The sequence below is a fragment of the Pseudomonas sp. Sample_21 genome (assembly GCF_004307525.1).
Lineage (GTDB): Bacteria > Pseudomonadota > Gammaproteobacteria > Pseudomonadales > Pseudomonadaceae > Aquipseudomonas > Aquipseudomonas atacamensis.
Map to the genome: position 1 here is coordinate 116,834 of NZ_RCNZ01000036.1, position 57,671 is coordinate 174,504.

Sequence of the window (57,671 nt, forward strand, 5' to 3'; positions counted from 1 at the left end):
ACGCGGTCAGTTCCCTTTCCCTCCGGGAGAGGGTTAGGGTGAGGGGCTTTTGATCTGACTAATGCAGTACAATCCGCCCCCTTCTCAACTCCCCCAAGGATCCGCCATGTCCGGGCTTGAACTGTTTGCCGCTGCCCTCGGTGTCATCGCCGTGTGGCTGACGGTCAAGCAGAATCCGTGGTGCTGGCCGATCGGGCTGGTCATGGTGTTGCTCTACAGCTGGATCTTCTTTGAGGTGAAGCTGTATTCGGACATGTTGCTGCAAGTGATCTACGCCGCACTGCAGATCTACGGCTGGTGGCAATGGACCCGCGCCGGGACGATGCATGACGGTCGCCAAGTCACCCGCCTCGATGCACGCTCGATTCTGCTCGGCCTTGGCATTGGAGCGATCGGCAGCCTGCTGCTGGGCGCGGCGATGGCGCACTGGACCGACGCCGCACAGCCGTGGCTCGATGCCGCGCTCACCGGTTTCAGTCTGGTCGCGCAACTGTGGATGGCGCAGAAACGACTGCAATGCTGGGCGTTGTGGTTCGTCCTCGATGTGATCTTTGTCGGCCTGTTCATCTATAAAGGCCTCTATCTGACTGCCGGCCTGTATGCGCTGTTTACCCTGCTCGCCGTGCAAGGCTGGCGGGAATGGCGTGCCGATCCGGCGTTGCGCACATGAAAGTCGTTGTTCTCACCGGCCCGGAATCCACCGGCAAGAGCTGGCTGGCGGCAGGCCTGGAGCAGCGTTTCGGCGGCGTGCGCGTTGATGAATATGTTCGTCGGTTCATCGAAGACAACCCACGCGACACTTGCCTCGCGGATATCCCTGATATCGCCCGGGGCCAGTTGCAATGGGAAGATCAGGCACGGGCGAAACAACCCGAACTGCTGATTCTCGACACCCATCTGCTGAGCAACATCCTCTGGAGCCAGACCCTGTTCGGCGACTGCCCGGCCTGGCTGCAAAGCGAATTGCTCACGCGCCATTACGACCTGCACCTGCTGCTGTCGCCGCAACAGGTCGACTGGGCCGAAGATGGTCAGCGCTGCCAACCGGATCTTGCGGATCGCATGGCATTTTTCGAAGCCACCCGCGCCTGGTTGATTGAGCATCAACAGTCATTGCAAGTTATCGAGGGCAATTGGGCCGAGCGCCAGACGCAAGCCTTTGCGGCGGTCGAGCTTTTGCTGTCCAGCTGAGCCGCCTTGGGACGAAACTGTCCGTTTTTGAAACACTCCTCACCGCGCAAAGCCCCCGTCCAAACGCTGTTCATCACTCCGTCACGTCACCTGTTACGCCGATGAAACACATCGGCGCAAACCCTTGTTCCAGAGCTTTCCGACGTCAAGCACCGTCCAAGCACCCATGCATGTGTCTCAGCGCTGAAACAGTACCCGCTTTGAGCATTCCCGGAAAACACCTAAGCCATTGAAATAACGCGACAATTCAAAACCGGCACAGCTTTCGCTCTCTCCTTCACAACGCTGAATAACCCAGCCCACTGAAGAAGGAATTGCAGCCGTGGGGAATTTCAATAAAAGCCTGACCTGCCTCCTGCTGATCGGATCAGCCGCCAGCGCATTGATCAGTGTCAGCGCCCAGGCCGAAGGCAATGGAGTGATCGTCCTCAACCGCGACGTTCAACCCATCGCGATCGGTCGCAATGGCGGCAAAGATCCCTATCCAACCACGGTCAACGCCAACCCTTCGGCGCGGATCAACCAGACCCTCAGCAGTACCGAACTGACTGACGGTGATTTCGCCAGCGTCGCCAGCGGCTCATCGATTCGCGGCAACATGACCACGCCCAGTTCCAACCTGCCCGGCATGAACACTCTGACCAACCAGAACGGCCTGCCCGGTATGCGCACTGGCAGCGGCGGTGGTTCTGGCGCCTCGATCTCCAACACGGTCAACCGGGCGATGAGCACCGGGCTGGCGCCTCTGACTCGCATGGCCGGAGGCCAATGACATGAATCGCACCCTGCTGCTTCTCGCCCTGCTCGGCTGCACCAGCGCCATGGCCGATTCGGCTTCAGTGAACAAGGCCAATATTCAGGATTCCGGTGTTCAGTATCGCGGCAACTTCAATGTCAACCAGGCTGCCGGTGACCAGATGCAACAAGCCAACACCAAGGCGATTGCCATCGGCACCGAAGCCCATGCCACCACCAACGTCAGGCAAACCATCGACACGCCCGCCAGCCGCGCCATCGACGCGAGCGCCAATATCGGCGGCAACTCTTTCAGCAATGGCAACGGCATCCTCGGTGTGAACCAGGGCGCCGGTGCCAACAACCAAATGGCCAACGTCACGCGCGTCAGCATCAGTGCCGGCCCGCAGAGCGTTGACGACAGCGCCCTTTCACAACAGAACGTGGCGTTTATACCGAGCTCAGGAGCAACTGGTACCTCAATCGGCAGTCGCCAGGTCACGACCAGTGATCAGGCCTTCACCGGCAGCCGCGGGGTAATCCAGGTGAACCAGAGTGCCGGGGTGGGGAACCGAATGGCTAACACCCTGAGCATCCGGGTCGCAGACTGACCCAAACAAAAAGCAGTGCAATTAGAAAAGTCCCAACACTTAACCAACTAATAAGCACGACGGAGAAACAACCATGAAACCTACAATGGCTCTCAAACCACTGGTTTTCGCACTCGCAGCAGTGATGGCAATGGCAGCACAGGCTGGCGGCCGTGGTGACAATGATCATGGTAACGGGCACGGCAATGGACATGGCAACGGTCACGGCCAGCCACAAGGTCCGAATCTTGAACAACTGCTGCAAATCACCGCAGGCGCCGGCGCCGCTGTACTCGATGCGCAAAACAGCGACGGCAACGTGGTGAAAAACCAGGGCACCCTGAACAACGCCAATGCCAGCGACTCGCTCAACGGCTCCAACGGCAACATGGGCGCCAACGTCGCCGCCGGCGACGGCAACCAGCAGGACAACGCTGCTGCACTGGCCACCGCTGACGAGAGCTTCATCTTCGGCAATGCTGTTGCCGCCTCGAGCGCGACTCAGGTGAACAACAACAACTACGTGAAAAACTCGTCCACCTTCAACAACGCCACGCTCAGCAATGCAGGCAACAATGGTTCCGGCAACATCGGCATCAACGTGAGCTCGGGCAACTTCAACCAACAGAAAAACAACCTTGCCATCGCCGTTTCCGGTGGTCGTGTAGCGCAGGCCGCTGCCTCTGCCAACCAGTCCTCGACTGGCCTGGTCGTGGAAAACAAAGGCGTGCAGGCTTACAAAACCGACACCCTCACCGGTACTTATGCAGCCGCTGGCGCGTTCAAAGCCAAAGGCACCGCGACCATCGAAGACGACAACCACGGCGGTTGGGGCAACCGTGGCGGCGGCCATGGCGGCAACGATGATCAGAAAGCCAAGTTCGAAGCCGTGGGTACTTTTGGCCTCGCTGGCGTCACCACCCAACAAGTGTTGACCAAAGATGGCTGGAAAACTCCAGTCGTCAACAACGCCAACATGACCAACTCGATGAACAACTTCTCCGGCAACGGCGGAGCCAACGTCTCGGCGGGTGTGGGCAACCAACAAAGCAACTCGCTGTCCATCGCCGCAGGTTGCAAAGCCTGCATGTAATCGCGATCGAAACGAAAGCCCCGGCAACGGGGCTTTTTTCCCAGGTTCCACAAGGCGTATTCGATCATGCGGACTCCTGCCCTCCTCGCTCTGCTTTGTCTGTGCGGCCTGACTCAGGCAGCCCAGATGCCTGTGGCCGCCCTGCCGGGTGGCGTGCTGGTCTACAAGGACGTGCAAAGCATTCGTGAGCGCAAGTTTGCCGACATCGTCGAACAGAAAACCGATTTCAGCTGCGGCGCTGCTGCGCTGGCAACGGTTCTGCGCCAGGCCTATTGGCTCGACGTCGATGAGGAGCACATCATCAAAGGCATGCTGGTCAACGCAGACCAGGACCTGGTGCGAACCCAGGGTTTCTCCATGCTCGACATGAAGCGCTACGTAGAAAGCATCGGCATGCGCGCCCGTGGCTACCGGATCCCGCCCGAGAAACTCGAAGCGGTGACCATTCCGGTGGTGGTTCTGATGGACATTCGTGGCTACAAGCATTTCGTCGTCCTGCAGCGTTCGGACAAGGATTGGGTCTACATCGGTGACCCGGTTCTCGGCCACAAGCGCTACAAGCACGACGACTTTGTCAAAGGTTGGAACGGCATTGTCTTTGCCATCGTCGGCCCCGGTTACGACAAGGCCAACGCCTTGCGCAGCCCTCCCGTGCCGCTGACGGCGAAGAACTCGCTGGACAGTTTCAACCCGGTCAAAGATGCGGAATTGATGGATTTCGGGTTCATTCAGAGCGACTTCTTTTAATCGCCGAGTTAGAGAATGGGACTGGATGTCCCGGGAGCAGCAGATGAAAAGCTCATACTGGCTGGCCGCCGCCTGCCTGGCAGCGAGTGCGTCAGGTTTAGCCCATGCCGGATTCAAACCCATCGAAATCAAGGACCAGGAGCTCGCCGAGCTGCGCGGTCGTTACGTCATGCCGGGGCGGATCATCAGCTTCGGCATTGTCATGAGCAGCACCTGGCGCAACGCCAGCGGCGACTTGATCGGGGCCGCGACCTCGATGCAGATCCAGGCCGCAACCGTCAAACCGGAATTCTATGTCTCGACCATCAAGGAGTCGGGCAATGGCAGCGCTCTCGCATCAGGCACCGGCACTGTCATCGGTGGTGCCGGCCTCAATAGCAGCCAGGGTGTGACGCAAAGCGTACGCGCCGCCGGCGATGGCAACACCGCCAGCAACAACGTCGCGATCAACGTCAGCGAAGCCAGCCAGGCCCCGGCACTGGTGCCATCGCAGGGCCAGGCGCTCATCGCCGGGCAGACCATCAGCGGCAGCAACGGCGCCGGCAGTGTCGCGGTTTCGGCCAATGGCGGTGGCGTGCAAATGGCCATTCAGGCCAGCGGCAACCAAGGCACGGCGCTGCAACAGGTCGCCCAGGGCGGGCTGCTGCAGAACACCCGTTTGCTGGGCAGCGCCAACGTGGTCAACAACCTTACGCAACTCAACGTCGTACTTAACAATAACGGCAGAAGCGCCGGTGCACTGGATTGCAACCTGACCCAACTCGGGGCCCTACGCAATATCGGATATTGAACTACGCTGAGTCTCGATCATTGGGCTTAAAGGGACGGCTTATTCATGTATCGATCAGTATCACTGCGTGCTGCAGTGTGTTTGAGTACCCTTCTCCCGGCGGCAATGCTGCAAGCAGCACCCGACGCCGATGTAGAAGCCCTGAAACGGGAACTTCTGGAACTGAGACAACGATACGAACAACAACAACAAGCGCTGGCGGTACTTGAACAACGGGTCCGCCAGGTAGAAGAAACACCCGCCGCCCCACCGCCAAAACGGCTGGCCAAATCGCCGTCCGACATGAAAGGCAATCGCGTCGCCGCCGGAGCCGCCACAGGCACCGGTGCGGCCGCTGCATCGGGAGGCGCTGCCGGGGGCAGTGGCGCATCCTACGGTCAATCACTGGCCGATGATTCACAACCGGCACAGAGCGTTTCCAATCTGTATGACGAAGCCAGCGGTTTCTTTGGCGGCGGCAAGTTCAGCGTGGAAACCGGCCTGACCTATTCGCGCTACGACACCCGTCAGTTGATCCTGAACGGGTTCCTTGCGCTGGATTCGATCTTCCTGGGCAACATCAACCTCGACCGGATCAAGGCCGACACCTGGACCCTGGACCTCACCGGCCGCTACAACTTCGACAATCGCTGGCAGTTCGACCTGAACGTGCCGGTGATCTATCGCGAGTCGACGTATCAATCCGGCGGCGGCAACGAGGGCGCGGCTGGCGTAACAACAGAAGAAACCGTAACCAAGGATCCAACCATTGGCGACGTCAACTTCGGTATCGCCTACAAGTTCCTCGACGAATCGGTCAACACCCCGGACGCCGTCGTCACCTTGCGCGTCAAGGCGCCGACCGGCAAAGACCCGTTCGGCATCAAACTGCGCCAGACCGACGCCAACTCCAACCTGTTCGTCCCCGACACCCTGCCCACCGGCAACGGCGTCTGGTCGATCACGCCGGGTATCTCGCTGGTCAAGACGTTTGACCCGGCGGTGCTGTTCGGCAGCCTCTCCTACACCCACAACCTCGAGGAGTCGTTTGACGACATCAGCTCCACGGTCAACCAGAAAACCCCAGGCAAAGTGCGCATCGGCGACAGCTTCCAGATCGGCGCCGGTATCGCCTTCGCGCTTAACGAGAAGATGAGTATGTCGTTCTCGGTCTCCGACCTGGTGCAACGCAAGAGCAAGCTGAAACAGGACGGCGGCGATTGGGAATCGGTGGTGTCCAGTGATGCCAACGCCGGTTACTTCAACGTCGGCATGACGATTGCTGCAACCGACAATCTGACGATCGTGCCGAACCTGTCGATCGGCATGACCGATGATGCGCCGGACTTTTCGTTCAGCCTGAAATTCCCGTATTACTTCTAGGCAAAAGCAAAAGATCGCAGCCTTCGGCGGCTCCTGCATGTGGATTCGAGTAATCCCCGCAGGAGACGCCGAAGGCTGCGATCTTTTGATTCTGAGGCTCTTGCTCGTGACCACTCATCGGAAACACGTCCGCACCTGTCAGATCTGACAGGTGCGCCATGCCCTCAAATCCGCTTTCATGACTCCAGCGCCTGGCACCTTGCAACCGGGCCCATAACGGAGCACTGCCATGAGCCAGCCGCTGGATGAAAACCGCATTTTTGCCCTGAGCCCTCCCTTCATACAGGGTAAGGTCGACTTGCAGACGCCGGAGAACTATCACGGAGGCATATCGCTGGATACCGTCAAGGACGATATGCGGGTTTTCGTAGACCCGTGGATAAGCATGGCACTGGAAGACGAATGCCAAATGTCTTATGACGGCGTCATTGTCGGAACGATACCGGTCGATGAAAACAATCTGAATAAACGGCTGGAATTCAAAATCCCCAGGGCTCAGGTCACCAACGGCGCGGCACTCGTCTTTTACACGGTGAAACGCTTGGGTCAGGAGCCAGTGAGCTCCGAGCCGGTGTTGCGTATGTGGGTCCAGCTCACACGGCCAGGCGGCCTGGATCGCGACCCCGAGGACGGCCATTCCGGCCTGCTCTACACGCTGAGCCCTGATCCGTCTCAAGGCGTAGATGCGGAAATGGCCCGGCGGGAAATCCGCATGCTCATCGTGCCTTATGAAAACATCGCCGTCTTCGACACCATTCGTTGTGGTTGGGGAGATCAGGTGGTGACGTACTACCCGGTCACCAGAGAGCAGATCGAAGATCCGGTCAACAATCCGATCATCGTCACCTTCACCGAAAAAGTCATCAGAGACCAAGGCAACGGCAGAAACATCGAAGTGCGCTATCAGGTCTTCGACCGGGTTAATAATTTCCCGGTTCCAGAGGCGCCATGGTCAAAAGTCACCTATGTGAATGTGGACCTGAGCATCAGCCGCTTGCCGGCGCCAACAATCTGGGTCAACAACCAGAACGTCACCACCATCGACCTGAAGGTACTGGGTACGAGCGACGCCGATGCACGGGTTTATTTCACCCCACCGGATTTCCAGATTGAAGACGAAGTCGAGCTGAGGTGTACCGGCCAGACACCTGAGGGAGTACCTGTCACGATCGGACCGTTGGTACACACGGTCGGCGCCGTGCCTGGGCACTTCGATTTCAAGCTGGCCAATGCCTCGATCAGGGCCATGGTCAATGGCTCGGCCACGACCAACTACAAGTTAATCCGCGCCAACGTACCTGCGCGTCCGTCCAATGACGTTGTTGTTCCAGTCACCGGCGAAGTCAGTCAGTTGAAGCCGCCAATGGTTGTCGAGGCGCCTGATTACAAACTTGACCCGAACCGGCATCAGAATGGATTCACCGTGGTGTTTGACACCGCCGCGTTTGACGCAAATCACGAGGTAAAACTGGAAATCGCCGGCACACCCGGCGCCGGCTCAGTACCTCCCCAGCAGAAGCCGGTAGCGGGACAATTGAAAGTGCAATTCGAGATTGATTTCTCCGTCACCGGGGCAAATCTGCAGCGCAGTGTGGAGCTGATATACAGCCTGATCGTTAATGGACAGCCGACGCCGGTGCAGAGTGTGACGCTGGTGATTGGCGAGTTGCTGCAATCGAGCATGCCGATGCCGAATCTTGAGGGTTTTGATGGTGAGGTGCTGGATGTAGGGTTGATCAAGGATGGCACGAAGGTGTTGTGTGGGGCCTGGCCGTTTCAGCGCGCCGGGTGTCCGATTTGGTTGGAATATGTGGAGACGTTTGCAGGGGGTGGGGAGCGGGTCAAGCAGCAGTTTGTGGGGGCGGCGCATGATCAGGAAGTGGGGTTAAGTTACGTGGCTGAGGTGGAGTGGTTGCGGGGGTGTAAGGCGGATTCGAGGTTGGTTGTTGTGTTGAAAGTGGGGTTGTATTTGGCAGCGGTAGAGAGTGAGGCGATTGCATGTCAAATGAGGAGTTATCGGGTGATGGCCGGATTGGATGATTTGACTACTTTTGATAACTATGATTGGAATCATTGGTCGCTAAACATAGTACTTCATCAATCTAAAATAACATTAGTTTCAGACGAGTACGTTCTGGAGTCTTTACCAAGTGAAGCTGTGACCTATAGATTAATTTATATTACCAAATCTTTCCAAGAAATTGAAACAGACTCGAGACTTGAGTTGAGCTTCGATTATATAGCGCCAGTCACTCTACACGTTATCGTTGAACACAATTTCTCTCAACAATTCGAACAGGCTTCTCCGACTTCATCGTGGCAAACCAAGATATTACAGTTCAGCGTGGCCAAGTCTTCTACGCCAAGGTCACTGATGCTGTGTTTGAGAATGACGTCATATGACGCAACTGGTCCTACATACCTGAAAAATATAAGAGTGAGAAAAATATGATAATTTTCAGAATATTGGGGCTACCTGAGAGGCGGTAGCTATAAAGCGTTTTGGTAACTTTCCCGCCTCTCAAGATTAACTTCAAATCACCTAATCTGATGCTTATGCAACAACCGATAAAAAGTAGGCCGCGAAACCCCTAAAACTTTCGCGGCCACGCTTAAATTATCACTATGCCGATTCAACACATCACACAACGCCTGCCGTTCCGCTCGGGTCTTGTAATCCTCCAGCGTGCCCATCGGCGTGGCGATCGAGTGTTGGCTGATCAACCCTAAATCCCGCGCCTCGATCTGCCGCCCCTCCGCTAACACCAACCCACGCCTGACCCGATTCGCCAGCTCGCGCACATTGCCCGGCCAGTCATGCTTGCCCATGGCAATCAATGCATCTTCGCTGAAGCTGCGTGGCCGGCGCCCGGTTTCGTGGCTGTAGAAGTGCGAAAAATGGTTGGCCAGCATCGACAGATCGCCATGGCGCTCGCGTAGGGGTGCGGTGACCACTTGCAGGACGTTCAGCCGGTAATAAAGGTCTTCACGAAAGCGCTTTTTCTCGATCGCCGCTTCCAGGTCAACGTGGGTTGCGGCCAGAACGCGAACGTCTACCGGAATCGGCTGACTGCCGCCTACCCGCTCGATGTGTTTCTCTTGAAGAAAGCGCAGCAGGTTGGCCTGCAACTCGAGCGGCAGATCACCGATTTCATCGAGGAACAACGTACCGCCATTGGCCGCTTCGATGCGTCCGACCTTGCGCTGGTGTGCGCCGGTGAACGCGCCTTTCTCGTGGCCGAACAATTCTGACTGAATCAAATGCTCTGGAATCGCCCCGCAGTTGATCGCTACAAACGGTTTGTTGTGACGCTGGGATTGTCGATGCAGGGTGCGCGCGACCAGCTCTTTGCCGGTGCCGCTTTCACCGCGAATCAGCACGGGCGATTCGGTCGGGGCCAGTTTGCTCAGCAGTTTGCGCAGTTCGCGGATCGGTTTGCTGTCGCCGAGCAGTTCGTGCTCTGGCTGATCGACATGAATGGTGCCCTGCCCGCGCAGGCGCGCCATGCCGAAGGCGCGGCCGAGGGTGACCTGTACGCGGGAGACGTCGAAGGGCAAGGTGTGGAAGTCGAAGAACCATTCACAAACGAAGTCACCGACGTTCTGTAAACGCAGGACTTCCTGATTGAGCACGGCAATCCATTCGGTGCCGCTGCGGCTGATCAGTTCTTTGACCGCTTCTGGACGTTCCAGGTGGTAAGGCTGCAAGCGCAGCAGGCCGACGTCACAGGCGCGGGATGCGGCGTTCTCCAGATTACAGCTGTCTACATCCCAACCGACGGCGCGCAATCCCGGCAACAGGCGATGGCAGTCGTCGCAGGGATCGACCACCAGTAAACGTCTCGACGCAGGCGCTTCGCTCATGACTGTTCCTTGGCGCCAAATTTGATAAATGATCGTAAAAACAGTCATTTGGCAGACCCGGTTGTAACACTAGCAAGATTTTGACGGCGGCTTGTACCGATTGCTTATAGGGCGGGTATTAAAAGAGTTATAAGAAAGTTGGTTGTTAGTTAGCTATCGACTATTTGCGCTGAGTCAAAGAGCCGCCCCTCACCCTAGCCCTCTCCCGAGGGAGAGGGAACTGACCGAGGTGTTTGCGCGAGGTACGCCGATCTGAAAGACCGAGCCGAACTCAGCTTTCCAAAAAGCCCGTCAATTGGCTCCCTATCTCGAGTTAGAGTGGACTGACGGTGCTGGTTGTTCGAGGTACAGCAACCTGAATTACCGAGCCGAACTCGAGTTTGAAAAGCCCACAAATCGGCTCCCTCTCCTCGGGGAGAGGGCTGGGGTGAGGGGTGAATTCAGCGCGGTGTTCGGACAGGTGCAGGATTAACGAAACGAACTTACGTTATGTAAAGAACCTGAAATTTCTTTGTTTCAAGTGTGACCCACCCCCCTGTTGCGTGCATCAGTACAAGTAACCCGCCGCACGGTAAGCCCAACCGACGGCACATCACTTGATTGGGCGCCAATAGAGAGAAGACCCCATGACTGCCCCGCTGCGTATCAACGAAGCACTTTTGATTGCCAACCACGCGTTCAAGCCTTTTCAGTGCGTGGCCTGGGCGCCACAAGACGGCAATGGCGAACTGAGCCTGACCGTCGTCGACCGCACCAACTCACACATCGGTCGCAAACAAATCCCGAGCAGCGCCTACTCTGACCCGGCGCAACTCGAACAACTGCTGCAACAGGCCCGCGCCGAGCTGAGCGAAGACGGTCACAAGTTGCAATCGTGGTCGATGCCACACTGATAATCGAACAAAGGCGGATGACGTTAAAGTCATCCGCCGTTGTTGTATGCGAAGTCGAATAAGCACGGTACTTACCGCGCTGTTTCATCCAAATTACTTGGCTCGCTTGCGACTGGTTCAACAAGACACTGTTCTGGCACAGTGCGACCGTCGTTCTGTTGATTCGTCCAGTTGTACTTCTCGCGGTTCAGGGATTGAATGTTTCGCTCGTGCAGTCAGCCTCCCAATCACTGGGATATCGGCTACTCGCAAGGAGACGCGTGCATGTCGACCCTGAACACTTATGCGCTGCCCACGGTATGGAAAAACCCCGGTTCGCTCGACTCGACCTTCGCCATCGGCGGTGTTGCGCAGGTGTACTTTGCCGGTAGCCTGTCCAGCCAGACTCAACATGTCGCGCTCGATGCGCAGGGTCGGATTCTGGTCGCCGCCAAGGTCGGTACGCCGAAGGGAAGTCGTTTTGGCCTGGCGCGGCTGCTGGGTGATGGGTCGGCGGATTTGTCGTTCGGTATTCAGGGCAGCGTGATCGGTAGTTTCGTCGAAGGATTCGAAGCCAAGGCCGGCAAGGTTCAGGTACTAGCTGACGGCAAGATGCTGCTGGCCGGCCTGCATTATGAAGACACCCATCGCACCCTCCCCGCCTTCGCCCTGTTCGATGCCGACGGCAGGCCAGATCGAACTTTCGGTGATGACGGCTTCCAGATCGTGCGCCTGCCCGGCGAGCTGTCCATGGGCACCCGCGACAACTGGCTGCCGCCGGGTGTGCCTGGTGTTGAAGCCTGTGACTTTGCGGTGCAGGAAGACGGTCGCATTCTGCTGATCGCCAACCATCATTTCAGCCTCGCCGACCACGCCGGCATGCTGATTCGCCTGTGTCCTGATGGAAGCCTCGACGAATCGTTCAACGGGCGCGGATTTGTCATGGTTCGCCACTTGCTGCTCAACACCTGGCTGAGCACCCTGCTGTTGAAGGCGGATGGGCGAATTGTCGTCGCAGGTTCCATCGACTTTCCGCAGCAAGGGCTGCTGGCGGTTTACCAGTCCGATGGGCGTCTGGACGAGCGTTTTGCCGTGGACGGTTTCATGGCGTTCAGGGCCCACGGCAACAGCGCTCAGGTCAGCCAGATCATCGAGTCCGCCGACAGGCTCTACTGCTTCGGCAGCAGCCGCGATCCAATCCGCTGCCTGACGTTTGTCCTGCACGCCAACGGTCGACCGGACCTGCACTGTCACCACGGCCAACCACAGGTGGTGGACATCGGTCCCAGCGGCTCCCAATGGAACGCCGCCCGGTTGCTGAGCGACGGCCGCATCGTTGCCGTGGGCGCGACCATCGGCGGGGTTGAAGCCGACTTCATGGTCGCCCGTTATCAAGCTGACGGCAGTCTCGATCCCGCGTTCGGCCAGGGCCACGGTTGGTTGCGCACGCGACTGGGGCGAAGTCTCGATACAGCCAATTCTCTGGCCGTACAAACTGACGGGGCTATCGTGGTGGGGGGCTATTCACTGGATGGCAACTACCGGGCAATGGTTGCGCGTTATCTGAATCCATAGAGCATTCAACAGGATCGAGGTTATCGGCGACTTGATCTTCCTTGAAACATCCGGCAACTTTCGCGCTTCTAAATAAAAGGAGCAGCCGATGTCCGGTTCAATCGCCCAGGCGTTCGCGCACAACTTCCTCGGGCAATCGCCACGCTGGTACAAGGCGACCATCGTCGGTTTTCTCATTCTCAATGCCGTGGTGCTGTTCACCATCGGCCCGGTCGCCGCAGGCTGGTTGCTGGTGATCGAATTCATCTTCACCCTGGCCATGGCGCTCAAGTGTTATCCGTTGATGCCCGGCGGCCTGCTGTTGATTGAAGCGTTGCTGTTGAAGATGACCACGCCGCAAGCGCTTTACGATGAGTTGCTGCACAACTTTCCGGTGATCCTGCTGCTGATGTTCATGGTTGCCGGCATCTACTTCATGAAAGATCTGCTGCTGTTTCTCTTCTCGCGGCTGCTGTTGGGCGTGCGCTCGAAAGCGATTCTGGCGCTGATGTTCTGCTTCTTGTCGGCGTTCCTCTCTGCGTTTCTTGATGCGTTGACCGTGACGGCGGTGATCATCAGTGCGGCTGTCGGGTTTTACTCGGTGTATCACCGGGTCGCGTCTGGCAATGATCCACGCAAGGACAGCGAATTCGGTGACGATGAGCATTTACCGTCGCGACACCATGAGGACTTGAATCAATTCCGCGCTTTCCTGCGCAGCCTGTTGATGCACGGCGCGGTCGGCACGGCGCTCGGTGGCGTCTGCACTTTGGTCGGTGAGCCGCAGAACCTGTTGATTGGCCATGAGATGGGCTGGCATTTCGGCGAGTTCTTCCAGAAAGTTGCCCCGGTGTCGCTGCCGGTACTGGTGGCGGGTCTGGTTACTTGCGTGCTGCTGGAGAAGCTGCGCTGGTTCGGATACGGCACGCTGCTGCCGGACAACGTCCGCGCTGTGTTGGCCAACTACGCTGCCGAGGACAACGCCAAACGCACGCCCCGTCAGACGGCGGCGCTGCTGGTGCAAGGCGCGGCGGCGCTGATTCTGATTGGTTGCCTGGCGTTTCACCTGGCTGAAGTCGGCCTGATCGGATTGATGGTGATCGTATTGATCACCGCGTTTACCGGGATCACCGACGAGCATCGCCTGGGCAGCGCGTTCAAGGACGCCATGCCGTTTACCGCGCTGCTGGTGGTGTTTTTTGCCGTGGTGGCGGTCATTCACGATCAGCATCTGTTCGTCCCGCTGATCGAGTGGGTCTTGGCGCTGCCGATGGATCAACAGCCGGGCATGTTGTTCATCGCCAATGGTCTGCTCTCGGCGATCAGCGACAACGTATTTGTCGCGACCATTTACATCACTGAGGTGAAACAGGCTTTTCTGGCCGGGCACATGACTCGCGAGCACTTCGAAACGTTGGCGATTGCGATCAACACCGGCACCAATCTGCCGAGTGTGGCGACACCGAATGGTCAGGCAGCGTTTCTGTTCCTGCTGACCTCAGCGATCGCGCCGCTGGTACGTTTGTCGTACGGGCGCATGGTGTGGATGGCGGTGCCGTATACCGTGGTGATGGGCTTGTTGGGCTGGTATGCGGTGAGCTATTGGCTCTAAGCCACACTGAATAACCCTGTGGGAGCGAGCCTGCTCGCGAATGCGTTAGGTCAGGCAAAGAAGGTGTTGAATGTGCCGACACCTTCGCGAGCAGGCTCGCTCCCACATTGGTTTTGGTGTTGGATCAGTGCGGGAGGATGTACTGCTCGATCGCCAAAGCCACGCCGTCTTCGGTGTTCGACGCTGTAACGACATCCGCCTGACGCTTCACCGCCTCTTCCGCCTGTCCCATGGCAATCGACAAGCCGGCGCATTTGAACATCGCCGGGTCGTTGCCGCCGTCGCCGATGACAGCGGTTTGCTCGAGCGGCACGCCGAGGTATTCGGCAATCGTTGTCAGCGCGGTGCCTTTGTTAGCCTCAAGCGCAGTGACGTCCAGATACACCGGCTGCGAGCGCGACACTTGCGCCATGCCGTTGACCTTGGGCAACAGCTGCGCCTCCAGCTCGATCAGCAACTCTGTGTTATTGCTGGTGGCAACGATCTTGTCGATGCGCTCCAGATACGGCTCGAAACTCTCGACCACCACCGGCGGATAGCCGAGGCCGCTCTGTTCACGTGGGACCATCGGCCCGTGCGGGTCCTTGAGCAGCCAGTCGCCGCCGCTGAACACCCAGATTTCCACCTCCGGTTGATCGGCAAACTGCGCCAGAGCAATCAGCGCGGTTGTTGCCGGCAGATAATGCGCGGCCAACAGTGTGCCGTCCGGTTTGACGATGGTGCCGCCATTGAACGCCGCTGTCGGCAGATCAACGCCCAGCGCCTCGATCTGCTGCAACATGGCTTTCGGCGGGCGGCCGCTGGCGAGGCTGAACAGCACACCGGCCTCGCGCAATGAACGCACGGCGTCGATGGTGCGCTGGTTCAGCGTGTGATCAGGCAGCAACAAGGTGCCGTCCATGTCGCTGAGCAGAAAACGGATCGGTTGTTTCGGCAAATCACTCATCCCAGGCCGTGCCAGACGCGACCATCGCGAGTCAGCAGATCTTCGGCTGCTTGCGGGCCATCTTCGCCGGCCGCATACGTCTCGACGCTCGCATCCTGCTGCCAGGCATCAAGGAAAGGCTGCACCGCTCGCCAACCGTTCTCAATGTTGTCGGCACGCTGGAACAGCGTCTGATCACCGGTCAGGCAGTCGTAGATCAAGGTTTCGTAGCCAGTCGACGGCTGCATCTCGAAGAAATCCTTATACGCAAAACCCAGCTCGATATTGGCCATGTTCAGCGCCGGCCCCGGGCGCTTGGCCAGCAGGTCGAACCACATGCCTTCGTTTGGCTGGATCTGGATGCGCAGATAAGTCGGCTGCAACTCGTCGACTTCGGTGTCGCGGAACTGTGCGTACGGCGCTGGTTTGAAGCAGATGACGATCTCGGTGTCGCGCACGCTCATGCGCTTGCCGGTGCGCAGATAGAACGGCACGCCGACCCAGCGCCAGTTATCGATCATCACCTTCAGCGCCACGTAGGTTTCCGTGGTGCTGTCGGGCGACACGTTGGCTTCTTCGCGATAACCCTTCAACGGCTGGCCATCGCGCTCGCCAGCGCTGTACTGGCCGCGCACCGAGTTGGCCCGGGCTTCTTCCGTCGACCAGGGACGAATCGCCCCGACCACTTTGGCTTTCTCGCCGCGCACCGCGTCAGCGCCGAAAGCAGCCGGCGGTTCCATGGCGACCATGGCCAGCAACTGGAACAGGTGATTGGGCACCATGTCGCGCAGTGCGCCGGTGTGTTCGTAAAAACTGCCACGGGTTTCCACGCCGACGGTTTCCGCCGCAGTGATCTGCACGTGGTCGATGTAATGATTGTTCCAGAACGCTTCGAACAGGCTGTTGGAGAACCGGCTGACCAGGATGTTCTGCACGGTTTCCTTGCCCAGGTAATGGTCGATGCGATAGATCTGCTTCTCGCTCATGACCTTGAGCAGGCAAGCGTTCAAGGCTTCGGCAGTGTGCAGATCGGAGCCGAACGGCTTCTCGATCACCACCCTTCTGAACGCTTCGGGGGTTTCTTCAAGCAAACCGGCGCTGCCGAGACGGCGCACCACTTCACTGAAGAAACGTGGCGCGGTGGCCAGGTAAAACACCGCATTGCCGGTGCCGCTGTCGGCGATTTTCGCCGCCAGGGCTGAATAAGTGCTGTCGTCGAGGAAATCACCCTGGACGTAGCTGATGCCTTTGGCGAGCTTGGCCCACAAGGCCGGATCAAGCATCTGATCGCCCTTGCCGACCTTCGCCGCCACTTCGGTACGGATGAAGTCTTCGAGCTTTTGCGCGAAGGCTTCATCGGTAATGGCGTTGTGATCAACGCCGACGATCCGCAGATTCTCGTCGAGCAGGCCGTCGCGACTGAGGTTGTACAGCGCCGGCATGAGCAAGCGCTTGACCAGGTCGCCGTGGGCACCGAACAGGAACAGCGTGGTCGGTGGTGCGGGTTCTGCCTTGGATTTTCTGCGGATCGTACGGGTCATTTCTTGGCAATCTCCACGTGGCCGCCGAAGCCGAAACGTTGTGCCGACAGGATCTTGTCACCGAAGGTGCCCTGCCCGCGCGAGCGGTAACGGGAGAACAGCGAGTTGGACAGCACCGGTACCGGCACCGCTTGCTCCATGGCCGCTTCGATGGTCCATTGGCCTTCGCCGCTGTCGGCGACCGAGCCGGAGAAGCCGTCGAGCTTCGGATCGCTGGCCAGCGCATCGGCAGTCAGGTCCAGCAGCCAGGACGAAACCACGCTGCCACGACGCCAGACCTCAGCGATATCAGCCACGTTCAGATCAAATCGCTGATCTTCCGGCAGGCGTTCGCTGGATTTGGTCTTGAGGATGTCGAAGCCCTCGGCGAACGCGGCCATCATGCCGTACTCGATGCCGTTGTGGATCATCTTCACGAAGTGCCCGGCACCGGCGGGACCGGCGTGGATGTAACCGTGCTCGGCACGGTGGTCATCGGACTTGCGGTCCTTGGTACGCGGGATGTCGCCCATGCCCGGCGCCAGTGCGGCGAACAGCGGATCCAGACGTTTGACCGTCTCGGCGTCGCCGCCAATCATCATGCAATAGCCGCGTTCCAGACCCCAGACGCCGCCGGAGGTGCCGACGTCGATGTAGTGCAGGCCCTTCTCGTTCAGCGTCTTGGCGCGACGAATGTCGTCCTTGTAGTTGGTGTTGCCGCCGTCGATGATCGTATCGCCGGGCTCAAGCAGTTCGCTCAGGGTGTTGATGGTGTCTTCGGTCGGTGCGCCCGCCGGCAGCATGACCCAGACCGCGCGCGGCTTGTCGAGGCCGGCGACCAGCGCTGGCAAGTCGGCGACGCCAGTGGAGCCCTCGGCGACCAGGTTATCGATGAAAGCGGTATTGCGGTCGTAAACAACGGTGGTGTGCCCGTTGAGCAACAGACGTCGCGCAATATTGCCGCCCATGCGGCCCAGTCCAATAATCCCGAGTTGCATGTGCTGATGCTCCTTACTACAAATAAATGTGTGTCATTGGTTATAGCCCAACGCGACTGATGGAGGTTAGTCCAGAGCGTTGCGATGAAGTTTCCGGGCATTGTGCCCGATCCAGAGTGATAACGCCCCGAATCCTGCCGAAGACACACCGACCATGAAAAATAAAAAAGTTCCCTTCCAGGGCAAAAGAAATCAAAATTGGCGCCGATAGTGAGTCAAGCGCCTCAAAACGAGGAGTGACTTACAGTTGATGCACGCCATTTGCGAGGTGAGCAATGGGCACAGTACACACAGCAATGCCGCCACAAACCCTCTACGTTACGATCCGTCGCGATGAATTGCGCCAGTTGAAAGACGAGCGCGACCAGTTGAAGCACGAATTGGCGCAATTGCGCGCATTGACCCAGGGCTCGCAGCCGCAACCGCGTCCGGTTGTGCAGCGCGCACCCCACGCCTGATCCCCGCCTGCTTCGGGAACGGCCCCCGTCGTTCCCGACACGTTGCACCTCTGACCGCTTGATACACACCAACAGCGGCGCTTAACAAATCTTTCACAAGCCCTTGGGGATACTCCGCCCCATTCTGGCCGTGCCTGCGCGCACGGCCTCTGTTCGTCGGTGTCATGGAAGCGTTTCCGGCGTGGGTCTGATGATTGAGCTGGAGCGCTGAATGGCATTGTTCAAACGCAGCAAAACGACTGCGACCGGTTTCGACTGGGTCGGATTCATCTGGCTGTTCGTCTTCTTCTGGTACTTCTCGGGTATTACCCAACTGCTGATCCAGCTGACTGGCACGTCCGGCTTCACCGGATTTCGTCAGGCATTCGTGATGAGCGCGCTGTGGCTGGCGCCGATGCTGCTGTTCCCCAAACAGACTCGCCTGCTCGCGGCGATCATCGGTGTGGTGCTGTGGGCCTGCTCGATGGCCAGCCTCGGCTACTTCTTCATTTATCAGCAGGAATTTTCGCAGAGCGTCATCTTCATCATGTTCGAGTCGAACGTGTCGGAAGCCGGCGAGTACATGACCCAGTATTTCGCCTGGTGGATGATCCCGGCGTTCCTCGCCCATACCGCGTTTGCCTACTTTCTGTGGACGCGCCTGCGTCCGGTGTACATGCCCCGTGGACGCGCACTGGTTGCCGCGACCGCGATCGTGATCGCCGTGGCCGGTTATCCGCTGGTCAAGCAAACCATGCGCATGGGCAATTTCGCCGAAGGCTTCGAGAAATTCGAAACCCGCATCGAGCCTGCCGTGCCGTGGCAGATGGCCGTGGCCTATCACCGCTATCTGGAAACGCTGGGGGACATGCAAGGTATGCTCGACAATGCCAGCAAGATCGCGCCGCTGAAAAACCTCAAGGACGCCTCGGCCGGGCAACCGGCGACTTTGGTGCTGGTGATTGGCGAGTCGACCAACCGCCAGCGCATGAGTCTTTACGGATACCCGCGCAACACCACGCCGGAACTGGACAAGCTCAAGGATCAACTGGCGATCTTCGACAACGTCATCACCCCGCGCCCGTACACCATCGAAGCGCTGCAGCAAGTGCTGACCTTCGCCGATGAGCAGAACCCGGATCTGTACCTGTCGACGCCATCGCTGGTCAGCGTGATGAAACAGGCCGGTTACAAGACCTTCTGGATCACCAACCAGCAGACCATGACCAAGCGCAACACCATGCTCACGACCTTCTCCGAACAGGCTGACGAGCAGGTGTACCTGAACAACAACCGCAACCAGAACTCGGCGCAATACGATGGCGACGTCATCGAGCCGTTCAACAAGGCTCTGACTGATCCGGCTGAACGCAAACTTATCGTCGTGCACCTGCTCGGTACGCACATGAGCTATCAGTACCGTTATCCGCCGACGTTCGACAAGTTCAAGGATCGCCAGGGCGTTCCGGCTGGCGTGCGTGACGATCAGGTACCGACTTACAACAGCTATGACAATGCCGTGCTGTACAACGACTTCGTGGTCTCGAGCCTGATCAAGGACTACGCCAAATCCGACCCGAACGGCTTTTTGCTGTACCTGTCCGACCACGGCGAAGACGTCTTTGACTCGGCCGGCCACAGCACTCTCGGCCGCAACGAAAACAAACCGACCGCGCCGATGTACACCATCCCGTTCATGGCCTGGGCCTCGCCGAAATGGAAGGAAAACCACGACTGGAACTTCGCCGGCGACCTCAGCCGCCCGTACAGCAGCTCGCAGCTCATTCATACCTGGGCGGACTTGGCCGGGTTGAGCTCCGATGAACTGGATCGCAACAAAAGCCTGGTCAGCGACAGCTTCGTACCGCGCAAGCTGCTGATTGGCGACCCGTATCAGGCACCGCGGCGGGCGTTGATTGACTTCAGTTTGATGAAGCCAAAGCACCCGGATCCGGCGGAAGTAGCGCAGAAGTAAAACGACAAAGGGCCGAGAAGGCCCTTTTTTGTGCCTATCGACCGCATTGTTTCTGTAATACGCCGCAATATTTGCGCTGAACCAGCGTTAACCCATTGTTAATGGCCGCGACGCAGACTTCTTTCGCGGTCTGCTTCACGGACGAACCGACTCCCACTTGTTCAGTAGGAGGCACCATGAAAACCACCACTATCACTCTCACCACCTTGCTCGCCCTTGGCTCTACCAGCGTCTTCGCCGAGGGCGGCGCCGAGCGTATGCGTTATTACTACGACAACTTCCCGGTCCAGCACGCGCAAGGCGAGCAAAAGGCCGACGCCAGCGCGAAAGAAATTCGCGTCCCTGCTGACCAGACGGCGCAGGTGACCGAGTCTTATCGCGACTGAGCTTTACCGAGCAACCGATGGACCTTCCGTGGCTCCGCTCTGGCCCGGGAGATGACAGTTAGGCGCCCTGCTTGGGGCGCCTTTTTTTATGTTGGTGATTTGCGGTGAGAAGCCTTCAGGCCTGCAAATCCTTTATCCAGAACAACATCCGCCCGTGATCTGGATTGAACATCCCCGGTGCAAAGCCGAATTTGCGATACGAACCCTGCGCCACCGCATTGCCTTCCAGCACTTCCAGGGTGATCTTGCAGCAACCGCGCTGACGGGCGATGTCTTCTACCTTCTGCAGCATTTTCTGACTGAGCCCCAGGCCGCGAAATTTGCCGACCACGGCGACATCGTGGACGTTGACCAGCGGTTTGCAAGCGAAGGTCGAGAAGCCTTCGAAACAGTTAACCAGCCCGGCCGGTTCGCCGCCGACGAAGGCCAGCACACTGAAGGCATGCGGGCGGCGGGCGAGTTCTTCGGGCAGGCGTTGCAGCAGTTCGGGCGCGATCGGATGACCGCCGCCCATGGGATCTTCGGCGTAGTGGTTGAGCACGATGCCGATGGCTTCGGCGTGCACCGGGTTGCTGTAACTGGCCTGAAGTACGAGTATTTCTGCGGAATCCATTTCCATCCCCGATAAACAAAAAGCCCCGGCGCGCAAGGTGCTAGCTGAAAGGCTGGGGGGGACATTAGCTTGGGTGCGCCGGAGAGGGCAACTTGAAAAGCTGAAGATCAAAAGATCGCAGCCTCGTTGCACTCGTCAGCTCCTACGGTCCGATATGTGTAGGAGTTGACGAGTGCAACGAGGCTGCGATCTTTCGCGGTCAGTGGCCCCAGATAAGCTCTTCGGTCCAGCCCAGTTCGGCGAAGTCTTCGGCGCGCAATGCGCTTTCGCCAACACAGAAAAACTCATCCAGTTGCGGTGGCTTGACCGTCGTGCCGCTGAGCATGGCGTGGACTTGGCCGCGATGATGGATCTGGTGTTCGAACAGGTGCGAAAGCATGCGCAGGCGGCTGTCATGTTGCGGTTCGTCGCGAGCGATAGTGACGATTCTTGGCAGATCGGCATCGCGCAGTTGCTCGCAATAGGCGATCAGCCGGCGATCAACGCGGGCCTGTTCGGCACGCAGCGTTGCGGCATCGGTAAACGGCTCGTCTGCATTGAAGAATACGTAGCAATCCGGGTGCGGCTCGTCCCCGCGCAATTCGCGTTCCAGCGCGTCGACGTAGAACCAGTCGCAGGTGAGGATGTGATTAAGCGTGAGGCGGATGCTGGGGAAGAAGCTCACCCGGGGCGCCGCCAGTTCAGTGGCATCGAGCTGGGTCCAGGCCTTGGCCAGGCGATGGTTGGCCCAGGCATTCTGGTAGGCCATGGTCAGCAAATGATGGGACAGCGGTTGACTCATGTCGGCGCCCTCTTCTTTCAGGCTTCAGCGAAGCGCTGCAATTGCATCTCCTGCAAACGGCTGAGGGTGCGGCGGAACGGGAATTCCAGATAGCCCTTGGTGTACAGCGCATCCATCGGTACGCTTGCCTCGACGTACAGCGGCACCTTGCGGTCGTAGCATTCGTCGACCAGCGCGATAAAGCGGCGAACGCCGTCGTCATGTACCGACAATTGCGGCAATTCCCGGTCGCCGGCGACCACGCGCGCAGCGCCGTCTTCGGTACCGCGTGCGATACGTCCTTCGCGTTTTTGTGCGCTGAGGTTCGGCACTTCGCTCAACAGAATAGCCCGGTAGCGATCACACAGGGCGATGAAGTCCATGGCGGCGAAAGGTTGTTCGCACAAATCGCTGTAGCGACACCACAGCACGGATTCGCTGGCTTGCACCACGTTGAGTGTGCGGTGGCCCACGGCCACTGGCTCCTCGCTGACAGTCTCATCTGCAGCCAGCGATTTGAACACGGCCTCCAGTGCGCTCGGTAAATCATCCGCGCGAACAAAATAACGCTGCTCGATCGTCCCCGGATGCAAGCGATGATCCTCGGCGCCATTCACCGCGACCACGGTCATGTGCGCCTTGATCGCCGCAATCGCCGGCGTGAAACGGTCGCGGTTGAAGCCGTCGGCGTATAGATCATCGGGCGGCAGATTGGAGGTGCAGACGATCACCACACCTTCATCGAACATCACCTGAAACAGCCGGCCGAGAATGATCGCGTCGCCGATGTCATTGACGAACAGTTCATCGAAGCAGAGCACGCGCACTTCACCGGCCAGCTCTTTGGCCAAAGCGCGCAACGGATCGGCGATGCCACTGAGTTGAAACGAACGCTGATGAACCCAGCCCATGAAGTGATGAAAGTGCTGACGCCGCGCCGGCACGCGCAGGCTCTGGTAGAACTGATCCATCAGCCAGGTCTTGCCACGACCGACTGGCCCCCACAGGTACACGCCGCTGACCGAACGGGCACCGGCGTGCAAGGCTTCATGGCATTTTTGCAAGGCCCAGACCGCGTGCTCCTGGGCTTCATCCTGGATGAAACCCTTGTGGTCGACTGCGTATTGCCAGGCACTGAGGGGGGAGTCGAAAGTCATGCGCGGGAGTATGCCACGGGCGATTGGCCATTGCTGATTAACGCGCGTGGGCGATCATTGTGGGAGCGAGCCTGCTCGCGAAGGCGGCTCGTCAGTGACCGAGATGCAGACTGAGCCGCCGCTTTCGCGAGCAGGCTCGCTCCCACAGAGCCCAAAAACCTGACCTTTCAGGCAGTTATTGCTCGTTGCCCTCGCCGCCCTCTTCCGGCATTCTGCGCACCCATTTTCTGACCCGGCCCCGCCTTGCGGCGCGCACATCACCATGACCGCCTCTGACAAAACCCCGCGCAACAACGACCTGATCTACGGCCTCAACGACCGTCCGCACCTGACCGCCACGGTGTTCGCCGCGTTGCAGCATGTACTGGCGAGTTTCGTCGGCATCATCACCCCGACCCTGATCATGGGCGGCGCCCTCGGTCTGCACAGTGAAATCCCCTACCTGATCAGCATGGCGCTGTTCGTCTCCGGCCTCGGCACCTTTGTCCAGGCCAAGCGCTTCGGCCCGGTGGGTTCCGGTCTGCTCTGCCTGCAAGGCACCAGCTTCTCCTTTATCAGTGTGATTCTCAGCGCCGGGTTCATGGTCAAGGCGCGTGGCGGTGGCACTGACGAAATCCTCTCGACGATCTTCGGCGTGTGCTTCTTCGCTGCCTTCATCGAAGTGGTGCTCAGCCAGTTCATCGGCAAACTGCGCATGCTGATCACGCCGGTGGTGACCGGCACGATCATCACGCTGATGGGCCTGTCGCTGATCAAAGTGGCGATGACCGACATCGCCGGCGGCTTCGGCGCGCCTGACTTGGGCGCGGCCAGTCACGTATTTCTGGCGGCGCTGGTGATCGGTACCATCGTTGTGTTGAACCGTGTCGACGTGCCGTTTCTGCGCCTGGGCGCGATCGTCATCGGCCTGACCCTCGGCTACGTGGTGGCATGGCTGATGGGCACGGTGGATTTCGCTTCGATGCCCGAGGTGCCGCTGGTCAGCGTGCCGGTGCCGTTCAAGTATGGCTTCAACTTCGATTGGGTGGCGTTCGTGCCGGTGGCGGTGATTTTCCTCGTGTCGCCGCTGGAAGCGGCCGGTGATCTGACCGCCAACTCGATGATCTCCCGGCAACCGGTGAAAGGCCCGCTGTACATCCGTCGCATCAAATCCGGCCTGCTCGCCGATGGTCTCAACTCGGCCATGGCGGCAGTGTTCAACAGCATGCCGATGGTGACCTTTGCGCAGAACAACGGGGTGATCCAGTTGACCGGTGTGGCCAGCCGCTACGTAGCGTTTTTCATCGCCGGGCTGCTGGTGTTGCTCGGTTTGTTCCCGATGATCGGCGCGGTGCTGCAACTGATGCCGAAACCGGTGCTGGGTGGCGCCGAACTGGTGATGTTCGGCACCGTCGCCGTGGCCGGAATCAAGATCCTAGCCGAGGCCGGCCTGCATCGACGCAACATGCTGATCGTGGCGATCTCGCTGGGCATGGGCCTGGGTATTGCGGCGGTGCCGGAAGTCCTGCGCGAACTGCCGCAAGCGCTGCGCAACATCTTCGAATCGCCAATCACCGTTGGCGCGTTGTGCGCTATCGTGCTGAACATCTTCCTGCCGGAAGAATTCATCGAGCTGGAAGAAGATGATTTTGACCCGGAAGCGTCGATTCTGCAGGTCATGGAAAACCCCGACGTCGCCGCCAAAGGTGAACCCGGCCAAGCGGCGGCTGTCGCACAGTTGAACCGCTGACGTCGCGCCTCGAAAAAAAAGGGCTGCACCGGCGACGGTTCAGCCCTTTTTTGTCGAGAGATTTTTATGCGCCGCGTCCACGCCGTCATCCTGTCGCTTGTGCTGTTGTCGCTCAGTGCCTGCGCACTGTTTCCCAATCGCGACCCGGTGAACATCAACGTGGTCGGCCTCGAACCGTTGCCCAGCCAGGAACTGGAAGTACGCTTCGCGATCAAGCTGCGCGTACAGAACCCCAATGAAACGGCGATCGATTACAACGGCATCGCCCTGGATCTGGAGGTCAATGGTCATTCGCTGGCTTCGGGTGTGAGCGATCAGAGCGGCTCAATCCCGCGTTTCTCTGAAGCCATTGTCACGGTACCGGTCAGCGTCTCGGCGTTCTCGTTCCTGCGCCAGACATTGGGCCTGAGCCAGACGCAAAGCCTCGACAACCTGCCCTACGTGCTGCGCGGCAAACTGGCGGGCGGGTTGTTCGGCACGATGCGCTTTACCGACAGCGGCAAGTTGAGCTTGCCTAAAGCGAGTGCGGCGACGTGGTAAAAAGTTTTCTGATCGGGCACCGATCCCTGTGGGAGCTGGCTTGCCAGCGATAGCGGTGCATCTGCCAAAAAGATGTCGACTGACATGGCCCCATCGCTGGCAAGCCAGCTCCCACAGGTTCTTTGCAAGCTTCAATGTCAGGTATTGAACCGCACCCCCGGCTTCGCCCGCTCATCAACGGTCAACTCGAACACATCCGGCCGCGCATAGTGGCCGACCACATCGTAGTCATACCGCGCGCGGATCAGTTCATCGGTGTCGATCTGCGCCGTCAGCAAACCCGCTTCCCCACGCAACGGTCCAGCCAGCACATCGCCCATCGGCCCGACGATCACGCTCCCGCCGGCAATCAAAGGTCGATCCCCGGGCCAATTGGCAATCTCCACCCCCAACGCATTCGGCGAGGCCTGCACCTGACAGGCGCTGACCACGAAGCAGCGGCCTTCATGGGCGATGTGGCGCATGCTGACCTGCCACATCTCGCGCTCGTCAACGGTCGGCGCGCACCAGACCTCAACGCCCTTGGCATACATCGCCGTGCGCAGCAGCGGCATCATGTTTTCCCAGCACACCACCGCGCCAAGCTTGCCGACCTGGGTGTCGAACACTGGCAGCGTCGAGCCATCACCCTTGCCCCAGATCAGTCGCTCGGTGCCGGTGGGCATCAGCTTGCGGTGTTTGCCGAGCAGCCCGGCCTGCGGATCGAAATACAGCACCGTGCAATACAACGTGCTGCCGGCGCGCTCGATCACGCCGATCACCAGATTGGCCCCGGTGCGCGCTGACAATCCGGCCAGCGCCTCAGTTTCGGCGCCAGGCACATCAATGGCGTTGGCAAAGTACCGCGCGAAGGCCTCGCGCCCCTCGGGCAGTCGATAACCCAACTGGGTGCCGAAACCTTCGCCTTTCGGATAACCACCGAGCAAGGCTTCCGGCATCACCACCAACGCAGCACCGGAGTCGCGGATTGCGTCTTCCCAGCTGAGAATCTGGTCGAGGGTTTCGCCTTTGCCCCCGGGCAAGGCACCGATCTGCAACGCCGCAACTATGGATTTGGCCATCGTGTTTACTCCATCAGGTTCAGGTGTTGCCGATTCTCCAGCCTCACGCGATCATGAATAAAGCCCTGCCCACTGCTGAATGATATGAGCCAAATGAATATCGCCGACATCGACCTGAACCTGCTGAAAGTCTTCGAAGCACTGCACGATGAATCCAGCGCCAGCCGCGCCGCTCTGCGTCTTGGCGTAACGCAGTCGGCGGTCAGCGCGGCGTTGCGTCGTTTGCGTGAGGTGTATGGCGATCAGTTGTTCGTGCGCACTGGGCGCGGTCTGGCGCCGACGCTGCAAGCCAATCAGTTGAAACCGGTGATCAGCGATGCCCTGAACAAATGCCGGCAAAGTCTGGCCATGCTTGATCCAGCGGCCAATCAGTACGAGGGGCGCTCGGTGGCGATCGGTCTGTCAGATGATTTTGAAATTGCCTACGGCCGCCGCCTGATCGAGGAAATCGCCCGTCGTGCGCCGAAGCTGCGGCTGATATTCCGCCAGACCCACAGCCAGATCGTCGCCCGCGCGCTGATGGAGCGCAGCATCGACCTGGCGATCACTGCCGGAGGATTTGCCGAGCGCCTGCTCAGCCGTCAGGTGTTGGGCGAAGGCGGCTATGCGTGTCTGGTCGACCCGGCCAGTCTCGCGCCAGGCCAACAGCAGATCGCATTGCAGGAGTTCGTTGAACGCGAGCACATTCTGGTGTCGTCGGGCGGCTTTATCGGCATTACCGATGAAGGATTGGCGGCAGTGGGTTTGAGCCGGCGAGTCTGCGCGTCGACCACGCATTTTGCTGCACTGCCCTTTTTGCTCAAGGGCAGTCAGGCAGTGGCGACCATCCCGGCCCACGCCGCCGCAAGTATCGCGGCGCTGAGTGGACTGGCGCTGCTGCCTTGCCCTCTGGCTTTACCGCGCTATCCGGTGGAACTGGGCTGGCGCACCAGCACACAGATCGATCCGGTGCTGGTCAAGGTTCGTGAGGTGATTGCCGCCACGTTCAGCCAAGGGTGAAACGGATTATTTGTTCGCCGCCATCAGGCGATTGACTTCACTGCGCACCATGTTGGCGAACTCCGGCGGCGACATGCCGTCCAGCTCGGCGCGGACCCACTCGGCCCATTTGCCCTTGCGCTTGGAGCGCTCCCCAAACAGGCGCGCGGCTTCGCCTTTGGCTTTGCCCAGATTGTTCTGCCAGAGTTCGAACAGACGGGATTTCTCGTCTTCCAGCGCTGCGCGCTCTGCGAGGGATTTGTCGGCCAGATTGAAACTCATGGGGATATATCCTGCTGCGTAAAATGGCGACATCTTACACGCTCGACACAAATCTCCGGTGCAGGTTTTTCCCTTGTCCGCGAATGACATGCAACTTTTCGCCTGCCGCTACACTCCATTGGTCACTGTCCATTCACCTGCAAGGAGTCACCCAATGGCCCGTAAAACCGCCTCGCAAGCTGCCGAAGAGCAAATCAAGGATCAAGCTTTCAGCGAGCTTCAGGCTCTGATCGAAGAATCGGACAAACTGCTCAAGAGCAGCGCTTCACTGGTAGGCGAAGAAGCAGAAACGCTGCGCGCACAAATTGCCCAGAAGCTGCAGCTGGCACTGGATTCGGTGTCCAGCGTGCGCGACCGCACCAAACCCGCTGTTGAAGCCACCGAGAACTACATCGGTGGCCACCCTTGGCAAACCGTGGCGGTCTCCGCCGGTTTCGGCCTGGTGGTGGGCCTGCTGCTCGGCCGTCGCTGAGTTCCAGCGCCACAAAAAAAGCGAGCCTTGGGGCTCGCTTTTTTATGCCTTGTGCAAACTCAGTCCCCCGTCAACTCCCGCAACTGCCCCAGCGTCTGTTCATCCAGCGTGATGCCCTGCGCTAATGAGCGGGCACGCTGCAAATGCCGCCGATCCCCCGGCAAACGCTTGAGCCCGACTCCGTGCATCTGCCGCACCAGTTCCTCGCTGCGCTGGGCAAAGCTCTGCCCCGCCGCTTTGCTCGGGTCGATGACGATCAACAGCTGGCCGGTCCATGGTGTCTTCGCGCCGGGATGGTTGGACCAGTCAAACTCGAATGAGAAATTGCCGCCGGTCAATGCCGCCGCCAGCAACTCGACCATCATCGACAGCGCCGAGCCTTTGTGCCCGCCGAACGGCAACAACGCGCCGCCTTCGAGAATCGCCTTGGGGTCCTGCGTCGGTTGGCCGAGGCTGTCGACCCCCATGCCGACCGGGAGTTTTTCCCCCTTGCGCGCGGCGATCTGCACATCGCCATGGGCAATGGCGCTGGTGGCAAGGTCGAACACAATCGGCGCGGCGTTGGCCCTTGGTGCGGCGAAGGCAATCGGATTGGTGCCGAACAATGGCCGATCAGCGCCATGGGGCACCACGCAGGTCATGCTGTTGACCACGCTCAGCGCCACCAGGCCTTCGTCGGCGAAGGGCTCGACATCCGGCCACAAAGCAGCGAAATGATGCGAGTTGCGAATCGCCAGCACCGCGATCCCGGCATGACGCGCCTTCTCGATCAGCAGTGGTCGGGCCGCTGCCAACGCTGGCTGGGCAAAACCGTTGCCGGCGTCAACCCGGACAAACCCCGGCGCGACGTCTTCAACCTGGGGCACCGCATGGCCATTGACCCAACCGCTTTTCAGCGTCGAGACATAACCGGGGATGCGAAACACGCCATGACTGTGAGCGCCGTCGCGTTCGGCGTTGGCGCAGTTGGCGGCCAGCACCCGGGCGACGTCGCTGGAAGTGCCGTGGCGCAGAAAAATCATTTCAAGCAGTTGCGTCAGTGCCTCGAGGGACACTGTGGACGAGCCAGGATCGTGTAGCGCAGACATCTGAAGCTCCAGAATGATTATTGGAGGGAACAACAGCGTACGGTCGAATTTGCCCACCGATTAACCGCGCCCGAGCTGCCAGCTGTCAACCCTTCGATTGATCGGCATCCGCTGGCGCGCCCAGATGCACATTTCACGGTCAGCGTGTGCGGTAACTATCTACCGCAAGTGCTCCAGTCTGCGCATCTACTGTTGAGTTCCAGCCCGATGGCGCCCCGTTCAGAGTTGCAATGATGTCCACCCCGACTGCCCCGCTGTTGTTTCCAGTGATATTCGATTCACCCGGCCTGCATGCTGCCCTGGGTCCGGCACACGGTCTCAACAGCAAAGACTTCGACTGGCTTGCCCATGCGCAACTGGCGACGCAATCGCTGCGCAACAAGCAAACCCCGCCGATGCTGGCCGAACGCATCCTGCTCAACGCCGACAAGCAACAGGCCGTGCCGCTGGCGGGCAGCTTCATGCTCAGCGCAGGGCCGGATGACAACGGCGTGTTTCTCTATACGCCCTACGATGGCCTGAAAAAATTCGCTGACCGCCAAGCACTGACGGACGCCTTGCAGACACGCCTCGACAATGCCGGGGAAGCTGATGATCTGCTGGCTTTCCTCTCGGTTTCGCTGCGCAAGGAACTGGTGGAAAAACGCGGGATTACCCTGACCTGCGAAACCATCGAAGGCGATGTGTTCGAGGACCAGCAAGCGGCTATCGGCGAATCCCTGGAGAGGTGCGCCCGCGACCTGCTGGACGAGCTCAAACGCCTGCCATCCCTTGCAACGTTGCTGGAAAAGATTCTCGACGAACTGCTCGAAGCGCATTTTGCCGCGTTGCAACAGTCGCTAACCCGGGTCGGTTTTTATTCGACGTCCTCCTCTGCGGACAAACAGTGGGTCGACTCGCTGTCGCTCAGTGACGCGCTGCTGCTGCACTTTCATCGCCAGGGCTGGCCGCACGGTCAGACCGTGGAATTTACCCATCCCGCTCGTTCGGTCAGCGAAGACGATCAGTCTGCCTGGACCCATGCGATCGAGTCCGCATCGGGAAAATTGACCATGCTGTTGTTTCGGCAGCTTGAGATCTACTGGAATGGCGCCTCATTCGAGGGCTCGCCCAGACGTACCTTCTTCAGCCAGACGCTACAGGATCAGGCGCGAGCGGATCTGATGATCAAGCGCGAAACGCAGATCCTCACTGCCAGCGAATTCGACGCCCTGCACTGTCTGGTCCGTGAGCCAAGCGTTGCAGTGCGGCGGCCAACGTTCGAAACCGTGTGCCTGAGCGAAGAGACAGCCTGTGTCGAGCTGGCCGGTTCGCTGATGATCAATCATGACAAGGCTTATCTCTATACGCCCAGCCAGGGCCTGCAGGTACTCACCGACTACGCCGACCTCAAACAGACACTGACCGCCAAACTGCGAGCTGCCGGGCACGAAGATGAGCTGTACGGGCTGATGAACCTGCAAGAGCGCAATCGCTACCTTGGCTTCACTAACGCACAGGTATCCGGGGAAAACATTGGCGGTGAGATCATGACGACGCTGTTCGAGACCATCATCACCAAACAACGCCAGAACATTGAATTCGTGTTGCAGCGCTTTCGTCAGAGCAAACGCACCACCGATATCCATGCACTCTTTGATAAGGCATTGGATATCCGTTCGATGATTCATGAACGATTGCTCAAGCTCGATCTCAATCAGCGCTGGAGTACCCGTCCGTTATTCACCAGCACTCCGCCATCGTCACTCGTGCAAGCGGACAAGGCTGCGCAGCAGGCGACGAGCCTGGGGCGCACGCTGGATAATCTGACCAGCCACTTCAAAGACCAGCCGACCGGCCACGGCGGCGAACAGCGGGTCTTTCTCGAGGGCATTCTCTGGAAGCTGGCGCAGGCGTTCGAAGATGGCCTGCGCGGTGAGGCCTACCTGCGCAGTCTCAGCGGGTCATGGCTGGAGGCGGAGCGAAAGATCGTCGACACCGTGTTCGATGCCACGCATCCGACACGCAGGGAGCGCCAGTCACTCAATGGTTTCCGCCCCGATGCATGGTCGCTCACCCTCACCTGTGCCGAGTTCAAAGGTGCATTGCCGCTCGCTCACTGCGTGCTCCTGACAGAGCGCGGCGGCATGGATGACCAGCATTCCGGACGCGCCATCCTGTGGACACCGGCCACGGGGCTGGAACAGTTCGAGAATATCGCCGTCGCGCAGAAGCAATTGCAACAACGCCTGGATGACAACAACCAGAGTCATACGCTGCTGGAAAATCTGCCAAGGGCTCAACGTCGACTGGACCTGCAATACACCCTGGGCAGTTTTCAATTGATTGAAGACCGTGTTTCCAGCAATCGCATGCAATCGGGCATTGAACACTTCCTGGCCGATTCAGAAGAGCTGCGCGTGTGTATCAAGAACCAGGACAGGTTGCAGACTTACCTTGAGCAAATGAAAAGCGCGGTGATCGATACCAATCTGCGCCGCGCCGTTGACCTTGCACGAACCCTTGCCAGTCATCTGGATTATCCCGACTGGTTGCGCATGGCCTCGGCGACCGAGCAGCGCACGCAACTGGCGTTGCTGGATGAACTGCGCCGCGCGTTCATCGACGGCAAGGATTTCCTCGATGAGGTCCCGGCGCTGGCCACTCATATCGAGCAGACCCTCAAGACACTGCTCGATGCGCGATTTCCAGGCAACGGCCTCAAGCCACAGGACATCCGGATCACCCCCAACCTGACACTGGCCGGCCCTGCCTGTGACTTGCTGGAGTTTGCCTTGCATCACTACAACGTCGTGCAGGACAGCGGTTTCAAAATGGCGTCGACAACAGCGACGGCACTCCCGAAGGATTTTGGCCAGTCCGCCGTACGGCAACTGCTGCAATCTCTCGACGTTGCCACTACCTACACCGCAAAAGTGACCGAAGCGCTGACAGCTGATAGCGCGTCAGCACGCCTCAGCAAAGAACGGTTCTTGCGCCAGCTGCCCTGGCAATTGATGCAGCACGCCCACTCGATGAAGTTGCAACAGCAACTCTCCGATACCGGCTACGACTATATCTGCCAGGTCCTCGATATGCCGGACGGGATAGCGCGGGCGATGGTCGACGGTGCTCACGCCATCGCTTGTCCGCTATCGTTGATCAAGACTTCAGGCGCTGATTGCGTAGACGCGCTCGGACTGTATATCTTCGGTCCGGCCGCAGGGCAAACAGGTCCCCGGGTCCTTTATGCGCCTTACTCAAGATGGATATTTCGCGAGTTCGAGAACGAAGCGCAGTTGATCGAAGCACTCAATACCCCCGGCCACTTTCAGGACTTGCTCATCCGGCGTCTGCCTGACGCGCAGCAGGCCGTATTCAAGAGCCTGTTGAAAACAACGATCGGCAAAAACAGTGAAATCACCCTTCATGACTCCCCCATAAAGGGCAACGTGCTCGAGCGGTTGCACAAAGACACCCTGAGTCTTCTGCCACAAATGCTGCGCAGCCAACCACAGATCGACGCCCAGGCAGATTGGGAAGCAGTGAAGTTTCTGTTCAGCCACGGCGTCCGCCTGGTGCCGCACGTGTTGCCGGGCAAACTCGCCTGCGGATTTTTCCTTTGGCGCAGCTATCAGGATTTCAAGGCCTCCGCTGAAGGCCTGCAGGATCACCACTGGGCGAACGCCCTGAAAAGCTTCATTGCAGGGGCGATTACCCTCTTCAGCCTGGGACGTCTGTCCTGGGAAAACGAGGCAGAAACGGTCAGTACCGAATTCGCCGCAGAGGCGCACGCACCTGAGGGTACAGCCACGACGGTGCAAGCAGCCTCTCGCTGGGCAAAAGTGTCACCGGTAACGCCCGCCCGCGTGGATCTGCAGCCCTTCGAAAGCAGTACGGCACTGGAAAGCCTCAAGCTCGATGCCAATAAGCTGGTCTATGGCGATTCGTCGACGACGCAGAAATACGCCGCCATTGCCGGCAAGGTGTATCCGACGGTCCAGGTCGAAAAGACCTGGTATTTGCGCAAAAAAGACGGCAGCCAGGGGCCGGCACTCGAGGAGAAAAATTCCCGTCTGGTCGTCGCAAGCACCAGCCAGCAGGTGTATCGCTGCCGGTCAAAAAAACGTGACCCTGTGCAACACGAAGTCGAGGAAAACCGTTCCGTAGAAATGTATATCCAGGCCAGAGGCATGGCCCAGATCAACCGTCGCTATCCGGCCAGGGCGTTCGTGATACAGCAAGCGGTAAATCGTGCAAGAGAATACGCAGTCAATTGTCTGCATAACTACGTTACACAGCGCGACAACCTTACGGGCACGCGGTTAGAGACGGTTTTAAAGGGGTTCTTCGAGGTGTCGGTGATAACGCCCACGCTGCTCAGGAAATTCGAGAAAGTGATTATTCCTGTTTGCCGAGAACTGACGAACCCGAAAGACGATCTGCTCTATACCGAACGCTTTTTTACTGGTCTGAACGGGCCTGGCAGCGGAAATACCGTGGCATTCGTTTTCAAACAGGACAAACGAAGAATCATTCATCTCACTGAGCTGTTTTTCAACCCGGGACTGGATAAATACACTGCGCATTTGCCTCCTCGGTTCAATGTTGATTCCCATGCCCGCGCTGTAACGCTGATCCATGAGCTCTCGCATCTGGTTTGCGACAGCGACGATCTTGTCGCCGTGCAGGCCATGGCGCCTTATCTGGACCTCATCGATACGAGGACGCCCTCGGGCAAACATGCCAAGGAATCTATTGAACGTCATCGCAGCTTATTGTCGCGCTACGGCAAGCACTTGTTTGCGGAGAAGACCGGCAAACAGGTCTGGACCGACCTGGACAAAGTGCCGGCGCATGCCGGCAATTACCAAAAAATCCTCAGCCTTACCAACACCACAAACCTTGCAGATGCACGCCTGGCGTTTTGCCGCCCTGATTCTGCAGATGCAAGGATTGACGTCATGCTCGCCAACGCTGATTCGATCGCGTTGCTCATCAGTGAACTGGGCCGCCAGCTCGACCCGCTTCCCGCCCCTCTATCGTCAGCGGCGGCGGGGTCGGATCAGGCAGGAGCCTCGCAAGCGCTGCCGTGAAGACAAAAAAATGCGCTGACGTCGCGCCAGCGCATTGCTCAACACAAGAATCAGTGAGTGCTTAAGGTGGGTTAGTCCTTCTGGTCCCGCAGCACATTGCCGGAAGCGCCATCAATGCGGAATTCGTAAACAGTGCCATCGGCCTTGCGCCCTTCGCCTTCCCAGTAGCCGTCATTGTCGGCGCCGATCTCATAGACCTCGACATAGCCGGCCTTGGTCTTGGCGACCTCGATGGCTTTTTCGATAGTGATCCAGCCTGCGCCTGGCTTGTCCGCCAGGGCGGCACCGGCGCTGAACAAACCGGCAGTGGCAATCAGGGCTGCGAATGTCTTTTTGATCATTTTTTCACTCCATTTATGGATAGTAGGCAGTTGCTTCCTGTTTTTTTGGGCGCCACAGGGAAAAATAAGTTCCACGTTGATGGGTAAATGCCATGACGGATGTTCTCGGCAGCCTGCCGGCGAGGTTAGAATGAGCGAAATCAGGACGAGTCAATGACCCAAGACACTCTCTCGGAAGCCGAATACGATGCGATCACCGATGCCGCCGCGCACTGGTGCATGCGTCTGCACGCCGCTGACTGCACGGACGAAGAGCGTCGCGCATTTGAAGCCTGGCACGAAGCCCATCCGCTGCATGCCTTTGAATACGAAGCCATGCAGGAAATCTGGGAAGTCGCCGGAGATCTGCCTCGAACCGAACCCGAGGCGCTCGCCGCGCAGCGCAAACCCTTGCGTTCGTGGCGCAAGTTCGCGGTCATCGCCGGCGCCTGCGCTGTCGGCTTGCCGCTTGCGGCCTACAGCGGCTGGAATCTGGGCTGGGTGCCCAACGGTTATCAGCATTACGCCGCCACCGACAGTGTGCGTCAGATCACCCTGAGTGACGGCAGCCAGCTGGAACTCAACCTGAACACTGACCTGACTTTCAGCAATTACAAACATGAACGTCGCGCCACTCTGAACAAGGGCGAGGCGTTTTTCAATGTCAGCCATGACGCGTCTCATCCGTTTGTGGTGCGCGCCGGGGACGGCAAGATCCGCGTGACCGGTACCCGATTCAACGTGTGGATGTATGAAGATCAGGTTCGGGTCAATCTGGTCGAAGGTTCGGTGCTGGTCAGCAGCAATCGCGATCTGCCGGGCGACGGCCTGCGTTTGAGTCCATCGATGCAGGCACGCTACCGACATGGCGATTACGCACCGCAAATCAGCCAGACCTACCCCGGCGATACCTCGCTGGCGTGGCGCAGCGGCCGACTGATACTGGACAACCTTGCGCTGCACGACGCCCTGCCGCTGATCAATCGTTACCTGAACAAGCCATTGATGCTGGCCGACACCAGTACCGGCGCGATCCGCGTGGGCGGTGTCTACAACATCAAAGAGATGAACAACCTCGCCAACAGCCTGCCGAAAGTGCTGCCGGTCTACCTGACTCGCAACAAGGAAGGCAACCCGGTAATCAATTCGATGCCGCAACGCCCGCCGAAAAGCTGAAGGCCGCGTCCCTTGCGGGAGGCGGCCTTCGTTTGTTTCAGGCGACGACTGTTTACTGCGCTGCCACCTTCCCTGCCTGATCCTGCTTGATCGTCTGCACCTGATATTGCGGATCCGCCTGGATCTGCTGCTCAGTGAATGGCAGGACACTCCACTGTTTCTTCGAAAACGCCTCGGTCTGATCGCGTGAATATTTCGACGCCGGATCACTGGATAACGAGAACGCCAGCAGCCCTTGGGCGTGCGGGCCTTTTTCGTCGAAGCTCACCACTTGCAGATAGCTGGTGCCGCTGACCACCTCAAGTTTGCCGTCATCACGGGGCACGCTTTGCATCGCGTTGTAGATGCCCAACGTACCCGGCCCGCCATGAATCGGCGTTTGCCGCCCGCCACTGCTGACAACCTGGATATCACCCCAGCGCATGTCGGGTTTCAGGCCCATTTTGCCGGTCAGTTCGACCGACGCCAGCATCGCTTCACGCAGCGCCTTGGCCACGGCCGGTTGTTCGAGCGCCAGGCCGTGCGGAGTGTGTTGCGCATCGGCCGGATTGAATGCAACACGCCAGATATCCGGTGAGTCAAGCAGCGCCTGCATAATGTTCTGGAAGTGCACCAGACCGATCCCGGAATCCAGACTGGCACGACCATCCCAGGCTTTGAGGCTGGCACAGACCGGCTTCAGCGTGGCCGCATCGCTGCCCAGATCGGCGCCGCAGAACTTCAGCAGATCGGGCATGACCTGCGCGGCCAGATAGACCTGATCGTCCATGACCATATGCTGCAGATCCTTGACCGCCAACGGGCCTTTTTTGCTCAGCTCAGCCAAACGATCAAGCGCAAATCGCGAGCGCAGGCCCAGCGGTTGTCCGTCCTGACTGATCAGCGGTGAATAGCCAGTGAGCGGTTGCGCCGGGTTGGCCAGCCACGCTGAATCGTTGGAGTGCTGAACGAAATCCTTGCGCAGCAATTGCGGCAACTGGCTGGACGCAAAAATGCCCTGCTGCGCCGCTTGCGGATCGGCATCCCAGGCACAGCCGCTGTTGGCACCGTCCAGGACAATCATGCGCAGACCGAGGCGTGGATCGCTGCACTTGGCCAGTTTTTCCGCGCTGACATTCGGCACCACCGACAGGTTCATGTACAGCGTCTGGCCCTTGTCATCCACCGCCAGAGTATTGACCCACGGGATGCCCTGGATCGTGTGCACCGCGTCTTGCAGACCCTTGAGATTGCTGGCCTGGTTCATCGCGTACCACTGCTTGAGCACGCGATCGTTGTCGAGGTTGGCATCGCGCAAGCTGTAGGCATATTGCTTATCCCAATCGAGCTTGCCCGGCCATTGCACGATCGGGCCGAACTGCGAGCTATAAATATCGCGCTTCACCGGCACGACCTGGCCGTCAGCCTGCTTGACCTGCAAGGTAACCGTCTGTTTGTTCAGCGGCAGCGACTTGCCGTCGAGCAGGTAGCGGGTCGGATCCTTTGGATCGAGTTGCAGGCGATACAAGGTGAAGTGTTTCGATGAGTCGACAGTGTGGGTCCAGGCCAGATGCTGGTTGAAACCGATGTTGATCATCGGCAGACCCGGCAAAGCCGCGCCCATGACATCGAGCTTGCCGGGGATGGTCAGGTGCATCTGATAGAAACGCATGCCGCCGACCCATGGGAAATGCGGGTTGGCCAGCAACATGCCACGGCCGTTGAACGAACGCTCGCTGCCGACTGCCACGGCGTTGCTGCCGCGATCCAGGGCGAAACGTTGCTGACGGGCGTCGGCCAACTGGAACGCCTCGGCGTCGTGCTTGACCTGTGCGGTCGCTTGCGGCGGCGTGGCGCCGGCCAGAGCCTCGGCGAACTGCCCGACCCCGCCTTCCACCAACAGGCGCCGCGTCAGTTTGACCAGATCCTCGGCACTGATATCGCGTACCCACTCGCCCTGGCATTGCTGCGGCAATCCCTGCTGGCGCCGTTCGGCCAGATAGCGGTTGTATCCGGCGGCATAACCCTCGACCAGGTCGCGGACCTGCGTCGGTTGCGCCTGCCAGAAGGTTTCGACCGCTTCTGGAGTATTGAGCCAGGTGAAGAACACATCACTGACGCGGTTTTCCCGTTGTTCGACAGTGAACTGCTCCGGGCCGAAGTAGCGTGAGCGCTGGCCGTTGACCGTGACGATCTCGTTGGCCAGCAGGCACAGATTGTCCTGGGCATAGGCGTAACCGATGCCGAAGCCCAGACCGCGTTCGTTTTCGGCGCGAATGTGCGGCACGCCGAAACTGGTGCGACGAATATCGGCGCTGGTTTGTGCAGCCGGGCTCAGTGCATGGGCCGACAGGCTCAGTCCGAACAAGGTGCTGGCGAGGGCCAGCCCGGTGAGTTGCCTGGAAATAATCACGCTTGCTCCTGATCGAAAGGTCGATTGCCCCTGCGTCCACGCGCAATGAGCCTGACGAAGAAACGAAGCTGAGGAAAAAAATTTAGCGGGCAATTCTTCGGGACGAGGCCGGCATCACAAGGCCGAGACGAATTTGCGACGAAATTTCTACATCTTTTCTTTCATGATTTGTCGTGCTGAAACGTCTTGTTTAGAGAGCGCAACAAAACCTTTCCCGATCTGGCTCTGAAAAGGAGTAATCGCATGTACAACTCGCAACTACCAACGGACGGTAGCCAGACGCCACAGGGCGTTTCCATGGGTTCGCACACCGGCAATTTCACCCAGCGCGGCGAGCGTCCGGGCAATGAGCGCATCCGGGTGTTACTGAAGAGTTTCGGCCTGCGCACCAGCCTGATTCGCCTGAAAGTCATCGACGCCCTGCTCGTGGCGGCACAGAGCAATCGTCGCCTGGGCGTACGTGGCGTGCATAGCCAGTTGCTCGATCTGGACGTGCCGTTGTCCTTTCTCAGCGTGCGCGAAGTGCTGAAACGCTTGTGCGCCGAAGGCGTGATCACCTTCAACGCCGACAAGAGTTACAGCCTGCACCCGCAGGCTGCAGCGGTCCTCAACCACGAATGAGGCACCGGGTGCTCGCCGTTACGGCTTGACCTTGCGGCGCATCACGCCATTGATCACCACCACAACCACGGCCACGCCGATCGCGACGTACTGGAAAGTTTTCTCGGTGATCATGCCGGCGTTTTGCAGCCAGGACAGGCCCAGCATGATAGCCAGTACCGACAGGGCGATCAGAATCGAATAAATCAAGCGTTGCTTCTGGGTCATTGCGGTTTCCTGAAACGTTGGAATGTATGCGTTTGCAAGCCATACGCTTGCCGAATTACGGGGACGTGCCGGGGCAAACGGGCGCTCATGTTACCGCCCCTGAAGACTTTTGGCTGCAAGGTCAGCCGACCTTGAGGCATGGCCCGCCCTCCCTGCTCTGGCGCAAACAAGTAAACAGCTTCCGCGCCACGCCAATCCTTTAAACATGCCGTAAGTTTTTGAAATCTGCTGACGCAGCAAACGGCTAGGTCTGCTGTGCGGCTGCGCCTAGGCTCTGCGAACTTCCTACCACTCATAAAACAGGGATGTTCATGCAGAGAACACTTATCAATATCGGCCCCAGACAGGTTGCCGGTTTCTGTCTGGCGCTGACCGCTTTCGAACTGCTCACTTACATGGCCAGCGACGTGATCATGCCAGCGATGCTGGACGTCACCACCGACCTCCAGGCAGACGCGCGGCATGTTCCCCATGCATTCAATCTTTATCTGTTGGGTGGCGTCTGCCTGCAATGGCTACTGGGTCCCTTGTCCGATCAATTCGGACGCAGGCCGCTGCTGTTGACGGGCTGCGCGCTGTTCGGAGTGTCGTGCGCGGCAGCTTTCAGCACCGACAGCATTGAAGCGTTCAACCTGTTGCGTCTGTTGCAGGGCATGGGGCTGGGATTCGTCGTCGCCGTGAGCTACCCGGCATTGCAGGAGGTTTTTTGCGAAGCCGACGCCGTCAGGCTGATGGCGTTGCTAGGCAATGTTGCGTTGTTATCGCCGTTGCTCGGGCCGCTGCTTGGCATCCTGCTGCTGGAATGGCTGAGCTGGCGGGAAATTTTTCTGCTGCTGGGATGCACAGCAGCGCTGGTCTGGCTCGGCCTGTTGCTGTGGATGCCGGAAACCGTGGGCGTCGAGCGCCGCGACGGTCATCAAACTCGCCCAGTACCCTTCTCCTGGCGCCTTACTTGTCGGCGCTACGGTGCGCTGTTGGGCAATCCGCGTTTCCTCTGCGCAAGCCTGGCGCTCGGCCTGATGAGTCTGCCGCTGATCGCCTGGATAGGCCTGGCGCCATTGCTGCTGGTGCGGGCGCTGGAACTGCCGCCGCTGGAATATGGCCTGTGGCAGATTCCGGTTTTCTCAGCGGTGATTGCCGGCAATCTGATTCTCGACCGCTTGCTGCAGACTCATTCGCTGACGCAATTGATTCAACTGGCGCTCTGGCCGTTCTGTCTGGGCCTTCTGTTTCTGGCCGCGTGCGCATTGCTCGGCGCGGGGCTTGGTCCGGTGGTGGCGAGTTTGTCGCTGTACGCCGTCGGGCTGGGCATGAGCAACGCGGCGGTGTATCGCCTGGCGCTGTTTTCCAGCGACGACAGCAAAGGCCTGGTGTCGGCGCTGACCGGCATGATTTCGATCGCCGTCATGGGCTTTGGCGGTTCGCTGATTGCGGCCATCGGTGGCGGCAGCCGTCTTGAATACTTCGCTATCTGGGCCGCATTCGGCGGGCTGATGTGCCTGCCCATGGTTTACCGGCTCCTGCAAACCACCACATCTGATGTGGCCTCGCCTCAGTAAGGAACACTGATGACTCACCTACCCTATGCCGACGCGCTGTGCGCGTTGACGCAACCCTATTGCGCGGATTCAGCCGCGTCCGGTCTGTTTGATCGGGCGATGACCGAAATCAGCCGCTTTCACTGCGATCACACCCCGGGTTACGTCCATTGGCTCAACGCCCACGGACTGGCGCCGCAGGACCTCGACAATCTCAGTGACTGGTCGCGTCTGCCGCCGATCTTTGCCAGTTTCTTCAAGCAACACCTTCTGCTCAGCAGCACGGGGACGAACGCCCTGGAACTGACTTCGTCGGGCACCAGCGGGCAGAAAAGCCGGATGCGTTACGACGAACGCAGCCTGGCTCGGGCGCAGTTCATGGTTGCGCAGATCTTTCGCCATTACGCCTGGGACACTCCCGATAGTCCGTGCAACTACCTGCTGTTGAGCTACGAACCCGAAGGACGCATCACCTTGGGCACCTCGTTTACCGACCAGTTTCTCTGTCGGTTTGCCCCGGTCAATCGCGTGGTCTACGCCTTGCGTAACACTGGGCGCGGCCATCAGTTCGATGTATTCGGCGTGATCGCCGCGTTGCAGTCTTTCGCTGAAGAAGGCTTGCCAGTACGGATTTTCGGCTTCCCGGCGTTTCTCTGGCAGACCCTGCAACGCATGCAGGCTACCGCTGTGCAGGATGTGCAATTGCCCGCCGGTTCGCTGGCTTTTTTTGGCGGTGGCTGGAAAACCCAGGCTGCGGAGGAAATTCCCAAACAACAGTTTTACGCCCATATCCATCGGCAACTGGGCATCGAACCGGCCCGCTGCCGCGACGGTTACGGTGCTGTCGAGCACGCCGTGCCTTACATCGAATGTGCCCGTCACCGCTTTCATATGCCGGTGTATTCGCGAGCGCTGATTCGCGATCCGGCGGATTTTTCCCTGCTGCCCTATGGCCAACAAGGCCTGCTCGGCTTCGTCTCGCCTTACATCTCCTCCAGCCCGGCCCACGCCGTGGTCATGAGCGACCTTGCCACGCTGCACCCGGGCGCAACTTGCGGCTGTGGATTGACCAGCGACTGGTTCGAACTGCACGGCCGCGCCGCCACCACAGCGGGCAGAAGCTGCGCAATGGCCGCCGCCGAATTACTGGGAAGTCACTGATATGTATTTGATCAATGGACAACTGCACCACGCTTATAGCCTCGACCAAGCGCTGCAAGACCTGCAACAGGCGTTGCCGCAACACTTGGCGAGGGCCCTCGACAGCCGCACAGTCATCGACGCAGTCGCGGGATTTGCCCGGCAACTGCATGACGCGCACTCGGATCTGCCCCTCGACAACGAGCAGCGGCAGGCCCTGATCGATTTCTGCCAACCCGAAGCGCTAGCCTACAAACGCCAGCGTGAGTTGGGCGCCGAAGCCGATTGCCTGCGTCGTTTCGATTATCGCCAGCCACGCTTCGAAGCCTGGCGTCCACTCGGGCTGGTGGTGCACATCACTCCGGCCAACGCGCCGCTGCTGGCCTTTTGCGCGGTGGTGGAAAGTCTGCTCGCCGGCAACGTCAACTGGTTGCGCCCCAGCCGCAGCGATCAAGGCCTGACGGCGCAACTGTTGCGCGCGTTGGTCGACTGCGATGCAAGCGGACAACTGGCCGGACATGTGGCGGTGATTCCAGCGAGCACCGAGCAGATCGGCAAGCTGTGCAAACCCGCCAACGGCGTTGCAGCGTGGGGTGGCGAAGCGGCCCTGCAAGCGATTCGGCAACAGTTGGTGCCGGGGTGTCGCTGGATCGATTGGGGGCACCGCATCAGCTTCGTCTATCTCACCCCGGAATCGTCTACGCCGGAGGCGCTTGATGCCGTCGCCGACGAAGTCTGCCGACTGGATCAGCAGGCCTGCTCCAGCCCGCAATGGCTGCTGGTGGACAGCGATGATCCGCAGGTTTTGTGCGATATCGGTGAACGCCTGGCGCAGGCCCTGCAACGACGCGCCGCACAGTGGCCGGCACTGGTGCCGACACGCCAGGAAGCCTCGCAAATTACCACGCACACGCAGATGGCCCGCCTCGGCCAGAGTTTCGCCGGACACACCGGGCAAGTGTGGAGCGGCCCGGGCTGGCGGGTGATGTGGAGCCATGATCGGCAACTCGCGCCTTCACCGCTGTTTCGCAGCGTACTGCTGCACCCGCTGCCGCAAGCGCTGCTGACCGCCACCCTGCTGCCGTGGCGCAACGTCCTGCAAAGCTGTGCGCTGGTGTGTGCGCAATCGCGCATTGCCGAGCTTACCCATGCGTTGATCGCCGCCGGGGTCACGCGTATCGCACCGATCGGCAGCATTCACGACGGTTACGCAGGCGAACCCCATGATGGCGTCTATGCGCTGCAACGTTTGAGTCGGCGGGTATCGGTGAGTCTGGCCGCCACGCAACTGCAGGATCAGGCCAGTCTCGATTCACCGCCACTCGCGGCGAAGTCGTGCGCTGCGATCATGAACAAAGAGGCGTTCGTCGCCCAGCCCATCAACGATCAGGCGCAGTTGTATTTCCGCTCCGGAGGCAGCAGCGGCACCCCTGCTCTGGCCGGCTACAGCTATCGCGATTTCGATCGGCAGATGCGCGCAACCGCTGATGGCCTGTTCGCCGCTGGTCTTGATCCGGCGCGGGATCGGGTCATGAACCTGTTCTTCTGTGGCGGGCTGTACGGCGGTTTTCTCAGCTTCAGCAAAGCGCTGGAATTGCTCGAGGTGACGCACCTGCCCATGGCCGCACCTACCGATGACGACTACCGGGAGATTGCCCAACTGATCATCGACCAACGGGTCAACGTCCTGGTGGGAATGCCCGCCACACTGCATCGTCTGTTTGTCAATGAACAGGAGCGTCTGCGTGCTTATGCCGGCGTCGAAAAGGTCTTTCTCGGTGGCGAGCACCTGAGCGAGCAGAACCGTGCATTGCTGCGCAGTTGTGGCGTCTCGAGCATTCGCTCGGCGATCTACGGCAGCGTCGATGCCGGCCCGCTAGGCCATGCCTGCAAGGCTTCGGCGGATGGCGGTTTCCATCTGATGAACGCGATCCAGCACTTGGAAATCGTCGCGTTCGATGAGGATGTGCCGGTGGTCGAGGATCAAGTCGGTCGGCTGCTGGTGACCTCGCTCGCCCGTGAAGGGGGCCAGCGCGTGCAGCGTTATGAGATTGGCGACACCGGGCGCTGGCTGCCGGGCGTCTGCGCCTGCGGGCTGACGTCGCCACGCTTCGAGCTGTTGCAACGCCACGGCAAGCTGTTGCGCATCGGCACTGACTTCATCTCCCTGAGCGAATTGGCGTCGCGGCTGCAAGTGCCGTTTCAGTTGCAGCTGGACCACAGCGCTGACGGCGTCGAGCGCATGCAACTGCACTGCGAACTTGCAGCCGACATCGCTAAACACCGTCTCGCCGATTACCTGACCCTGATGACCGTGGTCGACAGCGGATTGCTGGTGCTGCAGATCGAACAATGCCCGCCCGAGCACTTCGTTCAAAACAAACACAGCGGCAAGACGCCGCTGGTCATTGACTCCCGCCGCTGACGCTTGCCGTGAGCTGGCTCATTCGAATCAAGAAGAATACACCGTGAAAACAACCGACCCGATTAGCGAATTGACGGGTTTTGCCCGCAAGCATTCGCCCTACTACAGGAACAGCCTCGCCGATATTCCCGAGGCAATAAGCTCGCTGCGCGAACTGCCACTACTTGATCCGGCAGACTTCTGGAAAGACAGCGCGGATCTGGCGCAATGGCCAGTTCTGACAGCACCGATTGCCCACGCCCTGGTCTTCAAGACCGGTGGCTCAACCGGCGGCGGCAGGCTCTCCGTATATGCCCGCACGGAATGGCAACGCACAGTGGAAGCTTTCGGCCGCAGTCTGAGCGAGCAATTCAGCTCCGGCGACCGTGTCGCCAATCTGTTCTTCGCTGGCGACCTCTACGCCAGTTTCCTGTTTATCCACGATTCACTGGCCCATGTGGAAACGCCTATCACCGAGTTTCCGTTTACCGGCGAAGTCGACCCGCCAATGCTGGCCGATGCCATCGTGCAACACCGGATCAACGTGTTGGCTGGCTTGCCTGCGCAACTTTTGACCTTCGCCAGTTGGCTCGACCAACGCGGCCTTGCGCTGCCCTTGGTTGATAGCGTGCTTTATGGCGGGGAGAGTCTGTTTGCCTCGCAACGCCAGCTTCTCGAGCAAGTGCTGCCCAACGCGCGCATTGCCTCGATCGGCTACGCCAGCGTCGATGGCGGATTCATCGGTGCAAGTCATCGTGACTGCATCGAAGGAGAACATCGCACACCTGACGGTCACGCACTGCTGGAGATTATCGATCAGCACAGCGGCGCAACGATCGAGGCCTGCGATCAAACCGGTCTGCTGGTGCTGACCAATCTGCATCGCCGTTTGATGCCGCTGATCCGCTATCCCGTCGGAGATCTCGCGTGCTGGCGCGAACCGCCGGGCACTGCACAACGCAAATTCGCCCTGCGGGGTCGCAGCGGCAACAGTCAGCGCGTGCGGGTCGGCATTCTGTCGCTGATGACCGATGAAATCAGCGAAAGCGTACGGAGCAGCACTGGCAGCAACGATTGGCAGTTATTGATCGAACACGACGACGGCAGGGATCTATTGACGGTGAAATACGTAGTCAACGAAAGATCGACCCGCATCGAGGACAGACTCGAGGCCCGCTTGATCGAACTGTATCCGCAGATACCACAACTGCGAGGCGCCGGGTTATTGCAGCTGCGTATACAGAGCTGCCGCTTCGAGGACCTTGCGCGCCATCCTCGCGCAGGGAAAAGCCTGCGGATCGTCGATCTACGCTGCTACGACCGACATGACAGGGAGGTGCGTGATGGAAGCGTTGATCCTGCGCAATTACCGTGACACCGACGCCACGGCAGTCAGCCAGCTGTTTCGCGAGGTCTATGGCGATCATTACGTGCAAAGCGACGTCTACCTGCCCTGCCTGATCAACCAGAACCACGCCGACAAACGCTGGCACTCACTGGTTGCAGTGGAGGGAGAGCGGATTCTTGGCCATGCCACTTTGTATCGGCAAAGCGAAAACTCGCACGATGCCGAACTGGCCTTGAGCGTCGTACATCCCGATACCCGCGGCAAGAACATCGCTACGCGGCTGGGCGCGCAACTGCTGACTCATGCACAAGCGTTGGGTTGTCGCAGCGTTTCGATCAAACAGGTCACCCACCACCCCTATACCCAACGCATGGCTATCAGTCTCGGTTTTCATAACACCGGACTGTTGCCGGACTATGTCCGCTCACCCTTTGGCGGCAAAACACCGGAGTCGATCGTCTTGGGTGTCCGCGCCATAGACGGCTATCAGCGCCCGCTGCCGGAGCAGCCGTGGCCAACCCGCTACCGTGCGTTCATGGAGCGTATGACGGCGGCGTTTGGCTGTTCTCCCAGTGCAGCATGCTGGCGCGGGCCCTCGGTTCAGGTTCAACAACACGGCAATCGGCATGAAATGCTCGTGGAAAAACTCGAACCGGAACTGCTCGATCAGCTGAGAACGTTGCCCGGGCATTGGCTGATTTCGATTCGTTTGCAGCTGTCCCGACAGTTTGCCGTGGATCTGCACAGTCTTAACGCCATCGGTTTTGCTTTCACCGGTCTGGCGCCTGCGCAAGACAATCGAGGAGGCTGGCTGACGTTGTTTCATCGCGGCTACCGCACGCGCAAGCTGACATTGCATTGCCCGCACATGCAGCAGTTACACGACCAGGCACAACGTCAACTCACTGGGCGAGCCATGGCTGCGGTGTAATCAGCCGGAGCCCGCACACGGATGAGCGGGCTTCATCGGCAGATGTCACGCCTTTGCCGTCAGGCCTTTGTCGGACGGAACTGCCGCATTGCCTTCGCCATAGGTCTTGAGATTCTGCAGGACGTAAATGGCTTTCTTGAATTCGGGAATCAGGCTCTTGCCGTAGTAATTGCCATTGAGACTGTTGGTCTGGATGGCATCGAGCTGCGTGGCGAAATATTCCAGCGCGTTGAACTTCGCCTCCGGGTCTTTCTGCACGCCGAAGCGGTCGAATTTGTCGCCGGCATTGAGCAAGGTGATCGAGGTGATCTCGGAAATCAGGCCGCGCCCGCGCAGGAATTCGCTGAGGTTGCCCAACTGCTTGACGGAGACGTTGGCTGGATCAAAGCCCTTGATCTGCTTGCGCAAACCCTGTTTGTCCATCTCCGCGACGTTAAGCGCATTCGGATCGTTGCCGACCAGGGTCAGCATCTGCTGCACCTTGACGCTCTGCGAAACCTGCTTTTTCGCGCCGGTATCACGGACCATTACGCCCGCCTTGCTTTCCCAGGCGCCGGTATAGCCGATCGTCATGCGAGGATTCCTTGTGCAATGAGCATGAAATGTCCTTGTCCCAACCAATTGAATGGGCGCGAGTATCGGCCGCTTCGCCTGATCCAACCAACCCTTTTGTGCGCTTTTTTACAAATCTCGTACATTCATGACACCGAGCTTAAGGCCCGCAAACATTGCTTCAGCGCCGTCATCAGGATGTAACAACTGTGGCGATTGCGCGAGATGTAGCAATCCCGATACCAACCGGTCATCGCCCGGAGTTCTTTCGGCGCGCAAGTACCTAAAGCTTCCGCCCGTAACGACGATACGCTGTGATACCCGCCCTGTTTTATTCCTGCCCTCCAACAAAAAAGCCGCTCAAGGATCAGTTCCATGCCCGCACTGCGCACTATTCAGGCTCGCTACACGCTGTTTCTGATTCTGTTCATCCTGTTGTTGTCCGTGCTGACCGTGGTCGGCATCAGCCAACTGGTCGCACCGACCCTGCGCGATACCGAAGAGAAGGTCGTGCTCAACCGCATCGCCGAAGTCGCCGTGCAGATTCAGGGCGAACTGAACAAGGTGCAGGCGCAGCAACGCAGTATCACCCAGACCATCCCCCTGCTCGACAGTGCAGCCATCGACGTGGTGTTGCCAGGGCTGGTGGATCAGTACGGCGAACTGAAAGTCTTTGGCGGCGGTATCTGGCCGTTGCCCGGCCAGCGCGAAGCCGGCCGCAACAAGTTCAGCACCTTCTGGCACCGGGATGCCTCGGGTCAGCTCAAGGTCAATACGTTCTGGAACAGCGACGCCGCACCGAACTACTACGACCAGAGCTGGCACAAGGGCGGCATGGCCACCCCGCGCGGTCAGTGCGCGTGGGCCGCTGCCTATAAGGACGACGCGAGTGCCGAGCCGCGCACCAACTGCGCCATGGCGATCTACAAGAACGGCAGTGCCTGGGGCGTTTCGACCATCGACGTGACCCTGGGCTTCTTCAACGACCTGGTGGCGCGCAAGGAAAAAGACCTCAACGCCGAAATGCTCATCGTCGAGGCTGACGGCAAGATCATCAGTAACAGCTCGCGCATCAGCGGTCCGATCGTACTGAAGAACATCAGCGAACTGGCGGCCAGCTCCACCTTCATCAATCAGATCAAGACCGGCCTGCAGAACCGCGATAAAGCGCAACGCGTCGAGTTCGACAACAACGGTGAAGACGCCACCTTCTTCATGCGCCCTATCGAGGGCACACCGTGGTTCCTCGCCACCGCCCTGCCGACCAAGATGCTCACCGCCCAGCGTGACGATGTGCTCAACAGTCTCAGCCTGATCCAGATTCCGCTGGTGATCCTGCTGGTGCTGTTGCAGGTTTACGCGATTCGCAAACTGGTACAACGCATGAAGGCTCTGAAAGCCAACATCGATTCACTGTCCAGCGGTGACGCCGACCTGACCCGCCGCATCACCATTCGCGCCGAAGACGAACTGGGTGCCATCGGCCATTCGGTCAACACCTTCATCGTCTATTTGCAGAACATGATCGGCGAAGTCACCCAGGCCACCGGTGCCATGGCCTCCAGCCTCGATAATCTGCAGCGCACTTCGGCGCACACCAGCCAGATTCTGCTGCGTCACGCCTCGGAAACCGACCAGACCGTCACCGCCATTACCGAAATGAGCTCCACCGCTGAAAGCGTGGCGCAGAATGCCGCTGAAACCGCTGCGTTCACCCAGCGCGCCAATGAAAATGCCGATCGCTCGCGCGTCGTGGTGGGTGAAGCGACCAACAGCGTGGTCGCGCTGATCGACGAAGTGGCCAGCGCTACACACAAAGTTGAAAACATGCAGCAGGACGCCCAGCGCATCACCGAGATCCTCGGCGTGATCGGTGCGATTGCCGGGCAGACCAACCTGCTCGCCCTCAACGCGGCGATTGAGGCGGCACGTGCCGGTGAACAGGGGCGCGGCTTTGCGGTGGTGGCGGATGAAGTCCGCGCCCTCGCCGCCCGCACTCAGGCCAGCACTTCGGAAATCAACGAGATGTTGACCCGTCTGACCCAAGGCGTGAGCTCCTCGGTCAGTGCCATGGAAAACACCCAGGCCAGTTGCCAGTCCGCCGCTGACGCCACCGCACGTGTCAACTCGGGGCTGGACGAAATGGCCGGTTCGGTCAGCCACATCAACAGCCTCAGCACGCAGATTGCCACCGCCGCCGAACAGCAAAGCGCAGTGACCGAAGAGATCAACCGCAGCATGGTGCAGATCCGCCACATGGTCGATGAACTGGTGCAGAGCGGCCAGGCCAGCGAGCTGAATACCCGCCAGTTGCTCGAAGCCAACAGCCGCGTGAGCGCGATCATGGGGCGGTTCAAGGTCAGTTAAGCCAACCGCGACCACGGGGATTTGGCCTTTACGCCAATCCCCTGTGGGAGCGAGCCTGCTCGCGAAAGCGATTTTTCAGTCACTGGAGCTGCGGCTGGTCAACCGCATTCGCGAGCAGACTCACTCCTACAATGGTTCGGGTGTTTTGTAGCAACTGGAAACACTCAGTTGATGTAGGAGCGGGAAAACAGGTCAAAATGCGTTCTTGCTGACCTTCACCGAGTCGAGAGCCCATTCCCATGCGAAGCCAACTGCGTCTGCTCGCCCTGAGCGCCCTGTTCATCTCCTCCCTGGCGCAAGCCGCCGAACTGATCCCGATCGAAGTGCACCGCGATGCCAATTGCGGCTGCTGCAAAAAGTGGATCAGCCATCTCGAAGCCAATGGCTTCAAAGTCGAAGATCACGTCGAAAGCGACATGAGCAGCTTTAAACAGCAGCACGGCGTACCACCGCGTCTGGCGTCCTGCCACACGGCGATCATCAATGGCAAATTCGTCGAAGGCCATGTGCCGGCCGATCAGGTGCTTGCGTTGAGCAAGCGCGACGATCTGCTGGGTGTGGCTGCACCGGGCATGCCAATGGGCTCACCGGGCATGGAAATGGACGGCATGAGCGACGCGTATCAGGTCATCGGCCTGAAGAAGGACGGCGCTGATGTGGTAGTGGCGGACTACCCGGCCCGTTGATGGGGGCAGCCTACTTCGGCCTGTTCTTTGCTGCGTTTGGCGCGGCGACATTGTTGCCGTTGCAGTCCGAGGCGCTGCTGGTCGGCCTGATCGTCAGCGAGCGTTACTGGCTGTGGGGTTTGCTCGCGGTGGCGACGCTGGGCAACGTGCTCGGTTCGCTGGTCAACTGGTGGCTGGGACGGGGCATCGAGCGCTTTCAGGATCGACGCTGGTTTCCGGTCAATCCCAAGCACATGGCCAAGGCACGCAAGCACTACGAGCGTTATGGGCATTGGTCGCTGCTGCTCAGTTGGCTGCCGGTGATCGGCGATCCGCTGACCTTGATTGCCGGCGTCATGCGCGAACCGCTCGGGCGCTTTCTGTTGATCGTCACCCTGGCCAAAGGCGCGCGCTATGGCGTGCTGGCCTTGCTGACCCTGGGCTGGCTCGGTTGAACCAACCCTTCCTGTGATTGCCTTTGTTTAACGTCGGCGTAATCCCGACCTTCCAGAGTCGGCCAATTTTCAAGGAGTTTGTGCTTATGTCCGTCACGCTTTCCCGCTGGCTGCCCGGCCTCGTCCTCAGCGCTGCCCTGCCATTAATGGCGCAAGCGGCCACTGAAACCGCCCCCGCCGAAGGGCCTGCCTACGGCCCGGAGCTGCAAGGCTTCCAATACCCCTACACGCTTAAACACTTCGCCTTCGAATCCCAGGGTCAGAAGCTGCAAATGGGTTACATGGACGTCGCCGCCAATGGCAAGGCCAACGGCCGCACCGTGGTGCTGATGCACGGCAAGAATTTCTGCGCGGCGACCTGGGACAGTTCGATCAAGGCCTTGAGCGATGCCGGCTACCGCGTGATTGCGCCGGATCAGATCGGCTTCTGCACCTCCAGCAAACCCGAGCACTATCAGTTCAGCTTCCAGCAACTGGCGACCAACACCCAGCAATTGCTCAAGGCGTTGGGCATTCAGAAAGCCACTGTGCTCGGCCACTCCACCGGCGGCATGCTCGCCACCCGTTATGCGCTGCTGTTCCCGGAGCAGGTCGATCAATTGGCGATGGTCAACCCGATCGGTCTGGAAGACTGGAAAGCCCTCGGTGTTCCCTATCGCACCGTCGATCAGTGGTATCAGCGTGAGTTGAAGGTCACGGCCAAGGGCATTCGCGACTATGAGCGCACCACTTATTACGACGGCCGCTGGAAGCCCGAATTCGATCGCTGGGTCGACATGCTCGCCGGTCTGAGCAAAGGTCCGGGCAAGACCCAGGTCGCGTGGAACTCGGCGCTGATCTACGACATGATCTTCACCCAGCCGGTGTACTACGAGTTCAAGGACCTGAAGATGCCGACCCTGTTGCTGATCGGCACCTCCGACACCACCGCCATCGGCAAGGACCTCGCACCGCCGGAAGTCAAAGCGAAAATCGGCCACTACGAGGTGCTCGGCAAACAGGTCGCCAAGTTGATTCCGCAGTCGACGCTGATCGAATTCCCGGGCATGGGCCACGCGCCACAAATGGAAGAACCGGAGAAATTCCATCAGGCGTTGCTCGGCTGGCTGGGCAAGACTCCTTCCGCTCCATGATGAGGTAAGCCGATGACGGTGCAGATTGCAGTGATCGATGACTGGCAGGACGTGGCACGCGACGTGGTCGACTGGTCCGTGCTGGAGAGCATCGGTGAAGTGACCTTTGTGCATGATTACCCGGCCGACAACGCGACACTGGCCGAGCGCCTCGGCCAGTACGAGGTGATCTGCGTCATGCGCGAACGCACGCGTTTCGACGCCGACTTGCTCGGGCGCTTGTCCAATCTGAAGTTGCTGGTCACCGGCGGCATGCGCAATGCGGCGCTGGACATGCCGGCCGCTGCAGCGCTGGGCATCAAGGTCTGCGGCACCGACAGTTACAAACATGCCGCACCGGAACTGACCTGGGCGCTGATCATGGCGGCCACCCGTGATCTGGTGAAGGAAGCCAATGCCCTGCGCGCCGGCCAGTGGCAACAGGGCCTCGGCGGCGATCTGCACGGCAAGACCCTGGGAATCCTGGGTTTGGGCAGCATCGGCCAGCGGGTCGCGCAGTTTGGCCAGGTGTTCGGCATGCGGGTGATCGCCTGGAGCGAGAACCTCACCGCCGAACGCGCCGAACAGGCCGGCGTGACGTATGTCAGCAAGCAGCAATTGTTCGAACAGGCCGATGTGCTGTCGGTGCATCTGGTGCTCAGCGAACGCAGTCGCGGCCTGGTCGATGCCCAGGCGCTGGAATGGATGAAACCGAGCGCGCTGCTGGTCAACACCGCACGCGGGCCGATCGTCGATGAAGCGGCGTTGATCAAGGCACTACAGAAACGGCGCATTGCCGGGGCAGCGCTGGACGTGTTCGAGCAAGAGCCTTTGCCGGCCCTGCACCCGTTTCGCACGCTGGACAATGTCCTCGCTACCCCCCATGTGGGCTATGTCAGTCGGCAGAATTACGAACAGTTCTTCCGGCAGATGATCGAGGATATTCAGGGTTGGGCAGCTGGGGAGCCGGTGCGTCTGTTGAATTGATTGCATCGCTTTAAAGTTCAGTTGCTGCAACAGGCCTCTTCGCGAGCAGGCTCGCTCCCACAGGTTGTACGCGTTCCAATGTGGGAGCGAGCCTGCTCGCGAAGGTCTCATCTCAGATACCGCTCTGAAATACCCTCGCACCACAACGGTGCAACCGGCCCGTCCCCTAGCACAAAACCGTGACTACCCAGTCACCGTTTTGGCCCACTCCGACCGAAAAACATGCCCTTCGTCGGAGCGTTTCCGCTCCTGGACCCTCGCTTACATCCCGACACAACCGATTGTCGAACAATTTACCCATTTGCCCCGACCCGCTCTAGGATCTGGCCTAGACTCATTTTTCAGTGGCCAAACCACTCGGTCATACCGACGAAAAAAAGTCGAAACTTTTGCTTCACGCCACAGGTCATCAGAACAACTGGGCGAAAGCGACTGGTGTAATCCTTGCAACGGCCTCACCACCCATTCTGCTTGCGCGTGTTGGGTCAGCATTTGCTCACCGATGCGTGGCGCCTTTGCGCCCGGCCACAGGACTTGGCCACGAAACAGCTTGTTCGAGACAAGAATCAGATCACACACGGGAGATACATATGATCAGTGCGGCATTGGATATTCAGGGAGAGCGTGCTCACCAGTCGCTTGGAGAATCGAGCACCATCAGTGTTCCCGGCAGCCGACAGATCAACGTACCCGGCACCAAGACGCTTGCTCCGGTAGCAAGCCAGAATCCCAACAAGAAAAAAGTGTTGTTCGTGACTTCGGAAATCGCCGATCTGGTCAAGACCGGCGGCCTCGGTGACGTCTCCGCCGCCCTGCCCCGGGCCATGGCCCATCTGCATGATGTGCGGGTGCTGATTCCCGGTTATCCGCAAGTGGTGCACAGCGAAAACCCGATTCACATCATCGGCGAGCTGGGTGGCCACGCCGCGCTGCCACCTTGCAAGATCGGGCGCATGGACATGCCCGATGGTCTGGTGATCTACGTGTTGATCTGCCCTGAACTCTACGAGCGTGAAGGTGGCCCTTACGGCGCCAACAACGGTCGCGACTGGCCGGACAACCATATCCGTTTCGCCCGTCTCGGCCTGGCCGCTGCCGATATCGCCGCCAATCTTGCGCAAATTCACTGGCGCCCGGATCTGGTGCACGCCCATGACTGGCCGGCTGGACTCGCGCCCGCTTACATGCACTGGCGCGGGCAGCGCACGCCCACCCTGTTCACCATTCACAACCTTGCCTACCAGGGCGTGACGAGCCTCGGTTCCTGCCCGGAGCTGGGGATTCCCACCCATGCCCTGCAACAGGAAGGCATGGAGTTCTACGGCAAGATGTCGTTCCTCAAGGCCGGCATGGCCTATTCGAGCCACATCACCACCGTCAGCGCGACGTATGCTCAGGAAATCACCACCCCGGACTTCGGCTGTGGCCTCGACGGTTTCCTTGCCGCCAAGACCCAGCAAGGCCTGCTCAGCGGTATCCCGAACGGCATCGACGAGAGCTGGGATTCGGCGACCGACCCGCACCTGTTTGCCCCGTTCGCCATCGGCGACTGGGAAGGCAAAGCGGTCAACGCCGCCCACGTCCGTGAGCTGTTCGGCCTGAATGACTCTACCGGCCCGCTGTTCGCCGTGGTTTCGCGCCTGGTCTATCAGAAAGGTCTCGACCTCACCGAAGCGGTGTCCGAGTTCATCGTGCAGAACGGTGGTCAGATCGCGATCATTGGTCGCGGCGAGCCGGAAGAAGAGCAAGCCATGCGTGAACTGGCCCTGCGCTTTCCTGGCCAGATCGGCGTGCGCATCGGCTTCAACGAGACCGATGCCCGACGCATGTTCGCCGGCAGCGATTTCCTCCTGATGCCTTCGCGTTACGAACCTTGCGGCTTGAGCCAAATGTACGCCCAGCGTTTCGGCTCGCTGCCGGTCGCGCGCAACACCGGCGGTCTGGCCGACACCATTGAAAACGGCGTCACCGGTTTCCTCTTCGATGAGTCCACCGTTGATAGCTACAAGGAAGCCCTGAGCCGCGCGTTCAAGGTCTTCGCCTTCCCGGAACTGCTCAATGCCATGCGCTGCCGCGCCATGGCTGCACCGTTCAACTGGAGCAAAGCGGTTGAACCGTACGCCGAACTTTACGAACAACTGGTCGCCAAGGCGTTGGGTAAAGCCAGCCACAAATAACCAGGGAGTTGCAGAAAATGCCGTCAAGGACCCAAGAAACCTGGCCCCACGGCGCGATCATGCTGGATGCCGAGCACACGCAATTTGCGTTGTGGGCGCCTGACGCGTTCTACGTCAGTGTGGAACTGGAAGATGGAAAATCGTTGCCCATGCTGCCTCAGGGCGACGGTTGGTTTGTAATCAAGGCCAATTGCCCGGCGGGCAGTCGCTACCGTTACTGCATCGATGGCGAACTGGAGGTGCCGGACCCGGCCTCCAGAGCGCAGGATGGTGACCTCGACCGCCACAGTGTGGTGGTCGATCCCCATGCCTACCAATGGCGGCACACGACCTGGAATGGTCGGCCGTGGAGCGAAGCGGTGATTTACGAGCTGCACGTCGGTGCGCTCGGTGGATTTGCCGAAGTTGAACAGCATCTGGCGCGCTTGGTGGCGCTGGGCATTACCGCCATCGAATTGATGCCGCTGGCGCAATTCCCCGGTGATCGCAACTGGGGCTACGACGGAGTGCTGCCCTATGCACCGCAAGCCTCCTACGGCACACCGGAACAACTCAAACACCTGATCGACACCGCCCACGGCCATGGCCTGGCGGTGATTCTCGACGTCGTCTACAACCACTTCGGTCCCGACGGTAACTATCTGCATCGTTACGCCAAAGGCTTTTTCCGCGAGGACAAGCACACGCCCTGGGGCGCGGCGATCGACTTCCGTCGCCCGGAAGTGCGCGAGTTCTTCATTGAAAACGCGCTGATGTGGCTGCTCGAATACCGTTTCGACGGTTTGCGTCTGGATGCGGTGCACGCGATTGAAGATCCCGACTTTCTCAGCGATCTGGCCCGGCGCATTCGCCAGCAGATCGACCCGACCCGGCACGTCTGGCTGACCGTCGAGAACGAGCTGAACCAGTCGAGTCTGCTGGAAAACGATTACGACGCGCAGTGGAACGACGACGGTCATAACGCGTTGCACGTGCTGCTGACCGGCGAAACCGACGCCTATTACGCCGACTATGCCGCGCAGCCCACCGAGCAACTGGTGCGCTGCCTGAGCCAGGGCTTCGTGTTCCAGGGCCACATCACTCGCCATGGCGAACCTCGCGGCGAGCCGAGCGAACATCTGCCCTCCACTGCTTTCGTGCTGTTCCTGCAGAACCATGACCAGATCGGCAACCGTGCCTTTGGCGAACGCCTGCATCAGCTCGCCGACCCGCGTGCGGTACAAGCGGCGACGGTGTTGTTGCTGCTGTCGCCGATGATTCCGCTGATGTTCATGGGCGATGAATTTGCCGCCGAGCAACCATTCCTGTTTTTTACCAGCCACCACGGTGAACTGGCGGAACTGGTGCGTGAAGGTCGGCGCAACGAGTTCGCCGCATTCAGTGCCTTTACCGATCCGCACAAGCGCGAACAGATCCCCGATCCGAATGCCGAAGAAACCTTCCGCGCCTCACAGCCACGACTAGTTGGCAGTGGCACGCCGTTACAACAGGAGACGCAAGAGCTCTATCGGCAACTGCTCAAGTTGCGGCACCAATACATCATTCCCAACCTCTCCGGGACCCAGGCTCTGGGCGCGCAGATGCTCGGCTATGGCGCGGTCAGCGCACGCTGGCGACTGGGCAACGGCAGTGAGCTGCGAATTGACCTGAACCTCAGCGACACGCCAGTGGTCAACCCTGCACAGACCGATACCGAGTGGCTGTTTCAACAGCCAGCCGCGATCGAACTGTCGGACCCGAACCAACTGCCGGCGTACACCGCGCTCGTCAGCCTCACGGCCGCACCCGTTATGCACCCCCTGGATGGAGAGCGCCTATGAGCGATGCGCAACTGGAAATACTCGCCAGTCGAGCCGGCCTTGCCGTCGACTGGATCGACGCCAACGGGCGTCAGCAAAAAGTCGCTCCTGCTGTGTTGCGCAACGTCCTGATCGGACTCGGCCACCCTGCCAGCACCGCGCAAGAAATCGATGCCAGCCTGCTGGAATTGCAAGAAGTCCAGCAAGACCGCCATTTGCCGCCCCTGCTGACCTGCGACGTGGGCGTTGCCCTCGACCTGAGTCGCTATTTCTCACCGGAAACCCCCTGCGAAATCCATCTTGAAGACGGCTCGCAGATGAACCTGAAGCTGGACAACGAAGCCATGTTGCCCGGCTTGATTCCGGTCGGTTACCAGCAAGTGCATATCGCCGATCAGTATTTCACGCTCGCCGTGGCGCCTGAACGCTGCTTCAGCGTCGCCGATGCGGTCGATAGCCCGATCCCGCGGGCCTGGGGTCTGAGCGCCCAGTTGTATTCGCTACGCCGTCCGGGTGACGGTGGTTTTGGCGACACCCAGGCGCTGGAGGAACTGGTTCGTGTAGCGGGCGAACGTGGCGCCGATGCGCTGGCGATCAGTCCGATGCACGCGATGTTCAGCGCCGACAATGGCCGCTATAGCCCTTATTCGCCGTCCAGCCGCTTGTTTCTCAATTCACTGTATGCCGCGCCGGGGAGCATTCTCGGCGAACGCGCGTTGCGTGATGCAATTGATGCCAGTGGCCTGGCCGCGCAGTTCGAGCAGCTGGAAAATCTCAAGCTGATCGACTGGCCGACCGCTGCCGAAGCAAAGCAGAAGCTGCTGCAAGCGTTATATGACGGTTTTGTCGCTGGTGAGCATCCGTTGCACGCCGACTTCGCCAGTTTTCGTCACGCCGGTGGCGAAGCGCTGGAGAACCATTGCCGCTTTGAAGCGATTCAGGAAATGCGCGCCGCCCGTGGCGAAAGTCTCGACTGGCGCGAATGGCCGGAGCACTGGCACGACCCGCGCGGCGCAGCGCTCGGCGCGTTTGCCGAGGAATATGCCGAGCGCATCGGTTATTTCGCCTTCTGCC

General features: G+C 59.5%; 49 protein-coding genes (1 of these 49 cut by a window edge). 35 read left to right on the plus strand and 14 right to left on the minus strand.

What is annotated here, in order from left to right; genetic code table 11:
• Window positions 1-106: 106 nt before the first annotated feature.
• The 9 genes from pnuC (at window position 107) to D8U71_RS05140 (ending at window position 8,960) form a co-directional block, all read left to right on the plus strand.
• The gene (gene pnuC, locus D8U71_RS05100) at window positions 107-670 is read left to right on the plus strand and encodes a nicotinamide riboside transporter PnuC (protein WP_130887296.1); all 564 of its coding nucleotides are present in this window, start codon (window positions 107-109) and stop codon (window positions 668-670) included.
• On the plus strand, window positions 667-1,191 hold the full coding sequence (locus D8U71_RS05105) for an AAA family ATPase (protein WP_051600449.1): 525 nt from the start codon (window positions 667-669) through the stop codon (window positions 1,189-1,191). The genes pnuC and D8U71_RS05105 overlap by 4 nt, the downstream gene beginning before the upstream one ends.
• Before the next feature lie 322 nt (window positions 1,192-1,513).
• Window positions 1,514-1,963, plus strand: coding sequence for a hypothetical protein (locus D8U71_RS05110; RefSeq protein WP_125916228.1), 450 nt, complete (start codon window positions 1,514-1,516; stop codon window positions 1,961-1,963).
• Window position 1,964: 1 nt separating this feature from the next.
• Window positions 1,965-2,537, plus strand: coding sequence for an adhesin (locus tag D8U71_RS05115; RefSeq protein WP_130887297.1), 573 nt, complete (start codon window positions 1,965-1,967; stop codon window positions 2,535-2,537).
• Between the two features lie 73 nt (window positions 2,538-2,610).
• Window positions 2,611-3,609, plus strand: coding sequence for a hypothetical protein (locus D8U71_RS05120; RefSeq protein WP_024012916.1), 999 nt, complete (start codon window positions 2,611-2,613; stop codon window positions 3,607-3,609).
• A 66-nt stretch (window positions 3,610-3,675) separates the two neighbouring features.
• Window positions 3,676-4,356 (plus strand): C39 family peptidase, encoded by a 681-nt coding sequence (locus tag D8U71_RS05125; RefSeq protein WP_024012915.1) that lies wholly within the window; start codon window positions 3,676-3,678, stop codon window positions 4,354-4,356.
• Between the two features lie 43 nt (window positions 4,357-4,399).
• The gene (locus tag D8U71_RS05130; protein ID WP_130887298.1) at window positions 4,400-5,146 is read left to right on the plus strand and encodes a hypothetical protein; all 747 of its coding nucleotides are present in this window, start codon (window positions 4,400-4,402) and stop codon (window positions 5,144-5,146) included.
• A gap of 45 nt (window positions 5,147-5,191) precedes the next feature.
• A complete protein-coding gene (locus tag D8U71_RS05135; protein ID WP_122611297.1) occupies window positions 5,192-6,508 on the plus strand; it encodes a hypothetical protein in 1,317 nt (438 codons plus the stop codon).
• A gap of 229 nt (window positions 6,509-6,737) precedes the next feature.
• Window positions 6,738-8,960 (plus strand): hypothetical protein, encoded by a 2,223-nt coding sequence (locus D8U71_RS05140; protein ID WP_130887299.1) that lies wholly within the window; start codon window positions 6,738-6,740, stop codon window positions 8,958-8,960.
• 86 nt (window positions 8,961-9,046) lie between these two features.
• Here D8U71_RS05140 and D8U71_RS05145 read toward each other — a convergent pair whose 3' ends face one another.
• Window positions 9,047-10,372 carry a sigma-54 dependent transcriptional regulator gene (locus D8U71_RS05145; RefSeq protein WP_016774678.1) on the minus strand — a complete coding sequence of 442 codons (1,326 nt, stop codon included), beginning with the start codon at window positions 10,370-10,372 and terminating at the stop codon, window positions 9,047-9,049.
• Window positions 10,373-10,998: 626 nt separating this feature from the next.
• Between D8U71_RS05145 and D8U71_RS05150 the strand changes: the two genes are divergently transcribed.
• The 3 genes from D8U71_RS05150 to nhaB all read left to right on the plus strand — a co-directional run bounded on the left by D8U71_RS05150 (window position 10,999) and on the right by nhaB (window position 14,410).
• Window positions 10,999-11,265: a hypothetical protein gene (locus tag D8U71_RS05150; protein WP_016774677.1), complete on the plus strand. Its 267-nt coding sequence runs from the start codon at window positions 10,999-11,001 to the stop codon at window positions 11,263-11,265.
• A 264-nt stretch (window positions 11,266-11,529) separates the two neighbouring features.
• Window positions 11,530-12,819 carry a hypothetical protein gene (locus tag D8U71_RS05155; RefSeq protein WP_130887300.1) on the plus strand — a complete coding sequence of 430 codons (1,290 nt, stop codon included), beginning with the start codon at window positions 11,530-11,532 and terminating at the stop codon, window positions 12,817-12,819.
• A gap of 88 nt (window positions 12,820-12,907) precedes the next feature.
• Window positions 12,908-14,410, plus strand: a complete 1,503-nt coding sequence (nhaB, locus tag D8U71_RS05160) for a sodium/proton antiporter NhaB (RefSeq protein WP_122612227.1) — start codon at window positions 12,908-12,910, stop codon at window positions 14,408-14,410.
• 124 nt (window positions 14,411-14,534) lie between these two features.
• On the opposite strand, the gene D8U71_RS05170 is transcribed toward nhaB, so the two are convergent.
• Genes D8U71_RS05170 through gnd form a run of 3 tightly spaced genes read right to left on the minus strand, consistent with a single transcriptional unit; the run spans window position 14,535 to window position 17,853 of the window.
• Window positions 14,535-15,356 (minus strand): HAD family hydrolase, encoded by an 822-nt coding sequence (locus D8U71_RS05170; RefSeq protein WP_130887301.1) that lies wholly within the window; start codon window positions 15,354-15,356, stop codon window positions 14,535-14,537.
• Window positions 15,353-16,876, minus strand: a complete 1,524-nt coding sequence (zwf, locus tag D8U71_RS05175; protein ID WP_130887302.1) for a glucose-6-phosphate dehydrogenase — start codon at window positions 16,874-16,876, stop codon at window positions 15,353-15,355. Before zwf ends, D8U71_RS05170 begins: the two co-directional genes overlap by 4 nt.
• Window positions 16,873-17,853 (minus strand): phosphogluconate dehydrogenase (NAD(+)-dependent, decarboxylating), encoded by a 981-nt coding sequence (gnd, locus tag D8U71_RS05180; RefSeq protein WP_130887303.1) that lies wholly within the window; start codon window positions 17,851-17,853, stop codon window positions 16,873-16,875. Before gnd ends, zwf begins: the two co-directional genes overlap by 4 nt.
• A gap of 275 nt (window positions 17,854-18,128) precedes the next feature.
• Between gnd and D8U71_RS05185 the strand changes: the two genes are divergently transcribed.
• The 3 genes from D8U71_RS05185 to D8U71_RS05195 all read left to right on the plus strand — a co-directional run bounded on the left by D8U71_RS05185 (window position 18,129) and on the right by D8U71_RS05195 (window position 20,651).
• Window positions 18,129-18,311 (plus strand): DUF6026 family protein, encoded by a 183-nt coding sequence (locus tag D8U71_RS05185; RefSeq protein WP_016774671.1) that lies wholly within the window; start codon window positions 18,129-18,131, stop codon window positions 18,309-18,311.
• 211 nt (window positions 18,312-18,522) lie between these two features.
• Window positions 18,523-20,265, plus strand: coding sequence for a phosphoethanolamine transferase CptA (locus D8U71_RS05190; RefSeq protein WP_130887304.1), 1,743 nt, complete (start codon window positions 18,523-18,525; stop codon window positions 20,263-20,265).
• A gap of 176 nt (window positions 20,266-20,441) precedes the next feature.
• Window positions 20,442-20,651: a hypothetical protein gene (locus tag D8U71_RS05195; RefSeq protein WP_130887305.1), complete on the plus strand. Its 210-nt coding sequence runs from the start codon at window positions 20,442-20,444 to the stop codon at window positions 20,649-20,651.
• 115 nt (window positions 20,652-20,766) lie between these two features.
• On the opposite strand, the gene D8U71_RS05200 is transcribed toward D8U71_RS05195, so the two are convergent.
• The 3 genes from D8U71_RS05200 to zapE form a co-directional block, all read right to left on the minus strand.
• Entirely contained in the window at window positions 20,767-21,264 is a 498-nt protein-coding gene (locus D8U71_RS05200; RefSeq protein WP_073474539.1) for a GNAT family N-acetyltransferase, read from the minus strand.
• Between the two features lie 199 nt (window positions 21,265-21,463).
• On the minus strand, window positions 21,464-22,045 hold the full coding sequence (locus tag D8U71_RS05205; protein ID WP_130887306.1) for a DinB family protein: 582 nt from the start codon (window positions 22,043-22,045) through the stop codon (window positions 21,464-21,466).
• 17 nt (window positions 22,046-22,062) lie between these two features.
• On the minus strand, window positions 22,063-23,181 hold the full coding sequence (gene zapE, locus D8U71_RS05210) for a cell division protein ZapE (protein ID WP_130887307.1): 1,119 nt from the start codon (window positions 23,179-23,181) through the stop codon (window positions 22,063-22,065).
• A gap of 262 nt (window positions 23,182-23,443) precedes the next feature.
• Between zapE and D8U71_RS05220 the strand changes: the two genes are divergently transcribed.
• Together D8U71_RS05220 and D8U71_RS05225 are read left to right on the plus strand one after the other, a co-directional pair.
• The gene (locus D8U71_RS05220; protein ID WP_016774665.1) at window positions 23,444-24,910 is read left to right on the plus strand and encodes a nucleobase:cation symporter-2 family protein; all 1,467 of its coding nucleotides are present in this window, start codon (window positions 23,444-23,446) and stop codon (window positions 24,908-24,910) included.
• Window positions 24,911-24,976: 66 nt separating this feature from the next.
• Window positions 24,977-25,450: an LEA type 2 family protein gene (locus tag D8U71_RS05225; protein ID WP_130887309.1), complete on the plus strand. Its 474-nt coding sequence runs from the start codon at window positions 24,977-24,979 to the stop codon at window positions 25,448-25,450.
• 137 nt (window positions 25,451-25,587) lie between these two features.
• Here the strand turns inward: D8U71_RS05225 and D8U71_RS05235 are convergent, their stop codons facing one another.
• A complete protein-coding gene (locus tag D8U71_RS05235) occupies window positions 25,588-26,511 on the minus strand; it encodes a carbon-nitrogen hydrolase family protein (protein ID WP_130887311.1) in 924 nt (307 codons plus the stop codon).
• An 84-nt stretch (window positions 26,512-26,595) separates the two neighbouring features.
• Between D8U71_RS05235 and D8U71_RS05240 the strand changes: the two genes are divergently transcribed.
• Complete coding sequence (locus D8U71_RS05240) at window positions 26,596-27,510, plus strand: LysR substrate-binding domain-containing protein (protein WP_130887312.1); 915 nt, start codon at window positions 26,596-26,598, stop codon at window positions 27,508-27,510.
• Window positions 27,511-27,516: 6 nt separating this feature from the next.
• On the opposite strand, the gene D8U71_RS05245 is transcribed toward D8U71_RS05240, so the two are convergent.
• Entirely contained in the window at window positions 27,517-27,771 is a 255-nt protein-coding gene (locus D8U71_RS05245; protein WP_003224595.1) for a hypothetical protein, read from the minus strand.
• A 154-nt stretch (window positions 27,772-27,925) separates the two neighbouring features.
• Here D8U71_RS05245 and D8U71_RS05250 point away from each other — a divergent pair, with 154 nt between their 5' ends.
• Window positions 27,926-28,243, plus strand: coding sequence for a DUF883 family protein (locus D8U71_RS05250; RefSeq protein ID WP_024012897.1), 318 nt, complete (start codon window positions 27,926-27,928; stop codon window positions 28,241-28,243).
• Window positions 28,244-28,302: 59 nt separating this feature from the next.
• Here the strand turns inward: D8U71_RS05250 and D8U71_RS05255 are convergent, their stop codons facing one another.
• On the minus strand, window positions 28,303-29,331 hold the full coding sequence (locus D8U71_RS05255) for an Ldh family oxidoreductase (RefSeq protein ID WP_130887313.1): 1,029 nt from the start codon (window positions 29,329-29,331) through the stop codon (window positions 28,303-28,305).
• A 395-nt stretch (window positions 29,332-29,726) separates the two neighbouring features.
• On the opposite strand from D8U71_RS05255, the gene D8U71_RS05260 reads away from it, so the two are divergent.
• Window positions 29,727-34,406, plus strand: coding sequence for a DUF6543 domain-containing protein (locus D8U71_RS05260; protein WP_241664200.1), 4,680 nt, complete (start codon window positions 29,727-29,729; stop codon window positions 34,404-34,406).
• Between the two features lie 71 nt (window positions 34,407-34,477).
• Here the strand turns inward: D8U71_RS05260 and D8U71_RS05265 are convergent, their stop codons facing one another.
• Complete coding sequence (locus tag D8U71_RS05265; RefSeq protein WP_123442531.1) at window positions 34,478-34,747, minus strand: PepSY domain-containing protein; 270 nt, start codon at window positions 34,745-34,747, stop codon at window positions 34,478-34,480.
• A gap of 153 nt (window positions 34,748-34,900) precedes the next feature.
• Between D8U71_RS05265 and D8U71_RS05270 the strand changes: the two genes are divergently transcribed.
• On the plus strand, window positions 34,901-35,902 hold the full coding sequence (locus D8U71_RS05270) for a FecR family protein (RefSeq protein ID WP_130887315.1): 1,002 nt from the start codon (window positions 34,901-34,903) through the stop codon (window positions 35,900-35,902).
• Window positions 35,903-35,954: 52 nt separating this feature from the next.
• Here the strand turns inward: D8U71_RS05270 and D8U71_RS05275 are convergent, their stop codons facing one another.
• The gene (locus tag D8U71_RS05275; protein ID WP_130887316.1) at window positions 35,955-38,294 is read right to left on the minus strand and encodes an acylase; all 2,340 of its coding nucleotides are present in this window, start codon (window positions 38,292-38,294) and stop codon (window positions 35,955-35,957) included.
• A 243-nt stretch (window positions 38,295-38,537) separates the two neighbouring features.
• Between D8U71_RS05275 and D8U71_RS05280 the strand changes: the two genes are divergently transcribed.
• Window positions 38,538-38,915, plus strand: coding sequence for a fe2+ zn2+ uptake regulation protein (locus D8U71_RS05280; protein WP_024012892.1), 378 nt, complete (start codon window positions 38,538-38,540; stop codon window positions 38,913-38,915).
• An 18-nt stretch (window positions 38,916-38,933) separates the two neighbouring features.
• Here D8U71_RS05280 and D8U71_RS05285 read toward each other — a convergent pair whose 3' ends face one another.
• A complete protein-coding gene (locus D8U71_RS05285; protein WP_016770563.1) occupies window positions 38,934-39,122 on the minus strand; it encodes a hypothetical protein in 189 nt (62 codons plus the stop codon).
• A 311-nt stretch (window positions 39,123-39,433) separates the two neighbouring features.
• On the opposite strand from D8U71_RS05285, the gene D8U71_RS05290 reads away from it, so the two are divergent.
• Genes D8U71_RS05290 through D8U71_RS05310 form a run of 5 tightly spaced genes read left to right on the plus strand, consistent with a single transcriptional unit; the run spans window position 39,434 to window position 46,483 of the window.
• A complete protein-coding gene (locus D8U71_RS05290; protein WP_130887317.1) occupies window positions 39,434-40,681 on the plus strand; it encodes an MFS transporter in 1,248 nt (415 codons plus the stop codon).
• Window positions 40,682-40,690: 9 nt separating this feature from the next.
• A complete protein-coding gene (locus D8U71_RS05295; protein ID WP_130887318.1) occupies window positions 40,691-41,821 on the plus strand; it encodes an acyl-protein synthase in 1,131 nt (376 codons plus the stop codon).
• Between the two features lies 1 nt (window position 41,822).
• The gene (locus D8U71_RS05300; RefSeq protein ID WP_130887319.1) at window positions 41,823-44,225 is read left to right on the plus strand and encodes an acyl-CoA reductase; all 2,403 of its coding nucleotides are present in this window, start codon (window positions 41,823-41,825) and stop codon (window positions 44,223-44,225) included.
• A gap of 43 nt (window positions 44,226-44,268) precedes the next feature.
• Entirely contained in the window at window positions 44,269-45,579 is a 1,311-nt protein-coding gene (locus tag D8U71_RS05305; RefSeq protein ID WP_130887320.1) for a phenylacetate--CoA ligase family protein, read from the plus strand.
• Complete coding sequence (locus tag D8U71_RS05310; protein ID WP_130887321.1) at window positions 45,548-46,483, plus strand: GNAT family N-acetyltransferase; 936 nt, start codon at window positions 45,548-45,550, stop codon at window positions 46,481-46,483. The genes D8U71_RS05305 and D8U71_RS05310 overlap by 32 nt, the downstream gene beginning before the upstream one ends.
• Before the next feature lie 45 nt (window positions 46,484-46,528).
• Here the strand turns inward: D8U71_RS05310 and D8U71_RS05315 are convergent, their stop codons facing one another.
• Window positions 46,529-47,056: a hypothetical protein gene (locus tag D8U71_RS05315; RefSeq protein WP_016774651.1), complete on the minus strand. Its 528-nt coding sequence runs from the start codon at window positions 47,054-47,056 to the stop codon at window positions 46,529-46,531.
• A gap of 354 nt (window positions 47,057-47,410) precedes the next feature.
• Between D8U71_RS05315 and D8U71_RS05320 the strand changes: the two genes are divergently transcribed.
• From D8U71_RS05320 to malQ, 8 genes are all read left to right on the plus strand, one after another.
• Window positions 47,411-49,402 carry a methyl-accepting chemotaxis protein gene (locus D8U71_RS05320; protein WP_122612245.1) on the plus strand — a complete coding sequence of 664 codons (1,992 nt, stop codon included), beginning with the start codon at window positions 47,411-47,413 and terminating at the stop codon, window positions 49,400-49,402.
• 239 nt (window positions 49,403-49,641) lie between these two features.
• Entirely contained in the window at window positions 49,642-50,088 is a 447-nt protein-coding gene (locus D8U71_RS05325) for a DUF411 domain-containing protein (RefSeq protein WP_041480975.1), read from the plus strand.
• A complete protein-coding gene (locus D8U71_RS05330) occupies window positions 50,088-50,522 on the plus strand; it encodes a YqaA family protein (protein WP_130887322.1) in 435 nt (144 codons plus the stop codon). Before D8U71_RS05325 ends, D8U71_RS05330 begins: the two co-directional genes overlap by 1 nt.
• Before the next feature lie 86 nt (window positions 50,523-50,608).
• On the plus strand, window positions 50,609-51,655 hold the full coding sequence (locus tag D8U71_RS05335; RefSeq protein WP_130887323.1) for an alpha/beta hydrolase: 1,047 nt from the start codon (window positions 50,609-50,611) through the stop codon (window positions 51,653-51,655).
• Window positions 51,656-51,667: 12 nt separating this feature from the next.
• Entirely contained in the window at window positions 51,668-52,621 is a 954-nt protein-coding gene (locus D8U71_RS05340; protein ID WP_130887324.1) for a D-2-hydroxyacid dehydrogenase family protein, read from the plus strand.
• A gap of 590 nt (window positions 52,622-53,211) precedes the next feature.
• On the plus strand, window positions 53,212-54,798 hold the full coding sequence (gene glgA / locus D8U71_RS05345) for a glycogen synthase GlgA (RefSeq protein WP_016774645.1): 1,587 nt from the start codon (window positions 53,212-53,214) through the stop codon (window positions 54,796-54,798).
• A gap of 17 nt (window positions 54,799-54,815) precedes the next feature.
• On the plus strand, window positions 54,816-56,618 hold the full coding sequence (gene treZ / locus D8U71_RS05350; RefSeq protein WP_024012882.1) for a malto-oligosyltrehalose trehalohydrolase: 1,803 nt from the start codon (window positions 54,816-54,818) through the stop codon (window positions 56,616-56,618).
• A protein-coding gene (malQ, locus tag D8U71_RS05355) for a 4-alpha-glucanotransferase (RefSeq protein ID WP_122692629.1) crosses the window boundary here: on the plus strand, window positions 56,615-57,671 show its 5' portion. 1,022 nt of this gene lie beyond the right edge of the window; the window shows 1,057 of its 2,079 coding nt (coding positions 1-1,057); its start codon is at window positions 56,615-56,617; the stop codon falls past the right edge of the window. The genes treZ and malQ overlap by 4 nt, the downstream gene beginning before the upstream one ends.

Excerpts from the sequence above, each read along its gene's own strand:
- pnuC (WP_130887296.1), top strand. The coding sequence starts at position 107 with ATGTCCGGGCTTGAACTGTTTGCCGCTGCCCTCGGTGTCATCGCCGTG.
- D8U71_RS05105 (WP_051600449.1), top strand. The coding sequence starts at position 667 with ATGAAAGTCGTTGTTCTCACCGGCCCGGAATCCACCGGCAAGAGCTGG.
- D8U71_RS05115 (WP_130887297.1), top strand. The coding sequence starts at position 1,965 with ATGAATCGCACCCTGCTGCTTCTCGCCCTGCTCGGCTGCACCAGCGCC.
- D8U71_RS05120 (WP_024012916.1), top strand. The coding sequence starts at position 2,611 with ATGAAACCTACAATGGCTCTCAAACCACTGGTTTTCGCACTCGCAGCA.
- D8U71_RS05125 (WP_024012915.1), top strand. The coding sequence starts at position 3,676 with ATGCGGACTCCTGCCCTCCTCGCTCTGCTTTGTCTGTGCGGCCTGACT.
- D8U71_RS05130 (WP_130887298.1), top strand. The coding sequence starts at position 4,400 with ATGAAAAGCTCATACTGGCTGGCCGCCGCCTGCCTGGCAGCGAGTGCG.
- D8U71_RS05135 (WP_122611297.1), top strand. The coding sequence starts at position 5,192 with ATGTATCGATCAGTATCACTGCGTGCTGCAGTGTGTTTGAGTACCCTT.
- D8U71_RS05140 (WP_130887299.1), top strand. The coding sequence starts at position 6,738 with ATGAGCCAGCCGCTGGATGAAAACCGCATTTTTGCCCTGAGCCCTCCC.
- D8U71_RS05145 (WP_016774678.1), bottom strand. The coding sequence starts at position 10,372 with ATGAGCGAAGCGCCTGCGTCGAGACGTTTACTGGTGGTCGATCCCTGC.
- D8U71_RS05150 (WP_016774677.1), top strand. The coding sequence starts at position 10,999 with ATGACTGCCCCGCTGCGTATCAACGAAGCACTTTTGATTGCCAACCAC.
- D8U71_RS05155 (WP_130887300.1), top strand. The coding sequence starts at position 11,530 with ATGTCGACCCTGAACACTTATGCGCTGCCCACGGTATGGAAAAACCCC.
- nhaB (WP_122612227.1), top strand. The coding sequence starts at position 12,908 with ATGTCCGGTTCAATCGCCCAGGCGTTCGCGCACAACTTCCTCGGGCAA.
- D8U71_RS05170 (WP_130887301.1), bottom strand. The coding sequence starts at position 15,356 with ATGAGTGATTTGCCGAAACAACCGATCCGTTTTCTGCTCAGCGACATG.
- zwf (WP_130887302.1), bottom strand. The coding sequence starts at position 16,876 with ATGACCCGTACGATCCGCAGAAAATCCAAGGCAGAACCCGCACCACCG.
- gnd (WP_130887303.1), bottom strand. The coding sequence starts at position 17,853 with ATGCAACTCGGGATTATTGGACTGGGCCGCATGGGCGGCAATATTGCG.
- D8U71_RS05185 (WP_016774671.1), top strand. The coding sequence starts at position 18,129 with ATGGGCACAGTACACACAGCAATGCCGCCACAAACCCTCTACGTTACG.
- D8U71_RS05190 (WP_130887304.1), top strand. The coding sequence starts at position 18,523 with ATGGCATTGTTCAAACGCAGCAAAACGACTGCGACCGGTTTCGACTGG.
- D8U71_RS05195 (WP_130887305.1), top strand. The coding sequence starts at position 20,442 with ATGAAAACCACCACTATCACTCTCACCACCTTGCTCGCCCTTGGCTCT.
- D8U71_RS05200 (WP_073474539.1), bottom strand. The coding sequence starts at position 21,264 with ATGGATTCCGCAGAAATACTCGTACTTCAGGCCAGTTACAGCAACCCG.
- D8U71_RS05205 (WP_130887306.1), bottom strand. The coding sequence starts at position 22,045 with ATGAGTCAACCGCTGTCCCATCATTTGCTGACCATGGCCTACCAGAAT.
- zapE (WP_130887307.1), bottom strand. The coding sequence starts at position 23,181 with ATGACTTTCGACTCCCCCCTCAGTGCCTGGCAATACGCAGTCGACCAC.
- D8U71_RS05220 (WP_016774665.1), top strand. The coding sequence starts at position 23,444 with ATGACCGCCTCTGACAAAACCCCGCGCAACAACGACCTGATCTACGGC.
- D8U71_RS05225 (WP_130887309.1), top strand. The coding sequence starts at position 24,977 with ATGCGCCGCGTCCACGCCGTCATCCTGTCGCTTGTGCTGTTGTCGCTC.
- D8U71_RS05235 (WP_130887311.1), bottom strand. The coding sequence starts at position 26,511 with ATGGCCAAATCCATAGTTGCGGCGTTGCAGATCGGTGCCTTGCCCGGG.
- D8U71_RS05240 (WP_130887312.1), top strand. The coding sequence starts at position 26,596 with ATGAGCCAAATGAATATCGCCGACATCGACCTGAACCTGCTGAAAGTC.
- D8U71_RS05245 (WP_003224595.1), bottom strand. The coding sequence starts at position 27,771 with ATGAGTTTCAATCTGGCCGACAAATCCCTCGCAGAGCGCGCAGCGCTG.
- D8U71_RS05250 (WP_024012897.1), top strand. The coding sequence starts at position 27,926 with ATGGCCCGTAAAACCGCCTCGCAAGCTGCCGAAGAGCAAATCAAGGAT.
- D8U71_RS05255 (WP_130887313.1), bottom strand. The coding sequence starts at position 29,331 with ATGTCTGCGCTACACGATCCTGGCTCGTCCACAGTGTCCCTCGAGGCA.
- D8U71_RS05260 (WP_241664200.1), top strand. The coding sequence starts at position 29,727 with ATGCTGGCCGAACGCATCCTGCTCAACGCCGACAAGCAACAGGCCGTG.
- D8U71_RS05265 (WP_123442531.1), bottom strand. The coding sequence starts at position 34,747 with ATGATCAAAAAGACATTCGCAGCCCTGATTGCCACTGCCGGTTTGTTC.
- D8U71_RS05270 (WP_130887315.1), top strand. The coding sequence starts at position 34,901 with ATGACCCAAGACACTCTCTCGGAAGCCGAATACGATGCGATCACCGAT.
- D8U71_RS05280 (WP_024012892.1), top strand. The coding sequence starts at position 38,538 with ATGTACAACTCGCAACTACCAACGGACGGTAGCCAGACGCCACAGGGC.
- D8U71_RS05285 (WP_016770563.1), bottom strand. The coding sequence starts at position 39,122 with ATGACCCAGAAGCAACGCTTGATTTATTCGATTCTGATCGCCCTGTCG.
- D8U71_RS05290 (WP_130887317.1), top strand. The coding sequence starts at position 39,434 with ATGCAGAGAACACTTATCAATATCGGCCCCAGACAGGTTGCCGGTTTC.
- D8U71_RS05295 (WP_130887318.1), top strand. The coding sequence starts at position 40,691 with ATGACTCACCTACCCTATGCCGACGCGCTGTGCGCGTTGACGCAACCC.
- D8U71_RS05300 (WP_130887319.1), top strand. The coding sequence starts at position 41,823 with ATGTATTTGATCAATGGACAACTGCACCACGCTTATAGCCTCGACCAA.
- D8U71_RS05310 (WP_130887321.1), top strand. The coding sequence starts at position 45,548 with ATGGAAGCGTTGATCCTGCGCAATTACCGTGACACCGACGCCACGGCA.
- D8U71_RS05315 (WP_016774651.1), bottom strand. The coding sequence starts at position 47,056 with ATGACGATCGGCTATACCGGCGCCTGGGAAAGCAAGGCGGGCGTAATG.
- D8U71_RS05320 (WP_122612245.1), top strand. The coding sequence starts at position 47,411 with ATGCCCGCACTGCGCACTATTCAGGCTCGCTACACGCTGTTTCTGATT.
- D8U71_RS05325 (WP_041480975.1), top strand. The coding sequence starts at position 49,642 with ATGCGAAGCCAACTGCGTCTGCTCGCCCTGAGCGCCCTGTTCATCTCC.
- D8U71_RS05330 (WP_130887322.1), top strand. The coding sequence starts at position 50,088 with ATGGGGGCAGCCTACTTCGGCCTGTTCTTTGCTGCGTTTGGCGCGGCG.
- D8U71_RS05335 (WP_130887323.1), top strand. The coding sequence starts at position 50,609 with ATGTCCGTCACGCTTTCCCGCTGGCTGCCCGGCCTCGTCCTCAGCGCT.
- D8U71_RS05340 (WP_130887324.1), top strand. The coding sequence starts at position 51,668 with ATGACGGTGCAGATTGCAGTGATCGATGACTGGCAGGACGTGGCACGC.
- glgA (WP_016774645.1), top strand. The coding sequence starts at position 53,212 with ATGATCAGTGCGGCATTGGATATTCAGGGAGAGCGTGCTCACCAGTCG.
- treZ (WP_024012882.1), top strand. The coding sequence starts at position 54,816 with ATGCCGTCAAGGACCCAAGAAACCTGGCCCCACGGCGCGATCATGCTG.